The 57,671-nt window shown below is 72.7% G+C and carries 40 protein-coding genes and 1 pseudogene (1 of these 41 running past the window's edge); 27 read left to right on the top strand and 14 right to left on the bottom strand.

Annotated features, from left to right (window positions below):
• The 7 genes from IE108_RS32815 to IE108_RS32785 all read right to left on the bottom strand — a co-directional run.
• Positions 1-2,726, bottom strand: the 5' portion of a protein-coding gene (locus IE108_RS32815) for an ATP-binding protein (RefSeq protein ID WP_064732154.1). 115 nt of this gene lie to the left of the window's left edge; only the first 2,726 of its 2,841 coding nucleotides appear in the window; it begins with the start codon at positions 2,724-2,726; the stop codon falls past the left edge of the window.
• A complete protein-coding gene (locus IE108_RS32810; RefSeq protein WP_064732153.1) occupies positions 2,716-2,994 on the bottom strand; it encodes an MbtH family protein in 279 nt (92 codons plus the stop codon). Before IE108_RS32810 ends, IE108_RS32815 begins: the two co-directional genes overlap by 11 nt.
• A gap of 125 nt (positions 2,995-3,119) precedes the next feature.
• A complete protein-coding gene (locus IE108_RS32805) occupies positions 3,120-3,887 on the bottom strand; it encodes a thioesterase II family protein (RefSeq protein ID WP_064732488.1) in 768 nt (255 codons plus the stop codon).
• On the bottom strand, positions 3,884-4,762 hold the full coding sequence (locus IE108_RS32800; RefSeq protein ID WP_064732152.1) for an acyl-CoA dehydrogenase family protein: 879 nt from the start codon (positions 4,760-4,762) through the stop codon (positions 3,884-3,886). The genes IE108_RS32805 and IE108_RS32800 overlap by 4 nt, the downstream gene beginning before the upstream one ends.
• Positions 4,759-5,922 carry an acyl-CoA dehydrogenase family protein gene (locus tag IE108_RS32795; protein WP_079163885.1) on the bottom strand — a complete coding sequence of 388 codons (1,164 nt, stop codon included), beginning with the start codon at positions 5,920-5,922 and terminating at the stop codon, positions 4,759-4,761. The genes IE108_RS32800 and IE108_RS32795 overlap by 4 nt, the downstream gene beginning before the upstream one ends.
• Positions 5,919-6,872, bottom strand: coding sequence for a thioesterase domain-containing protein (locus tag IE108_RS32790; RefSeq protein WP_064732151.1), 954 nt, complete (start codon positions 6,870-6,872; stop codon positions 5,919-5,921). Before IE108_RS32790 ends, IE108_RS32795 begins: the two co-directional genes overlap by 4 nt.
• On the bottom strand, positions 6,869-10,150 hold the full coding sequence (locus IE108_RS32785; protein ID WP_064732150.1) for a non-ribosomal peptide synthetase: 3,282 nt from the start codon (positions 10,148-10,150) through the stop codon (positions 6,869-6,871). The genes IE108_RS32790 and IE108_RS32785 overlap by 4 nt, the downstream gene beginning before the upstream one ends.
• A gap of 161 nt (positions 10,151-10,311) precedes the next feature.
• On the opposite strand from IE108_RS32785, the gene IE108_RS32780 reads away from it, so the two are divergent.
• Positions 10,312-11,607 (top strand): MFS transporter, encoded by a 1,296-nt coding sequence (locus IE108_RS32780; RefSeq protein ID WP_064732149.1) that lies wholly within the window; start codon positions 10,312-10,314, stop codon positions 11,605-11,607.
• A gap of 19 nt (positions 11,608-11,626) precedes the next feature.
• Here the strand turns inward: IE108_RS32780 and IE108_RS32775 are convergent, their stop codons facing one another.
• Positions 11,627-12,388 (bottom strand): sulfotransferase-like domain-containing protein, encoded by a 762-nt coding sequence (locus IE108_RS32775; RefSeq protein WP_226487548.1) that lies wholly within the window; start codon positions 12,386-12,388, stop codon positions 11,627-11,629.
• Positions 12,389-12,573: 185 nt separating this feature from the next.
• On the opposite strand from IE108_RS32775, the gene IE108_RS32770 reads away from it, so the two are divergent.
• The 11 genes from IE108_RS32770 (at position 12,574) to IE108_RS32720 (ending at position 30,627) form a co-directional block, all read left to right on the top strand.
• A complete protein-coding gene (locus tag IE108_RS32770; RefSeq protein WP_064732147.1) occupies positions 12,574-13,335 on the top strand; it encodes a thioesterase II family protein in 762 nt (253 codons plus the stop codon).
• A gap of 116 nt (positions 13,336-13,451) precedes the next feature.
• On the top strand, positions 13,452-16,835 hold the full coding sequence (locus tag IE108_RS32765; RefSeq protein ID WP_064732486.1) for a non-ribosomal peptide synthetase: 3,384 nt from the start codon (positions 13,452-13,454) through the stop codon (positions 16,833-16,835).
• Complete coding sequence (locus tag IE108_RS32760) at positions 16,832-21,316, top strand: non-ribosomal peptide synthetase (RefSeq protein WP_064732146.1); 4,485 nt, start codon at positions 16,832-16,834, stop codon at positions 21,314-21,316. Before IE108_RS32765 ends, IE108_RS32760 begins: the two co-directional genes overlap by 4 nt.
• Entirely contained in the window at positions 21,313-24,471 is a 3,159-nt protein-coding gene (locus IE108_RS32755) for a non-ribosomal peptide synthetase (protein WP_064732145.1), read from the top strand. Before IE108_RS32760 ends, IE108_RS32755 begins: the two co-directional genes overlap by 4 nt.
• A 38-nt stretch (positions 24,472-24,509) precedes the next feature.
• Positions 24,510-25,250 (top strand): 2OG-Fe dioxygenase family protein, encoded by a 741-nt coding sequence (locus tag IE108_RS32750; RefSeq protein WP_064732144.1) that lies wholly within the window; start codon positions 24,510-24,512, stop codon positions 25,248-25,250.
• Complete coding sequence (locus tag IE108_RS32745; RefSeq protein WP_064732143.1) at positions 25,240-26,343, top strand: M20/M25/M40 family metallo-hydrolase; 1,104 nt, start codon at positions 25,240-25,242, stop codon at positions 26,341-26,343. Before IE108_RS32750 ends, IE108_RS32745 begins: the two co-directional genes overlap by 11 nt.
• Positions 26,340-27,191: a RimK family alpha-L-glutamate ligase gene (locus tag IE108_RS32740; RefSeq protein ID WP_064732142.1), complete on the top strand. Its 852-nt coding sequence runs from the start codon at positions 26,340-26,342 to the stop codon at positions 27,189-27,191. The genes IE108_RS32745 and IE108_RS32740 overlap by 4 nt, the downstream gene beginning before the upstream one ends.
• Before the next feature lie 4 nt (positions 27,192-27,195).
• On the top strand, positions 27,196-27,477 hold the full coding sequence (locus IE108_RS32735) for a hypothetical protein (RefSeq protein ID WP_064732141.1): 282 nt from the start codon (positions 27,196-27,198) through the stop codon (positions 27,475-27,477).
• Complete coding sequence (locus tag IE108_RS32730) at positions 27,474-28,802, top strand: DegT/DnrJ/EryC1/StrS family aminotransferase (RefSeq protein ID WP_229852625.1); 1,329 nt, start codon at positions 27,474-27,476, stop codon at positions 28,800-28,802. Before IE108_RS32735 ends, IE108_RS32730 begins: the two co-directional genes overlap by 4 nt.
• On the top strand, positions 28,799-29,635 hold the full coding sequence (locus tag IE108_RS32725; RefSeq protein WP_064732139.1) for a transketolase: 837 nt from the start codon (positions 28,799-28,801) through the stop codon (positions 29,633-29,635). Before IE108_RS32730 ends, IE108_RS32725 begins: the two co-directional genes overlap by 4 nt.
• Positions 29,632-30,627, top strand: a complete 996-nt coding sequence (locus IE108_RS32720; protein ID WP_226487540.1) for a transketolase family protein — start codon at positions 29,632-29,634, stop codon at positions 30,625-30,627. Before IE108_RS32725 ends, IE108_RS32720 begins: the two co-directional genes overlap by 4 nt.
• A 5-nt stretch (positions 30,628-30,632) precedes the next feature.
• On the opposite strand, the gene IE108_RS32715 is transcribed toward IE108_RS32720, so the two are convergent.
• Positions 30,633-31,469: a GNAT family N-acetyltransferase gene (locus IE108_RS32715; RefSeq protein ID WP_079163882.1), complete on the bottom strand. Its 837-nt coding sequence runs from the start codon at positions 31,467-31,469 to the stop codon at positions 30,633-30,635.
• Between IE108_RS32715 and IE108_RS32710 the strand changes: the two genes are divergently transcribed.
• On the top strand, positions 31,461-32,060 hold the full coding sequence (locus IE108_RS32710; protein WP_064732137.1) for a beta-sandwich domain-containing protein: 600 nt from the start codon (positions 31,461-31,463) through the stop codon (positions 32,058-32,060). The genes IE108_RS32715 and IE108_RS32710 overlap by 9 nt on opposite strands.
• Positions 32,057-33,097, top strand: a complete 1,041-nt coding sequence (locus tag IE108_RS32705; protein ID WP_064732136.1) for a BtrH N-terminal domain-containing protein — start codon at positions 32,057-32,059, stop codon at positions 33,095-33,097. Before IE108_RS32710 ends, IE108_RS32705 begins: the two co-directional genes overlap by 4 nt.
• A 31-nt stretch (positions 33,098-33,128) precedes the next feature.
• On the opposite strand, the gene IE108_RS32700 is transcribed toward IE108_RS32705, so the two are convergent.
• Positions 33,129-33,524, bottom strand: coding sequence for a VOC family protein (locus IE108_RS32700; protein ID WP_064732135.1), 396 nt, complete (start codon positions 33,522-33,524; stop codon positions 33,129-33,131).
• 146 nt (positions 33,525-33,670) lie between these two features.
• Here IE108_RS32700 and IE108_RS32695 point away from each other — a divergent pair, with 146 nt between their 5' ends.
• The 8 genes from IE108_RS32695 (at position 33,671) to IE108_RS32660 (ending at position 46,783) form a co-directional block, all read left to right on the top strand.
• Complete coding sequence (locus IE108_RS32695; RefSeq protein ID WP_064732134.1) at positions 33,671-33,856, top strand: hypothetical protein; 186 nt, start codon at positions 33,671-33,673, stop codon at positions 33,854-33,856.
• 2 nt (positions 33,857-33,858) lie between these two features.
• On the top strand, positions 33,859-34,884 hold the full coding sequence (gene argC / locus IE108_RS32690; protein ID WP_064732133.1) for an N-acetyl-gamma-glutamyl-phosphate reductase: 1,026 nt from the start codon (positions 33,859-33,861) through the stop codon (positions 34,882-34,884).
• A 108-nt stretch (positions 34,885-34,992) separates the two neighbouring features.
• The gene (gene argB, locus IE108_RS32685; RefSeq protein ID WP_229852622.1) at positions 34,993-35,835 is read left to right on the top strand and encodes an acetylglutamate kinase; all 843 of its coding nucleotides are present in this window, start codon (positions 34,993-34,995) and stop codon (positions 35,833-35,835) included.
• Positions 35,832-37,145 carry a M20/M25/M40 family metallo-hydrolase gene (locus tag IE108_RS32680; RefSeq protein ID WP_064732132.1) on the top strand — a complete coding sequence of 438 codons (1,314 nt, stop codon included), beginning with the start codon at positions 35,832-35,834 and terminating at the stop codon, positions 37,143-37,145. The genes argB and IE108_RS32680 overlap by 4 nt, the downstream gene beginning before the upstream one ends.
• 24 nt (positions 37,146-37,169) lie before the next feature.
• Positions 37,170-42,311 carry a non-ribosomal peptide synthetase gene (locus tag IE108_RS32675; RefSeq protein ID WP_064732131.1) on the top strand — a complete coding sequence of 1,714 codons (5,142 nt, stop codon included), beginning with the start codon at positions 37,170-37,172 and terminating at the stop codon, positions 42,309-42,311.
• A 120-nt stretch (positions 42,312-42,431) separates the two neighbouring features.
• Positions 42,432-44,954, top strand: coding sequence for a penicillin acylase family protein (locus IE108_RS32670; protein WP_064732130.1), 2,523 nt, complete (start codon positions 42,432-42,434; stop codon positions 44,952-44,954).
• A gap of 1 nt (position 44,955) precedes the next feature.
• Entirely contained in the window at positions 44,956-45,435 is a 480-nt protein-coding gene (locus IE108_RS32665; RefSeq protein WP_064732129.1) for a hypothetical protein, read from the top strand.
• 49 nt (positions 45,436-45,484) lie between these two features.
• Positions 45,485-46,783 carry a cation:proton antiporter gene (locus IE108_RS32660; protein ID WP_064732128.1) on the top strand — a complete coding sequence of 433 codons (1,299 nt, stop codon included), beginning with the start codon at positions 45,485-45,487 and terminating at the stop codon, positions 46,781-46,783.
• A gap of 18 nt (positions 46,784-46,801) precedes the next feature.
• Here IE108_RS32660 and IE108_RS32655 read toward each other — a convergent pair whose 3' ends face one another.
• From IE108_RS32655 to IE108_RS32640, 4 genes are all read right to left on the bottom strand, one after another.
• Complete coding sequence (locus tag IE108_RS32655) at positions 46,802-47,179, bottom strand: hypothetical protein (RefSeq protein ID WP_064732127.1); 378 nt, start codon at positions 47,177-47,179, stop codon at positions 46,802-46,804.
• Entirely contained in the window at positions 47,179-47,418 is a 240-nt protein-coding gene (locus IE108_RS32650) for a hypothetical protein (protein WP_064732126.1), read from the bottom strand. Before IE108_RS32650 ends, IE108_RS32655 begins: the two co-directional genes overlap by 1 nt.
• A 110-nt stretch (positions 47,419-47,528) precedes the next feature.
• Entirely contained in the window at positions 47,529-49,364 is a 1,836-nt protein-coding gene (locus tag IE108_RS32645; protein ID WP_308433827.1) for a LamG-like jellyroll fold domain-containing protein, read from the bottom strand.
• A 300-nt stretch (positions 49,365-49,664) separates the two neighbouring features.
• A complete protein-coding gene (locus IE108_RS32640) occupies positions 49,665-50,315 on the bottom strand; it encodes a hypothetical protein (RefSeq protein WP_064732124.1) in 651 nt (216 codons plus the stop codon).
• A gap of 125 nt (positions 50,316-50,440) precedes the next feature.
• Here IE108_RS32640 and IE108_RS32635 point away from each other — a divergent pair, with 125 nt between their 5' ends.
• From IE108_RS32635 to IE108_RS32620, 5 genes and pseudogenes are all read left to right on the top strand, one after another.
• Positions 50,441-50,872, top strand: a complete 432-nt coding sequence (locus IE108_RS32635) for an Hsp20/alpha crystallin family protein (protein ID WP_064732123.1) — start codon at positions 50,441-50,443, stop codon at positions 50,870-50,872.
• A gap of 98 nt (positions 50,873-50,970) precedes the next feature.
• A pseudogene (locus IE108_RS34970) lies at positions 50,971-51,207 on the top strand (DUF2267 domain-containing protein); the annotation flags it as partial.
• Between the two features lie 987 nt (positions 51,208-52,194).
• On the top strand, positions 52,195-55,491 hold the full coding sequence (locus tag IE108_RS32630; RefSeq protein ID WP_189397822.1) for an RHS repeat-associated core domain-containing protein: 3,297 nt from the start codon (positions 52,195-52,197) through the stop codon (positions 55,489-55,491).
• Between the two features lie 65 nt (positions 55,492-55,556).
• A complete protein-coding gene (locus tag IE108_RS32625) occupies positions 55,557-55,775 on the top strand; it encodes a hypothetical protein (RefSeq protein WP_064732121.1) in 219 nt (72 codons plus the stop codon).
• A 750-nt stretch (positions 55,776-56,525) separates the two neighbouring features.
• Positions 56,526-56,951 (top strand): SRPBCC family protein, encoded by a 426-nt coding sequence (locus IE108_RS32620; protein WP_064732120.1) that lies wholly within the window; start codon positions 56,526-56,528, stop codon positions 56,949-56,951.
• Positions 56,952-57,671 lie beyond the last annotated feature (720 nt).

The raw sequence follows: 57,671 nt of genomic DNA, 5'->3' as shown, positions 1-57,671 counted from the left end.
AGCTTCTTGAAGATCCGGCCCAGGTGGGTTTCCACGGTCTTGTGGCTGAGTTTGAGCGCGCGGGCGATCTGCTGGTTCGTGTAGCCGTCGCTGACCAGTACCGAGATCTCCTGCTCCCGGCTGCTCAGTCTGGCCAGCCGGGCATCGGCCGAATGCTGCGGCGTGCTGGAGGCGAGATCGGCCGCGTGCTCCAGATAGCCGTGCGCCCCGCGCCCCCGCAGCAGTACCCTCGCCTCGTCGAGCTGGCTGCGGGCGATCGAAGAGTCGATACCGGCCCAGGCCGCCGCGACTGCCAGATGGGCGCGGACCACGTCGAGCGGCCGGCCGGCCCGGGTGAGCGTGACGACCGCGCTGGAGGCGAAGACCGCGGCCCTCAAGGGATCGGTGACGCGGTGGTGGTGGGCACGGGCCAGCAGCGCCAGCCCTGTGGCGCCTGGCAACTGGAGGCGGCCGGCTGCCTCTTCGGCAGCGGTGGCCCACCGTCCCGCCTCGGTGGCCGAACCCCGCCGTTCGCCTTCCAGCCGGGCGAGGACCTCGGCGACGGCGGGGAGCTGCGAGACGACCGGGAAGGACGCGGCGCGTCGCACGGTCCCCGCCGCCACGAGTTCCCTGCACAGCTCCTGGTCGCCGGTGTCGAAGGTCGTCTCCAGCAGGGACAGGCGGATCCGGTCGGCCCAGGGCTCACGCCACGCCTCCACCCGCTGCGCGGCCTCGCGCGCCGCGCGCAGGGCGGCCGTCCGGTCACCGCTGATCCACGCCGCCCGGGCGAGTCCGGCGCCGGCCTCGGCCAGCAGGCAGTCGCCCCCGATACGGGCCGCGGCGCGCATCGCCCGGTGACCCGCCTCGATCGCCAGGTCGACGCGCCCCAGCCGCAGCCGCACCTCGGCCAGCCCGGTGGCGAACCGGGGTACCAGGTAGTCGAGTTCGTGCGCCGCCGCGATGCCCAGACCGCGCTCGAAGTGACGTGCGGCCTCCGCGTCCCGCTCCAGCCGTGCCAGGGACCTGGCCAGCCAGTACACGATGTCGAGTCGTCCGATCAGGGCGGTGTCGTCGACACCGTCGACCAGATCGGCGACCTGGGCGTGCCGCACCGCGGCCTGCGCGGTGCGGCCCTCGTCCGCGTCCTGGGCACCGAGTAGCGCCCAGGCGTATCCACGGGCCAGCGGGTCGGGCAGGCCGGTGGCCCACCGCACCGCGGTCGGTTCCCCGCCGGGTGGCGGACTGCCGCGTTCGAGGGCCGCCGCGAGCCGCGCCAGGTCGATGAGTGCGAGCGCCTCGGGTTCGCCCGCCACCTCCGGACGCACCGCTTCGAGCAGCGACTCGGCGAGGGAGTACCGGCCGAGCAGGCGCTGGGCCCGGGCCCGCCAGTCGGCCGCCTCCGCCCGCAGGACGAGCGGTACGCCGGCGCCGGGGGAGGAGGTCCGGTCCAGGACGTCGAGGGCCTCGCCCGGCCTGCCCGCGACGACCAGTGCCTTGCCCGTGCGCACGCGCTGTTCGTACAGCAGGATCGTGTCCCCGAGGTCGGAGAAGGCGTCCCGCGGCAGCAGTCCCGAGCGGACCCGGTCGGCCGCCGGCGTGCCGTGCGGAACCGGTCTGCCCTGGGTGTGGACGCACGGGGAGGGGAGTCCGATGAGCCCGGCGGCCGCGGTGTGCGCGGCGAGCCGCCACCGCTCACCGGTGGTGTGATAGGCCGTCGCCCGCAGCAGGGAGTGACGGAAGCGGTAGTGGGCCGCCGGTTCGGCCGGCCGGAGGATGTCCTCCCGCAGCAGTTCCGCGACGGCTGCCGCGAGACGCTCGTCGGGCAGCCCGGTGACGGACCGCACCTCCTGGAGTGTGAACGCGTCGCCGAGGACCGCGGCGAACTGCGCGGCGAGCCAGCCGTCGTCGGACACGGCGCGGAACTCGTCCAGGAAACGGGTGAACGGTGCCAGCCCCGGGGCGTCCGGCGCGGTGCCCCCGTGGGCACGGGGGGAGGCCGCCAGAGCGAGCAGCAGCCCAGGATTGCCGTCCGCACGGTCGAGCAGGGACCGGCGCAGCGGCCGAGGCGTACCGTCGGGCAGGAGCGCGGCGAGTTCCCGCTCGGGCAGGGGACCGAGTTCGATCCTGCGTGCCCGCGCTGCGGAGGCGAGCAGTCCGCGCAGACGCAGCGGTGACTGCCGGTCGCGATGGGCGATCACGATCGTCAGCCGGGCGTCGGGCGGCCTGCGCACCAGCCCCTCCAGCAGTTCGTACGAGGCCGGGTCCGCCCAGTGGACGTCGTCCAGCGCGATCACCAGACCGCACGGGCCCGCCAGTGCGCGTATCAGCTGCCGCATGGCCGGCACCATCGGTCCGGCCGGAGCCGCGCCACCGGCCGGGGCGGTGTCCGGCCCGGCCGAGGGGTCCAGCGCGGGGAACACCCGGCCCAGCGCACGCCGGTAGGCGACCGGAACGTGCCGCAGGACCGTCTCGCACCGTTCCGCGAGGATCTCCTCGAAGGCGTCGGAGAAGAGCTGGAGAGGGGCGGTGGTGGAAGGGGGGCCCGCCGCGGCATGCGCGACGGACCAGCCCCGCCTCCTGGCGTCCTCGACCAGGCGGTGCAGCGTCCGGGTCTTTCCCGTCCAGGGTTCGCCCGGGATCTCCACGAGGGTGGGCGCCCCGCCGTGCGGGTCGAACAGGGACGCCGTGTCCGCGGTCGCGGACCGGCCGGCCGAGGCCGGCCGCGCGGGCGCCCGGTCATCCTCCATGGACGACGATCTCCTCCTGGGGCCGGGACGCGGAGACTCCCGCCGCCCCCGACGGCTGCTGCTCGCCGGCCATCGCGCGCCGCAGACTCAGCGGCCGCATGTCGGTCCAGTGCGCTTCTATGTACTCCAGGCACTGCTCCTTCGGGGCCGGGTCCCCGACGGCACGCCAGCCGGCCGGGACCGCCTTTCCCTCGGGCCAGATCGAGTACTGCTCCTCTTCGTTGATGACAACGATGTGGCGCTCGAGCCTGTCGGTGGACACACTCATCTCCCTACATACCGTCTGGACATACCGTCTGGGGCACCTGCAGGTGTGGGCTGTGGAGCAGCCCCCGTGAGCCGATTCCTGGGAAGCGTAGAACCCGGGTCCTCAAGAAGGGCTCGTGAGTCGCCCTAGGTCCGCGTCGGCCGCACGCCGAGAAGGGTCCGAAGCTCGCAGGCGATCTCGGCAGTGCGGTCGAGGAGATAGAAATGACCGCCCGGGTGGACGGACAGGGATGCGGGAGCGTCGGTGACGTCCGACCAGGCCCGTGCGTCCGCGGGGGAGACGCGAGGGTCGTCGCCCCCGGTCATGGCCACGACCGGGCAGCTCAGCGGTGCGGCCCGGGCGGCACGGTAGGACTCCACGGCCTCGAAGTCGGCACGGAGCGCGGGGAGTGCCAGTTGCAGCAGTGCGGGATGCTCCGGCGGCAGGGCGTCGGCGCTGCCCAGGTTCCTCACCTCGGCGAGGATGGCGGCGTCACCGAGGTGGTGGAAGGACGGCCCGGGCGGCAGGAACGGGCCGCGCCGGGCCGAGGCGACGAGCAGGGAGGCGGGGCGGCCGTCGGCCTCCAGCCGGCGCGCGAGTTCGAAGGCGGCGACGGCGCCCATGCTGTGTCCGAAGAGGGCGAGGGGCGTGGTGTCCTCGGGATCGAGCAGGCGCAGGAGGGTGTCCGCGAGGGGTTCGATGGACCTGAGGGCCGGTTCCCCGCGCCGGTCCTGACGGCCGGGGTACTGCACGGCCAGGACGTTCACGAGCGGCGAGAGGGCGTGCGAGAGGGGGAGGTAGAAGCCGGCCGAGCCACCCGCGTGCGGCAGGCAGAGCAGCCGCGGGACACCCGGACCCGCCGGACGGAACTGCCGTATCCAGAGGTCGCGTTCGGCCGCGGCTGGGTCGGTCATCGGCACAGGGCGGACTCGGTGAGGGCCCGGCGGTAGAAGAGCTGCGCGTCGTCCTCGTCAAGCAGACCGGACGCACCGTGCAGTTGCAGGGACTCCGTCGCGGTGTCCACCGCCAGTTCACGGGCCAGACGCAGCCCGTGGACCGGGTGGTCCCCGCGGTGGACGAGGCTGCGTACGGCCTCCAGCCGGGCGGACAGCGCCGCCAGGCGGAAGGCGACGGACTGGTGCCCGCCGAGCGGTCGGCCGAAGACGGTCCTGCGGCGCGCGTGCACCGAGGCGAGATCAAGGGCGCCGCGGCTCAGGCCGGCCAGATAGGCGGCCTGCCGGGAGCGGATCCGGTCGGTCAGGATCTGCGGGTCGGGGAGCCGGCCGGACAGCAAGGTCGGCACGTCGCCCGCCACGTCGACGCCGAAGAGGCCGCCGCGGCCGAGGTCGGAGTGCTCGTCGAGCCGGACCCCGGCCCGGTCCAGCTCGATCACGGTCAACTCGGCCCCGTCGACGGTGACCAGGAGGTCTGCCTGGTCCGCGCAGCGGACGAAGCGCCGGTCGGGTCCGGCGTACGCGGCCGCGAGGTCGCCGCAGCGCAGCGCTTCGAGCACGGAGGTCGTCCCGGGAGAGACGGGGAGCGCGGCGAGTGCCTCCACGGCCGCCACGGTGTCGAGGTAGGGCCCGCGGTAGAGCGTCTCGCCCAGCAGTTCGGCGACCGGCACGGCGGCGTGCACGTCGCGCAGGGCGCCCGCCCCCGCCAGGGCCGCCCAGACGGCGCCCTGGACGGTCGCCGACTCCTCGGACAGCGGGCGTTCACCCAGCCTGCGCAGCACGGGTCGCAACTCGGGGGAGAAGATGTCGGTCAGCGAAGCGGCGGTGGTCGTCACAGCATCTCCAGGTGAGACGTCGCGATGGTGCGCAGCATGACCTCGGACGTTCCCGAGGCGAGGGTGAGCGTCGGTGCGTAGCGCAGCGCCCGTTCGACGCGGCCGAGGTCCGGCGCGTCGCGGTCCTGGTTGGTCAGCAGGCCCTCCCGGCCGCGCAGTTCGAGACAGAAGCGGGCCACCTCACGTGCCTGCTCGGTGACGTACCACTTCGACATCGCGGCCAGCACCGGATCGGCCCGGCCCGCGTCCAGCTCCGTCACCATCCGCCAGGCGAGCGCGTGCCCGGCCGACAGCCGGGCGTCCAGCTCGGCGTAGCGGTCCCGCAGGTCCTCGGGCACCGCGTCGGCCGCCGAGTCGAGCCAGTGGCGGATCTTGGCGTGGAAGTCGATGCCCGTCCGCTCCAGCACGAGCAGTTCGCTGATCATCCTCCAGCCGTCGTCCACCTCGCCGAGGACGTCGTCGCGGGTCAGCCGGACGCCGTCGATGGAGATCTCGCAGAAGGCGTCGTCGGTGAGGTTGGACAGCGTGCGGATCGTCACGCCGGGGGAGCGCAGCGGGAGCAGGAAGAGTCCGATGCCGGGCATGGGTCCCGGCACGGTGACCGCCGCGCACAGCGCCGTATCGGCGAAGCCCGACTTCTGGTTGAACACCTTGGTGCCGTACAGCCGCCAGGCGCCGTCACCGTCGGGCTCCGCCCGAGTGGTCATCCGCCCGAGGTCGGACCCCGCCTGCGGCTCCGTGAACAGGACGGTGGCGATCTGCTCGCCGCGGGCCAGCGCCGGCAGCAGCCGGGCGCGCTGGGCGTCGGTACCGCTGTCGAGGACGAAGCGCCCCACGATGTCGACGCTCAAGACGTGTGCGTCGTCCGGCACACCGGCGAGGATCATCTCCTCGGTGACCACGGCGGCCTCGTGGTGCCCGAGCCCACGGCCGCCGTAGCGCTCCGGCCAGCTCGGCGCGAGCCAGCCCCGCTCGCCCAGCAGGCGGTAGGTCTCCAGCAGCCCGGGCTCGTTCCCGGGGGGAAGCCGCCGGAGCCGCCCGACCTCCTCCTGGACGACCGGCGAGCGCAGCAGGGCGCGCACTTCGGTGCGGAAGGCCCGCTGCGCCGGGGTGGGGCGGGTGTCGGGCACATCGGCCACGGTCAGGTTCGTCGTGCTCATTTCGTCCTCCCGAGCAACAGGGTGCCGAGCGTCCGGGCCGACTCCGCGACCTGCGGCGGGCGCATCATCGCGTAGTGATCGCCGGGCACGTCGTGCCGGACGACCGGCCCGCTGGTCCAGGTCCTCCAGGCGTCGACGACGGACGCGTCGGAGGTCTCCGCGAGCACCAGATCGATCTGCCCGTCGTACCGCTCGGGCCGCCACACCGCGGCCGTCGCGACGATCGTGCGGAAGACCTCCATCCGGCGTTTCAGCAGGGATGCGGATCCGGTCGGCACCAGCCCCGCCGCCTTGAGCGCGTCCATGACCCGGTCGGCCTGTGCCGTCTCGTCCAGCGCGGCCAGTTCCGCGACGGAGCCCGCCGGCGGCTGCTGCCCCGCCGTCAGTGCGACGTTCTCGGCGAACATGGCGCGCAGCAGCGCCGCGTCCGGTTCCTCCTCCAGCACGGCCGGCCCCTGGGTGTCGAGCAGTGCGAGCAGGGCGACCTCCCTGCCGCGCTCGCGCAGCCGCACCGCGGTCGCGTGGGCGAGGACGCCGCCGACCGACCAGCCGACGAGTCGGTACGGCCCTTCGGGCGACACCTCGCACACAGCGTCGGCGTAGGCCTCGGCCATCTCGGCCACGGTCCGCGGCAGGGCGCCCCGGTCCAGCCCCGGCACCGAGATCCCCTGACAGGGGATGCCGTCCGGCAGCTCACGGCAGAGCGCCCCGTACGCCAGGGGCGATCCGCTGCTCTCGTGGACGAAGAAGACCGGGGCGTGCCCGCCGCTGCCCGACAGCAGGGGCATCACGAGATCCGCCGGCCTGTCGGGAGACCGCCCGGCCGGCACCCTCGCGGTGGACCGGGCACCGGGGTCGGCCGCCCGTCTGGTGCGCAGGCGGTCCAGCAACTCGGACCGCCGGTCGGGCGACAGCATGGCCAGGCGCGCGCGCAGCTCGGTGTCCGTCACCGGGTCTCCAGATCGTCGAGCAACTCGGCCAGCAGGCCCTCGTCGGCCGCGGCCAGCTCCTCGCTCTCGACGAGCGCGGCGAGACCGGCGACGGTGGACGCGCGGAAGAAGGCCCGCAGTTCCAGCGCCACTCCGAAGGCCTCGCGCACCCGCGACGTGATCTGGGTGATCCGCAGGGAGTTGCCGCCCAGGGCGAAGAAGTCGTCGTGCACCCCGAAGTCGCTGGTGCCCAGCACCTCGCTCCAGATCTCCGCGAGACGCGTCTCCGTCGGGGTGCGCGGCTCCGTTCGTTCGGACACGGCGGGACGTTCGGGATCGGGCAGCCTCGCGTGGTCGATCTTTCCGTTGGCGTTCAGCGGGAAGGCGTCCAGGGCCACGAAGGAGGAGGGGACCAGGCCGGCGGGCAGCACGGCGGACAGGGCAGCGCGCAGGGCCGTGGTGTCGGGGGCGGCGCCGTCCGCCGTCACGAGGTGGGCGACGAGGGAGCCGTCCCGCAACGTCACCAGGGCCTGCCGTACCCCCGGTTGACCGGTGAGCACGGCCTCGATCTCGCCCGGCTCGACGCGCAGGCCGCGCACCTTGAGCTGGCGGTCCGCCCGCCCGAGGAAGGTGAGGACACCGTCCGAGCGCCGGACGGCGAGGTCACCGGTGCGGTAGACCCGGCTGCCCGGCGGGCCGAACGGGTCGGGGAGGAACCTCTCGGCGGTCAGTCCCGGACGGCCCAGGTAGCCGCGGGCCACCCCGGTCCCGCCGACGTACAGTTCACCGGGCACTCCGTCGGGGGCCAGGTCGCCGCGCTCGTCGACGACGTAGGCCCGGTAGCCGGCCAGTGGCAGACCGATGGGTGGGGGACCGTCCAGTACGCCGGGCACGAGGTGGTCGATGCAGGCCACGGTCGCCTCGGTGGGACCGTAGGCGTTGTGGAACTCCCGGCCGGGGATGTTCCACCGGTTGACCAGGTCCCCCGGGTAGGGCTCCAGGCCCACGAACAGGGCCCGCAGGTCGGGGAAGGCGCCGGCGTCCAGTTCGGCGAGGATCGTCGGCGGCAGGTCGGTGACCGTGACCGCCGTGGTGCGCATCAGATCGGCGAGCCGGCCGAAGTCGTGCAGCACCTCGACCGGGGCTTGGACGAGCGCCGCGCCGCTGGTGAGCGCCGAGAAGAAGTCGAAGACGCTGACGTCGAAGGCGGGATTGGCGAACTGCAGCACGCGGTCGCCCGGCCCGAGCCGGAAGGTCCCGACGATGGTGAGCACGAACTCGACCACCTGCCGGTGCTCCACCACCACGCCCTTGGGGCGGCCCGTGGAGCCCGAGGTGTAGATGACGTACGCCGCCGACGCGTCGTCGATCGCCGGCGCGGGATCCCGGTCCGGGCGATCGGTGTCCGCCGCGTCCCCGGCGTCCAGCAGCACGGGGGTCACGCCCTCGGGCAGCAGTCCGGCGAGGGCGGCCACGGTCACCACGGTCCGGCAGTCGGCGTCGCCGAGCATCCAGGCGATACGGTCCGTCGGGTAGCCGGGATCGAGCGGCAGGTAGGCGGCACCGCTCTTGAGTACCGCGAGCAGCGCGGCGGGCAGGTCGGGGCCCCGGGGCAGCAGCACGCCGACGATTCCGCCGACACCGGCGAGCCGCCGGGCCAGACGGTCGGCGCGGGCGTCCAGCTCGCCGTAGGAGACGGTGACGCCCTCGAACAGGCAGGCCGGGGCATCGGGATCGGCGCCCGCGCGCTCCTCGAAAAGCTGGTGGAGCAGCCGGCCGCGCGCACCGGGTGCGGCCGGGCCGGTGCTGTGGCGCACGGCCAGGGCCCGCCGGTCGGGGCCGAGCAGATCGAGGCGGGACAGCCGGACCGCGGGATCGGCGCACACCTGGTCGAGTACGGCGGCGTACTGCGCGAGCAGCGCCTCGACGCGTTCGGCGTCGAAGAGGTCGGTGGCGTACTCGGCCCACAGGTCGAGGCCCTCACCCGGGACCTCGGTGACCTGCACGGCGAGATCGAACCGGGCGGTGCCCTGACCGACGGGCTCGGGTACGACGCGCAGGGCGCCCGCCCCACCGCTGCCGACGGTCGCGTTCTGCAGCGTGAAGGAGACCTGGAAGAGCGGGTTCCGACTGGTGTCGCGCTCCGGACGCAGCTCCCTGACGAGGCGGTCGAAGCCGAGGCCCTGGTGGAGGTGGGCGCCCAGCACGGTCTCCCTGGTGCGGGCGACCAGTTCGCTGAACGCCGGGTCACCGCCGGTGTCGGTGCGCAGCACGAGGGTGTTCGCGAAGAAGCCGATGAGCCGTTCGACGTCGGGGTGGTCTCGTCCGGAGAAGACCGAACCGACCACCACGTCCTTGGCCCCGGTGTAGCAGGAGAGCAGGGCGTTGAACGCCGCCAGCAGCACGCTGAGCAGTGTCGCCTGCTCGGCACGCGCCAACTCGCCGAGCCGCGTGCGCAGTCCGTCGGGCAGGCGCAGGACGGCGGTGGCGCCGCGGAAGCTCTGCTCGGCCGGGCGTGGCCGGTCGGTGGGCAGGTCGAGGGTCGGCAGTCCGGCGAGCCGTTCCCGCCAGTAGGCCAGCAGCCGCTCGGTCGACTCGGCCGACGCCCGCTCCCGTTCCCAGGCGGCGAAGTCCGCGTACTGAACGGGGAGTTGCGGAAGATCCGGCGTGGTCCCGGCGACCGCGGCGGCGTAGCAGGCCGTCAGCTCCGAGACCAGGATGCCGGTGGACCAGCCGTCGGTCGCGATGTGGTGCACACACAGGACGAGCACGTGCTCCTCGGGCGCGAGACGGATCAGCCGCGCGCGCAGCAGTGGGCCCCGGGCCAGGTCGAAGGCGCCCGTGGCCACGTCGTGAGCGAGGGCGCGGGCCTCCTCCTCGGCGTCGGGCCTACCCGTCAGGTCGGTCAGGGGGATGTCCACGCGAGCCGGGGCCGGATCGACGATCTGGTGCGGCACGCCGTGCTCTTCGCTGTAGCGGGTGCGCAGGCTCTCGTGCCGTCCGACGACGGCGGTGAGGGCGTCGATCAGCTTCCCGTGGTCCAGCTGCCCCGACAGCCGCAATCCCAGGGGGGAGTTGTAGACGGGCTGCCCCGGCGTCCACTTGTCGAGGAACCAGAGCCGCTGCCCGGCGAAGGACAGTGCGAGCGGGCGGTCCCGTGGAACCGGGGCGATACGCGTGGGGGCGTCGCGGCGTGCGCCCAGCTCCTTCAGCAGGCGTCTGGCCTCGGCGACGTCACCAGTGGCGGTGCGAGCGGTGCGGACACGAGCCGGGATCGGCCCGGCTTCGAACCTCGGCATGCTGCATCTCCTCTGCGCAGACTCCTGGTGCCAGGCAACTGTGGCCCGCGCGGCGCCCGGCGGCTATCGGGACTTCTCCCGACTGGCCGGACCCGGCCCCGATGTCCCAACGTGGCCCGGACGCTCCCCGGAGCTGGAGCCCGAAGTGAGGTGGTGCACCGGTGCCGATCCGAAGTGAGCGGCGAGCGGATCCGCGAGCGGCCCGACAGGACGGCGGCGACTTCCGGCGCCTGTGGGCCGGCGACGCGGTGTCCCAACTCGGCTCGCAGATAACCCTTTTCGCGCTTCCCTACACCGCGGTGACCGCGCTGCACGCCTCGGCCGGCCAGATCGGCCTGCTGCAGGCCCTCTACACGCTGCCGTTCCTGCTGGTGCCGCTGCCGGCCGGGGTGTGGCTGGAGAACCGTACCCGTCGGCCGGTGCTCATCGTGACGAGCCTGCTCAGTGCCGCCCTGGTCCTCTCGGTCCCGGTGGCCGGCGCGTTCGGGTCGCTCGGCCTGGCGCACCTCTACGCCATCGCCCTGCTGGGCGGAGCCGGGGCGGTCGTCTCCGACATCGCCAAGCTGTCCCTGGTCCCTCAGCTGGTCGCCGCCGACCGGCTGGCCTCGGCCAACAGCAGACTGAACGTCGGACTCGCCGTCGGCGGCACCGCCGGCCCCGGCCTCGCCGGCTGGCTGACCGCGCTGGTGGGCGCCTCCAACGCCCTGGTCCTGGACGCGCTGTCCTACCTGTGGAGCGCGTTCATGACGGGGCGGCTGCGGCACCGGGAGCCCCCGCCCACCACCCGACGCACCGCTCGCGACCTGCCGAAGGAGGTACGGGAGGGGCTCCGGGCGGTCTTCGGGACACCCAGCGTGCGCAACATCGCGCTGCACGCGGCGATCAACAACGCCGGTGTCCAGCTCCTGAACGTCGTCCTCGTCATCCACCTCGTCAAGGACCGCGGATACGGCAGCGCCGCCTACGGCCTGGTCCTGGTCTGCGGCGGAGTGGGCGCCGTTCTGGGCACCCTGGCCGCTCCCCGGCTCATCCGGAGCCTCGGCTACGGCCGGGCCATGCTCGGCACCCTCGCGGTCACGGTGAACGCCTTCTGGATCCTCCCGCTCGCGGACGGCCCGCGCGTCCTGATCGTCGCGTCGTTCGCTCTGGCCCTCGGCATCACCTCGGCGGGCACGGGCGTCGGCGGCGTCGTGAGCGTGACGGTGCGGCAGCTCCTGACGCCTCCCGGTCTCCACGCCCGGATGAACGCCAGCTACCGCATGGCCACCTTCGGGACCATCCCGGTGGGAGCCCTGCTGGGCGGCGTCCTGGTGGAGGCACTGGGGGCGCGAGCGGCACTGTGGACGGTTCCGCTGGTGTTCACGCTGTCCGTGCTGCCCCTCGGGCACCGCACCGTGCGCTCGCTCGGCAAGGCCCCCGCGCACCCGGAGCGGGACGCCCTCGAGACGCGGACCTGAGAGCCCGGTCGCCGTGCGGCTACCGGGACCCGGCCGGGCGCAGCCGGTGCTCGTGCAGAGCCTCGTAGAACGGCAGGTGGTGCCGGAGGTAGGAGGACAGCACCGGGTGCGCCGCCGGGTCCGTCCCATGGCGGCGCCGCTGCGTGCGGAAGCCGGCCGACGCACTGGCCTCGGCGTGCCAGTGGGAGGTGCGCTGCCACTCTTCACGCTCCCCGGGCCGCCAGTTCAGCGCTTCGGGCAGGAACGGGATGCCGACCGCGGCGCAGTACGCCGCGACCAGACCGGGGGCGTCCTCGACCAGGTCGGAGGAGTCGATGACGACCGGCGGCCGGGAGCACCGCGCGGCGACCGCCCGATGGATCTCGAACTGCGCCTCGCCGCCGATCTGGTGGAGCCGCACATCCGGGTTGAGCGCGTAGTAGGAGGCGATGGTCTCCGCGGGGTGGCGGACGATGAACGTGTGCGTGGCGTCGCGGCCGAGGAAGGCCTCGTCGTCGAGGAGCGCGGGATAGCGCTCGTCGGTCGTGTCCTTGAAGAAGACCGGTTTGGACCGGGCCAGCTCCCGGATGGCGTCGGGCAGCTCCGTCTCCTTCTCCACCGTCCGGCCACCCACCTGCACGCTGCCGAACTCGGCGAGGTTGGAGAAGGGTTCGTGCAGCACATGACAGTCTCCGCGCTCGGCCATCATCCGGAAGAAGGCCGTGGAGCGGCTGCGCGGCATGCTCCACAGCGCGATGATGCGCGGCCCGTCCTCGGACTCGTCCCACCTGGTCACCGTCACGGTCATCCCCTCGCCGGCCTGCCGGTTGCGCCGAGAAGTCTGGCACGAAGCAGCGCCCCGCAGGCCGGGTCGACCGCGTTCGCCGCGTAGGGGAACTCCCCGACTGTCCGGCCCCCGTGGGGACTGCGAACCTCGAACCAGCTCTGCAGGGATCGTCCGGCTCGACGGGAACAGTGTGGTGTCGCATGAACGCGCTACGGGTGTGGTCGAAGACGGACGAGGTCCGGATGTGGCTCATCTGCCTGCCCCCCGGAGGCGGCGACGCCCGGCTGTTCCGGGACTGGGCCGGGCGGCTGCCCGAGGGCCTTGGTGTGGCGGCGCTCGAACTGCCCGGCCGCGGCGGCCGCAAGGGTGAGCCGTGGGCAGACGGCGCCGAGGCCGCCGTCGGGGAGTTCGCCGACGCCGTGGAACCGCTGCTGGAGCGGCCGGTGCTGCTGTTCGGGCACAGCATGGGAGCGGTCCTCGCCCTCGATCTCGCCCACGAGCTACGTGCCCGGCACGGACGGGAACCCCTGGCGCTGATCGCCGCCGCCAGTGAGCTGTCGCGGCCGCGGACGCCGACGATCCGGCCCGAGGCTTCGGACGGCGACCTCGTCCGGTGGCTGCGCGACCTCGGCGGCACCCCCGAGGAACTGCTCACCAGCGCGGAGTTCCTCGCCGAGCTGCTGCCGGTGCTGCGCGCCGACCTCGGTGTGGCAGCGGACCGGAACCCAGGTGCGCGCGCCCCGCTCACCTGCCACGTCCACGTCTACCTCGGCGAACAGGATCCCATGGTCGACGGCCTCGCCGCGCAGCGCGACTGGGCCGCACAGACAACGCGTGAACAGCCGCCCCGCAGCTTCCCGGGCGGCCACTTTTTCGTTCAGGAAACCGCCGGGCCGGTCCTGGCAGCACTCGCCGAGGACGCGGACGCGGCGGTCGGCGGCCGGCTCCTGCGGTCCCGATGAACCGTCCGGACGCGCGGCAGCGAGGCCGAGAGGGAGGAACAGGCATGGGCAAGGCGGATTCGTCCGGAGAACGGAACGCGGACGGCAGCACGGTGACACGGACGACCGGGCCCGGCGTGGCATCGCCGCAGGGGGCCTCGCTGGAAGGGCTGTCCGCGGAGCGCCGGGCACTGCTCACGTTGGAGCTCGCCCGGCGCAGGGCGGCGGCACTGAGGCCGCGACGGCTGCCGCGCGAGGCCGGGGAGCCGTGCTTCCCGCTCTCCTACGCGCAGGAACGGCTCTGGTTCCTGGACCGGGCCGACCCGGGCTCGACCGCCTACGTGATGTCCGGGGCGCTGCGGCTGCGCGGCGCCCTCGACCGCGGGGCGCTCGGCTCGGCCCTCGACGAGATCGTGCGCCGACACGAGGTGTTGCGCACCACGTTCCCCGACCGGGGCGGCCGGCCCGAGCAGCGCGTCGGGCCTCCCCGGCCCGTGCCGCTGCCCGTGCTGGACGCCGACGGGGAGGAGACGGTCGCCGCCGCCTGCCGGACCGAGGCCACCACACCCTTCGACCTCGCGTCCGACCTCATGGTGCGGGCCCGGCTGCTGCGGCTGTCCGACGACCACCACGTGCTCGTCCTGGCCCTGCACCACATCGCCGCCGACGGCTGGTCCCTCGGCGTCCTGCTGCGTGAGCTGGGTGTCCTGTACGACGCGTTCCGGTGCGAGCGGCCCTCGCCGCTGCCCGAACTCGGCATCCAGTACGCCGACTACGCCGTCTGGCAGCGGGACTGGCTCGCCACCGGCCCGCTGGACGACCAGATCGCCTACTGGCGGGAGCGGCTCGACGGCGCGCCCGTGCTGGAGCTGCCCACCGACTTCGCACCCGGGGCGGCCCGCACCTGGCGCGGGGCGTCGCAGCCGTTCACCTTCCCGCCGCACCTGTGGAAGGGTGTGGCGTCCTTCGCCGAGAAGCGCGGGACGACTCCGTACATGGTCCTGGTGGCGGCCTTCGCCATCGTGCTGGCCCGGTGGAGCGGACAGCGCGACGTCGTGATCGGCTCGCCCCTGGCCGGCCGGGTCCACCCCGAACTGGAGCCGCTGACCGGCTTCTTCGTCAACACCCTGCCGCTGCGCGTGGACGTGCCGGACTCCGCGACCTTCGCGACGCTGCTGTCCGAGGTCAGGCAGTCCTGCACCCAGGCATACGCCCACCAGGACGTCCCCTTCGGCAAGCTCGTCCAGGCGCTGCGACCCGACCGCTCCCTCGGCCCCGTGCCGCTGGTGCAGGTCATGCTCGCCCTGCGTGACGTACCCGGGGAGCCGCCCGCCCTCGCCGGACTGGACGTGACGGAGCTGGACCTGGCGACGAGCCAGGACGCCAGCAAGTTCGACCTCGCCCTCGACCTGGTCCCTGAGCACGACGGCGGGCTGCGCTGCCGGGTGGAGTTCAGCACCGACCTGTTCGAGGCGGCCACCGCCGGCCGGATCGCCGACGCCTTCGTCCAGGTGATCGAGGCCGCGCTGGCCGACCCGGCACGCCAGGTCGATCGGCTGCCTCTCATCTCCGCGGACGAACGGGAGCGGCTGGTCGGCGAATTGTCCGGAGACGGTGACGCGAACGCCGCCGACACCGCCGGCTGCCTGCACACCCTCATCGACGCCCAGGCCGAGGCCCGGCCGGACGCCCCGGCGGTGGAGTGCGGCGACACCGTGCTCACCTACCGGGAGCTGACCGAGCGCGCCGACCGGCTGGCGCGGCGGCTGCGTGAGCTGGGCGCGGGCCCGGAACACCTCGTCGGGATCTGCCTGCCCCGCTCCGCCGACATGGTGACGGCCGTGCTCGGCGTGCTCAAGGCGGGCGCCGGATACGTGCCGCTCGACCCCGGCTACCCGCAGAGCCGCATCGACCTGATGATCCGCGACTCGGGACTCTCCCTCGTCGTCACCGACCACACGGTGGCGGCCACCGGCAGGCTCCGGCCACCGGACGGCGACGACACCGGCCCCCGTCCGGTGCTCGTCGACGACACCGGCTCCGACGAGCAGCCCGCGCCACGGCCCGCGCCGGTGCACCCGCGCACCCTGGCCTACGTCATCTACACGTCCGGCTCCACCGGCGTACCGAAGGGCTCCGCCAACGAGCACGGCGGCGTGGCCAACACGCTGACCGGGCTGAACCGGACCCTGGGCCTTCGCCCGAGTGACCGGATGCTGGCCGTGTCCAGCCTCAACTACGACATGTCGGTCTACGAGATCCTCGGCAGCCTGCTCGCGGGCGCCTGCGTCGTCGTCCCGCCCGACGACATCGAGGTCACCGACCCCGAGCAGTTGCGCCGGCTGCTCCTCGACGCCCGGGTCACCGCCTGGAGTTCGGCGCCGGCGCTGCTCGAACTGCTGGTCAACCACGCGCACGCCGGGCCGGGCCTCGACGGCGCCGCACTGCGGCTGGCCGTCCTCGGCGGGGACCGGCCGCCGGCCGCGCTCGCCGACCGGCTCGGTGAACTGCTGCCCGACCTGCGGCTGTACAACCTCGCCGGTATGACGGAGGTCTCGTACTGCTCGACCTACCACCTCGTACGCCGTCCGGAGCCGGTCCCCGGCACCATCCCATGGGGCCGCCCACTGCCCAACCAGCGGCTGTACGTCCTGGACGCGCACGGCGAACCCGCTCCGGTGGGCGTGGCCGGCGAGTTGTTCATCGGCGGCGCCGGCGTGCGGCGCGGATACTGGCGCCGGCCGGGCCTGTCGGCGGGGAGGTTCGCACCCGATCCGTTCGGCCGCACGCCCTCCGGTCGCCTCTACCGCACCGGCGACGCCGCCCGCTGGCGCACCTCCGGCGAGCTGGAGTTCCTGGGACGGCTCGACCACCAGGTCAAACTGCGCGGCCTGAGGATCGAGCCCGGTGAGATCGAGGCCGCGCTGAGCGCCCACGAGGACGTGGGGCGCTGCGTCGTCCTCCTGCGCGGCGAGCAGGCCGACCGGCGTCTGGTGGCCTACCTCACCACGCGGGGCCCGCTGCCACCGAGCGTCGGCGAACTGCGGCGGCACCTGCTCGACCGCGTGCCCGACCACATGGTGCCCTCGGCCTTCGTCCTCCTGGACGAACTCCCCCTCCAGCCGAGCGGCAAGCTCGACCGGGGCGCGCTGCCCGACCCGGCCGCGATCCGCCCCGAGCTGTCCGGCACGTACACCGAACCCGCCGATCCGCTGGAGCAGGTCCTCGCCGGGATCTGGGCCGAAGTACTCGAACTCGACCGGGTGGGGGTGACCGACGACTTCTTCGACCTCGGCGGACACTCACTGCTCGTGACCCAGGTGGTCTCCCGGGTCCGCGACCTGTTCCGCGTGGACTTTCCGATCCGCGGCTTCCTCGCGGCGGGCACCGTGCGCACCCTCGCCGACCGCCTGCGCTCCGCGGCGGCCGAGGCGGGAACGGACGCCGACCGCGTGGCGGAGCTGATCGTCCAGGTCGCCGGCCTGGACGACGCCCAGGTGACGGCGGGGCTCGGCGCATGAGCACCTCCGACACCGCCGCGGTGCGCCCCGGCGACATGACACCCGACCAGCGCCGCCTGCTGGACCGCCTGCTGGCCGAGCAGGGAGGCGCCCCCGCGCCGCGCCCCGCCATCCGGGCGCACGCCGTGGACCGGTCGCATGCCGAGCCGTCCTCCGCCCAGCGCCGCATCTGGTTCTTCGACCGCCTCCAGCCCGGCTCCGCGCTCTACACCATCACGGGCGTCGCCGAGCTGCGCGGCACCCTCGACCGCGAGGTGCTCGCCCGCTGCCTGACCGAGGTCGCGCGACGGCACGAGACACTGCGCACCACCTTCCACGGCGACGGCGACGAGCCCTACACCCGGGTCGAGCCCGCGACACCCGTACCCGTGGAGTACACCGACCTGTCCGCCCTGCCGCGGGACAGCCGCGAGCACGCGGTGCGGGAGCGGCTGGACGCCGAGGCCCTGCGCCCCTTCGACCTGTCCCGCGACCTCATGCTGCGGGCCGGGCTGCTGCGCCTGGCTCCCGACCTGCACCTGCTGCAGTTGTCGATGCACCACATCGCCGCCGACGGCTGGTCGCTGGGCGTGCTGCTGCGCGAACTCGGAGCCCTCTACCCCGCCTTCACCCGGGGTGAGTCCACGCCGCTGCCCGAACCCACCGTGCAGTACGCCGACTACGCGGCCTGGCTCAACGCGCGCATGCGGGAGCCCGGACACGAGGAGGCGCTGCGCAGCTGGGTCGACCGCCTCCAGGGGGCCTCGGCTCTCGACCTGCCGACGGACCGCCCGAGGAGCGAGACCGGATCCTTCACCGGCGGCCAGGTGCCGCTGACGCTGACCGCCGAGCTGATGGCCCGGGTCAAGCGGCTGGCCGACCAGGAGAGGGCCACGCCCTACATGGTGCTCGTGGCCGCCCTCACGTCCCTGCTCGGCAGATGGAGCGGTGGCCGCGAGGACGTCGTCCTCGGCTGCGCGGTCGCCGGCCGCAACCGCAGCGAGATCGAACCACTCATCGGGTTCTTCGTGAACACCCTCCCGCTACGCCTCGATCTCGGCGGACGGCCCTCGCTGCGCACCCTGGTGGGCCGAGCGCGCACCGCCTGCCTGGACGGCTACGCCGGCCAGGACGTGCCCTTCGAGCAGATCGTCGAGCGGCTCCAACCGGACCGCGAACCGGCTGCCAGGGTGCCGCTGGTACGGCACATGCTGGTGCTGCACAACAGTCCGCGCCCCAGGCTCGACCTGCCCGGTCTCGAGATCGAGGTGCTCCCGCTGGACACCGGCACCGCCAAGTTCGAGATCCAGATCGAACTCACCCCCACCGAGGACGGCGGGCTCGGCGGCTGGCTGGAGTACGCGACGGACCTGTTCGACGAGGCCACGGCGACCCGGCTGACCGAAGGCCTGCTCTCGCTGCTGGACGACGGCCTGACCCGGCCCGACGCCCCGGCCGACGAGCTGCGGATACTCTCCGGCACCGACCGGCGGACGATCCTCCCGCGCTGGAGCGGCGCCCAGACGGTGGCACCGGCCGGCTCCGGCCTGCTCCACCAGCTCTTCGAGACCGCCGCGGACCGGACACCGCAGGCCGTGGCCCTGGTCGACGGCGAGCGGACGCTGACCTACGCCGAACTGGACGAGCGTGCCAACCGGCTGGCCCACGGCCTGATAACCCGGGGTGTGCGCGTCGACGACGTCGTGGGCGTACAACTTCCGCGTTCGGCCGAAGCCGTCGTCGCGATGCTCGCCGTGCTCAAGGCCGGAGCGGCCTACCTGCCGCTCGACCCGGCACACCCACCGCAGCGGCGCGCCGAACTCGCGAAGGACGCGGGCGCCGTGCTCGTCCTCACCGCGGCCGACGGCGACCCGTCGGCCCCCGCCACCCGCCCCGCTCTCGCCGTCCCGCCGCGCGCCGGCGCGTACGTGCTCTACACCTCGGGCTCGACCGGCCGGCCCAAGGGCGTGACCAACGAGCACGCGGCCGTGGTCAACCGGATCCTGTGGATGCAGGAGGCGTACGGCTTGCAGCCGGGCGAAGGGGTGCTGCACAAGACTCCGCTGGGCTTCGACGTCTCCGGGTGGGAATGGCTGTGGCCGCTGGCCGTCGGCGCACGCGTCGTCGTGGCGGGTGACGACGGCCGGCGCGATCCGCGCGTCATCGCCCGACTGATCCGCGAGCACACGGTGACCACCTGCCACTTCGTCCCCTCCATGCTGCGCGCCTTCCTCGACGGCCCCGCCGCCGACTGCGCGGGCGTCCTGCGCCGGGTCGTGTGCAGCGGTGAGGAACTCCCGCCGGCCACCGCCCGCCGCTTCGCCGGCGCGCTGCCCGGCACCCAGCTGCACAACCTCTACGGGCCCACCGAGGCGGCCATCGACGTGACGGCCTGGGAGGTGCCCGAACTCCTCGCGCCGGAGCACACGGCGCGCCTGCCCATCGGGGCCCCGATCACCGGCGCCCGCCTCCACGTCCTCGACCGCCACCTCGAACCGGTGCCGCCCGGCGCGGTGGGCGAGCTGTTCATCGGCGGCCTCCCGCTCGCCCGCGGCTACCGCGGCCGGCCCGGCCTGACCGCCGACCGGTTCCTGCCCGACCCGTTCACGCCGGGCGGGCGGCTGTACCGCACCGGCGACCGGGCACGGTGGGGTGCCGACGGCACCCTCGACTACCTCGGCCGGGTCGACCACCAGCTCAAGATCCGCGGCCAGCGGATCGAGCCCGGCGAGATCGAAGCCGTCCTCGGCGCGCACCCGGCCGTCGAACGCGCCGTCGTCCTGCCCTTCCGCGATGCCGAGGGGGACCTCCAGCTCGCTGCCTACGCCGCCCTCGGACCGGACGTCGAGACCGTGCGGGAGCCGGAGGAGATCACCGACCACGTCGACCGCTGGCGCACGGTCTTCGACGACACCTACCAGGCGTCCAACCCGTCGGCGCAGGAGATCGACCTCGCCGGATGGAACGACTCCGCCACCGGAGAACCCATTCCGGAGGAGGAGATGCGCGTCTGGGTCGACGAGACCGTGGAGCGGATCACCGCGCTGCGGCCGGCGAAGGTACTGGAGATCGGCTGCGGAACCGGACAGTTCCTGCTCCGTCTCGCCCCGCACTGCGAGCGCTACGTCGGCACCGACATCTCGCCGGAGGCCCTCACCCGGCTCGCCGGACAGCTCGACGCGGATACGAAGGCCGAGCTGTCGCGGCGGCCCGCCGACGACTTCACCGGCTTCGCCCGGGGCGAGTTCGACACGATCGTCCTGAACTCGGTCGTGCAGTACTTCCCCGACGTCTCCTACCTGCTGCGGGTCCTGCGCGCGGCCCTCGACCTGCTCGCACCCGGCGGGCACCTCTTCGTGGGCGACGTGCGGGACCTGCGTCTGACCGAGGCGTTCCACTGCTCCGTACAGGCGGCCCGGCTGCCCGACCACACCCCGGCGGCCGACCTGCGCCGCCTGGTGGACCAGCAGGTCGCCCACGAGGAGGAACTGCTCATCCACCCGGCCCTGTTCGAGACGGTCGCCCCCGCCGACCAGGTCCGCCTGCTCGCCAAGTCCTCCCCCCACCGCAACGAGCTGACCCGGTTCCGCTACGACGCGGTCATCACCGCGCCGGGCGGTGCGGCCGCCCCCGCCGTCCCGGACGCCTGGCGGCCCTGGGACCGCGCAGCCCCCGACCGGGATGGCTCGTACGGCCTGCTGGGCATGCCCGACGCACGGCTGAACGAGGACCTGGCCAGGGTGCGGCTGCTGCGCGAGGGGGCCGCGGACACCGTGGGCGGGCTGCGTCGCGTCCTGGCCGAGCGGGCCCCCGAGCCCGCCGGTGAACCCGCGGACCAGACCGTCCCCGACGGGCACACGCTGCTGCCCCGGCTGGGCGCCACACCCGGCCTGCTGGACCTGGAGTTCCGTGCGGGCGACCGCCCGGCGGGCGGCCGCTCCCCGCAACCGGCGCCCGTCGACGGGGCGTACACGAACGACCCCCGCCGTGCGATCCGGGAGCGGCTGACCGTGGCGGGGCTGCGCGAGCACCTGCACCGGGCCCTGCCCGACTACATGGTCCCCGCCTCCCTCACCGTGATCGACCACTGGCCGCTCGGACCCAACGGAAAGCTGGACCGGGCCGCGCTGCCCGCACCCACGTCACTCAGGCCGGCCCTCGCTACCGGCTACGTCGCCCCGCGCGACGACACCGAGCGGATCATCACCCGGATGTGGCAGGAGGCGCTCGGCCTCGACCGCATCGGCGTCCACGACGACTTCTTCTCCCTGGGAGGGCACTCCCTGCTCGCCGTCCAGATCGTCGGCCGGATCCAGGACACCTTCGGGTGCGAACTGCCGCTCGGCGTGCTGCTGCGGGCCCCCACGATCGCCGCCGTCGGCGAGCGGATCACCCAGGCCTCCGGCGACCGGGCGCCGCGGCTCGCCCCCATCGCGCGCACCGCCCGCCGGCCCCGCACACCAGCCTCCGCGTCCCCCGCCGAGCAAGGAGCCCGACGATGAGTGAACCGGCCCCGGCCGACGCCGAACCGTTCGAGCTGCCCGCCTCCTTCGGCCAGGAGCGGCTGTGGCTGCTCGACCGGCTCGGCGCCGGCAACGCCTACCACCTCGGGGGCGCCGTACGGCTGGACGGCCCACTCGACCCGGAAGCCCTCGCCCGTGCCGTCACCCGGCTCGTGGAACGGCACGAGATCCTGCGCACCACGCTGGAACTCGGCCCCGACGGACACCTGGTGCAGCTGGTCCACCCGGACATGCGGCCGTCGACCCCCCGCACCGAGGCGCCCGAACCGACGCTCGCCGCGGCCCGCCGCACCCTGGCCGGACACCTCGACGCGCCCTTCGACCTCGCCGCCGGCCCGCTGCTGCGCACCGCCCTCGTCCGGTTCGGCGAGACGTCCTGGCTGTTCGGGGTCTCGATGCACCACATCGTGTCGGACGGCTGGTCGATCGGCGTGTTCCAGGGCGAACTCGCCGAGTTCTACCGCGCGGAGACCGCGGCCGACCCGGCACACCTGCCCGACCTGCCCGACCTGCCCATCCAGTACGGCGACTTCGCCGCCTGGCAGCGAGAGACCGTCGCAGCCGCGGGACCGGAGTTCACCGACTACTGGCGGGAGCGCATGGCGGGAGCCGAGCCGCTGGAGCCCGCGGCCGCCGCCGTCGGCGACGGCAGCCCCTCGGACGTGCCCGTGGCGGTGCCCGCGGAGCTGATGGAGGCCGTCGCCCGGCTGGCGAAGCAGGAGTCCGCGACCCCCTTCATGGTGCTCACCGCCGCGTACATGGCGGTACTGGCCCGCTGGACCGAACGTGACGACATCGTGGTGGGCACTCCGGTCGCCGGTCGGCCCCGCCCCGAGCTGCACCACCTCGTCGGCTTCTTCGTGAACACACTGCCCCTGCGGACACGGGTGGACTGCCGATCGTCCTTCCGGGCGCTGCTCGGCGCCGTGCGCGAAACCTGCCTGGGCGCCTTCGAGCACCAGGACCTGCCGTTCGAGCGCATCGTCGAGGTCTCCGGAACCGACCGGGTCCAGGGCCGCACCCCGCTGGTCGGCGCGCTCATCGCCCTGCAGAACACACCGTCCCCGCCGTGGAACCTGCCCGGCGTCACGGCCGAGTCCGTCGACGCCGCCGACCTGCCCGCGCAGTTCGGCCTGAACCTCTACCTGTCCACGACCGAGGACGGTGCCCTGACCGGGCGGCTGGTGCACGACGCCCGGTGGGACGCCGCTGACGTACGGCGCCTCGCGCGGGCCTGGCACGCCCTGCTCACCGACGCGCTCACCGACCCGGCCCGGCCGGTGGGAAGGCTCTCCCTCGGCGTGCGCGGCGACGGCGCCCCCGACACCGAACCGCCCGTCGCCGACGGGCTGGTGCACCACTGGATCACTGCCGCCGCCAAGGAGCACCCGGACCGGATCGCCATCAGCGGCGGCGGCGACCACATCACCTACCGCGACCTGGAAGAGCGCTCGGACCGCTGGGGGCGGCTGCTGCGCGCGCACGGTGCGGGACCCGAACGGCTGGTCGCCATCTGCATGCGGCGCTCGATCGACCAGCTCGTCGCGGCCCTCGGCATCCTCAAGAGCGGCGCGGCCTACCTGCCCCTGGACCCCGGCCACCCGGCCGAGCGCTTGGCCCGGCTCGTCGCGGACGCGGCGCCGCCCGTGGTACTGACCGACGAGACCACGGCCGGCCTCTTCGAACACGGGGCCGCCGCCGAGATCCTGCGCGCCGACAGGGTGCCCGAGGGCGGCCCCGGCGCCCCGCTCCCCGAAGCGATGGGCCAGGACCCGGACTCCCTCGCCTACGTCATCCACACCTCGGGCTCAACCGGCGCCCCGAAGGGTGCCATGAACACCCACCGAGGTCTGGTGAACCGGGTGCGCTGGGCACAGCGGACCTTCGGGCTCACCCCCGGCGAAAGCGTGCTGCACAAGACCCCGTGGAGTTTCGACGTCTCCGCCGGGGAGTGGCTGTGGCCGCTCACCGCGGCGGCTCGCATCGTCCTCGCCGAACCCGGCGGCCACCGCGACCCCCACTACCTGGCCGGCCTCATCGCCGAGGAGTCGGTCACGACCTGCCATTTCGTCCCGTCGATGCTCCAGGCGTTCCTCGCCGACCCCGCCGCCGTCCAATGTGCCGGGGTCCTGCGCCGCGTGCAGTGCAGCGGCGAGGAACTGCCCGTCGCCACGGCCCGGCGCTTCGCCGAGCTGCTGCCGCACACCGCGCTGTGGAACCTCTACGGGCCGGCCGAGGCGGCCATCGACGTCAGCCACCACCATGTCGTCCCGGCCGATCTGGACCGGCCCCGGCTGCCCATAGGCCACCAGCTCCCAGGCATCCGGCTGCACGTGCTCGACCGGCGCGGCGAACCGGTGCCCCACGGCGTGCCCGGGGAACTGCACATCGGGGGCGTGGCCGTGGGCCGCGGCTACCTCCGGGCGCCGGGGCTCACCGCCCAGCGCTTCGTCCCGGACCCCTTCGGCACCCGCGGCGCACGCCTCTACCGCACCGGCGACCGGGTGCGCCGCCTTCCCGACGGGGCACTGGACTTCCTCGGCCGCTACGACCACCAGGTCAAACTGCGCGGCATCCGCGTGGAACCCGGCGAGATCGAGGCGGCGCTCGACCGGCACCCCGACGTGGGCCAGAGCGCGGTCCTGGTACGGGGCTCGGGCGCCGACATCCGGCCGGTCGCCTACGTGGCCTGCCCACGTCACCGGCCGACCGGCGACGACCTGCGCGGCTTCCTGCTGCGTACGCTCCCCGCGGCCCTGGTGCCGAGCACGTTCGTCGTCCTGCCGGCGCTGCCGGTGACCCCGAACGGGAAACTCGACCGAGCGTCGCTGCCCGAGACAGGCCCCGGCGAGCACATCCGAGCGGCTGCCGTACCGCCCCGGACCCCGGCCGAGAGGCTGCTGGCGGGGATCTGGACGGACGTGCTCGAACTGACCGACGTCGGCATCCGCGACAACTTCTACGAGCTCGGCGGCAATTCACTGCGGGCGGTGCGGGTCTTCCAGCGCGCCCAGGAGGAAGGGCTCCTGGTCTCCCTGGAGCCCATGCTCGGCGACCACACCGTCGAACAGCTCGCCGCCGGACTCGGCACCGATCCACGCGAGACCCCGCACGACGTCGTTCGACTGCCATGAGGTCCTCGCTCCAACAGCGCACAGAGAAGGTGGGAAGGATGTCGGTTGCAACCCTGGCCCGGACGCGCCGGGCGCAAGCACTCGGAAGGAAGTGGGGGGATTGCCTGGCGGACGACGACTTCGTCGCACTTCCGGGCACCGAACTCGCCGGCTGGTTCCCCCCGGCGGACCTGGAACGCCTCGCCGCCACCTGGGAGCACCTGCCGCGCGACGAGGCGGTCAGCGGCGGCGTGGTCCGCGAGCGGCGCTACGGCCGTCTGACGGCCACGCGCGAGGCCACCGGGGAGTGGCGGTTCGCCGCCCTGCCGCACAGAGCCTTCCAGCAGACGGCGGAGCACATCCCGCTGCACGGCGGTCGGGCCAGGATGTTCAGCCCGATTCCGCCCGAGACCCTGACCGACCCGGTACTCACCGCACTGATCGCCCTCGACCTGGACATCATTTCCGCGGTCGTCCCGCGGACGTCCCGCTTCGAGGTGGGGCTGCACCAGATGCGGGTGCTGGCCACGCCCGGCGCACCGGGCAGCCCCACCCCCGAGGGCAGGCACCGTGACGGCCACGACTTCATCGGCATGCATCTGATGGGCCGGGTGCACTGCGCCGGCGGCGAGTCGGTGGTCCATCGCGAGGGCCGGCCGCCGACGCGGATGACGCTCACCGAGCGGCTCGACTCGCTGGTCGTGTCCGACACCCGGATCACCCACGAGGTCACGCCCACCGTCGCCGACGGCGCCACCGGCGTACGGGACATGCTGCTGGTCGACATCAATGAGCGCTGACCCCACCCGGGCGGACGCGACCCGGACGCTGCGCGGCCTCGTCGACATCCCCTCGCCGTCCGGCGAGGAGGCCGCCGCGGGTGCCTTCCTGGCCGCGCGGATGGAGGCGCTCGGCTACGACGTGCGCACCGACGCCGTCGGAAACGTGATCGGGGAGACCGGCGACCCCGACGGACCGGTGATCATGATGGTCGGCCATCTGGACACCGTGCCCGGAACCCTCCCGGTCCACGAGTCGGGCGGCCTGTTGTTCGGGCGGGGCACCGTGGACGCCAAGGGCCCGCTCGCCACCATGGTGCACGCCGCGGCACGGGCGGCCGAGACCGCCGGCGCCCGGCTGATCGTCGTCGGCGCCGTGGACGAGGAGGCCCGCTCGCGCGGAGCACACCATCTCGCCGCCACCCTGGACCCACCGGACGCCCTGCTCATCGGCGAGCCCAGCGGAGCGGGCGCCGTCGTCGTCGGCTACCGGGGGGTCCTGCGCTTCCACTACGAGGTGCGCCGACCGCCCGCCCACACCAGCAGCCCCGCCGAACGCGCGGTGGAGCTGGCCGGCGGCCTGTGGCAGGCGGTACGCACGCTGCTGCCCGCCGCCCCGGAGGGCGCCCCGCTCTTCGAACACGCCTCCCCGGCGCTCATCGCCCTGAACGGCGGCCTGACGCACGCCCGCGCGGAGATCTCCTGCCGCGTCCCGCGCGCCTTCGACGCCGCCCGCTTCCTGGACCAGGTGCGCCGCCACGGGGCGGACGGCGAGATCACCGTCGCCGAACAGGTGCCGGCCGTCAGGACCGGGCGCGGCACGCCCCTGGTCCGCGCCTTCGCCGGCGCGGTGCGCCGCCGTACCGGCGCCGTCTCGGTCAAGGTCAAGCTCGGCACCTCCGACATGAACATCCTGGCGCCCCACTGGTCCGTGCCCGCCCTCGCCTACGGCCCCGGCGACTCCAGGCTCGACCACACCGACGAGGAGCACATCAGTCTGGCGGAGTACCTGCTCGCCATCGACGTCCTGGCCGAGGCACTGCCGGACATCGCGCGCTCCCTGGCCCGGCCGGCCCGAGCGGCCGGCCCCCACCCCGAAGAGAGGCGACCGTGAGCGTCGACGACCTCCCGCTGGCCGTGCTGGCCTCCCGGATAAGACTCGAGGAGAAACTGCTCCTCGCCGAACTCGACCGCCGCCGGATCCCGTACCAGCTCCTGGACACCAGGACGACGGTCTTCGGCCCCGGCCACGACTTCCGCTTCCGCGGCGCACTCACCCGCGAGATCGGGCACACCCGCAACCTCTACGCCACCCGGCTGCTGGAGCACGCCGGCGTGCGAGTGGTCAACGACTCCTCCATCCTGGAGACCTGCGGGGACAAGCTCTTCACCACGCTCGCGCTGGAAGCGGCAGGGCTCCCCGTGCCCCGCTGGATGACGACCCTCACCCCGCAAGGAGCGCTCCCCGCGCTGGCCGGCTTCGGCTACCCCGCCGTCGTCAAGCCCGTTGTCGGCTCCTGGGGCCGGCTGGCCGCCCGCCTCGACGGCCACGACGCCGCCGAAGCGGTCCTCGAACACCGTGACGCGCTGCCCGGCCCGGTCAACCGCATCACCTACGTCCAGCAGTACATCGACAAGCCGGGCCGCGAGATCAAGGCGTACGTGATGGGCGGCGAGACCGTCGGAGCGATCTACAAGAGCTCCGACGAATGGCGCACCAACACCAAGCGCGGCGGCGTCCCTTCGGTGTGCACACCGGACCACGACCTGCTGAAGCTGCTCTCCGCCACGGCCGAGGCGATCGGCGACGGAGTCCTCGGCATCGACGTCCTGGAGGACCGCTCGGGCGGCTACTACGTCAACGAGGTCAACCACACCCCGGAGTTCCACGGTGCGCTGGAAGTCCTCCGGGTGGACCTGGTCGGCCGCTACGTCGACCACGTCCTGAGCAGGGTGGGGTGATCCGGTGCGCGAGAACGCCATCGAGTGCCGGGGCGGCCTCGTGCCGCTGCCGCCCGGCCACCAGGACTGGCTGCCCCTGGTGTTCGGCGACGCCGACCAGGCGCGCACCGCCGACGGGGCCGAGGTCCTGGTGCACTACGCCGACGCGGTGGACCCCGAATGGGTCCACTGCCCGCCGGGAGTGAACCGGGCCCGCGTCCCGCTGACCCGGCCCCAGAACCCCACCGCGATCCGTCTGCCCGACCGTCCGGGCGTGTGGATCCACATCGAGGAGGCTGCCGCATGAGCGGTAACGGGCTGGCGATGTTCGGCGGACCCCGCGCCGTCCCGAAGGACCGGGTCACCAAGGACCGGGTCGGCTGGCCGGTGATCACCGACGCCGAACGCCAGGCCGTCGTCGGAGTCCTGGACAGCGGTCAGTTCACCTCCAACAACCCGGGCGCCGGGCAGGTACAGCTCCTCGAACGCGAGTGGGCCGCGCTGGTGGGCACCGCGCACTGCGCCGCCGTGTCCAACGGCACCACCGCACTGGAACTCGCGCTCACCGCGGCGGGGGTGGAGCCGGGAACAGAGATCCTGGTCCCCGCCCTGTCGTTCATCGCGAGCGCGGTGGCCCCGGTGCACCGGCTCGTCGTCCCCGTCTTCGTGGACATCGACCCGGTCACCTACACCATGGACCCGCGCGCCGCCGCCGCCGCGATCACCCCGCGCACCTCCGCGATCCTCGCCGTCCATCTGCACGGCCTGCCCTGCGACATGGCGGAACTGCGCGAACTCGCCGACCGGCACGGCCTGCTGCTGATCGAGGACGCCGCCCAGGCGCACGCCGCCGAGTACCGCGGGAGGCGGACCGGCGCGCTCGGAGACGTCGCCGCCTTCAGCCTCAACGTCGTCAAGAACCTGCCGACCTGCGGCGAGGGCGGCCTGGTCACCACGGACGACCCCGACCTGTACGCGCGACTGCTGCGCCACCGCCAGTTCGGCGAGGACCTCGAAGGACGCGGCAAGCGCGACTACATCTCCCACGAACTCGCGGGCAACGCCAAACTCAGCGCCGTCCAGGCCGCCTTCACCCGCTGCCAGCTCGGCCGCCTGGAGGAGTACCACCAGGCACGCGACCGCAACGTCAGGGCCCTGCTCGACCGGCTCGGGGCACTGCCCGGCCTCCGGGTCCCGTACTGCCCGGACGACCGCACGCACGCCTGGCACATCCTCCGCTTCCGCTTCTGTGCCGAGGGCATGGGCATCGAGGGTGCCACCCCGGGCGCGGTCCGCGCCGCCGTCGAACGGGTGATGCGCGCCGAGGGCGTACCCCTCCAGCAGTACCAGCCGGTCCCGCTGCCCCAGCAGAAGGCCCTCGTGAGCCGCGAGGGCTTCGGCGGCTACCCGTGGAGGCTGCGGCCCGGCGACTACGGGCCGGGCGAGGAGCACCCGAACACCCTGGCCGTCATCGAGGACTCCCTGACCCTCCAGCGCTGGCATCTCAACCCGGCCGCCGGCCCGGTGCTCCAGGACTGCGCCGCGGCGTTCGAGAAGGTCTGGGCGCACCTCGACCAGGTGGCGGCGCTCGCCCGCGCGATGAGCCCGGCCCCGTCGGAGGCCGTGCGATGACCGGCACCGACATCGGCGTGCTCGCCGAACGGGCCCACCGCGTGCGAGAGCGGGTGCTGGAGATGGGAGCCGGCGAGAACGGCGCCCACCTCGGCGGCAGCCTCTCCGCCGCCGACCTGCTGACCGTGCTCTACGGTGCGGTGCTGCGCGTACGGCCCGACCGCCCCGACTGGCCCGACCGCGACTGGTTCGTGCTCAGCAAGGGGCACGCGAGCGCCGCACTGTACGCCGTGCTCGCGGAGCACGGGTTCATCCCGTCCGAGGAGTGCGCCGACTACGCCAAGCCGGGAAGCCGGCTCGCGGGACATCCGCTGCGCCGCGTCGAAGGCGTGGAGTTCCCCACCGGCTCCCTGGGTCACGGCCTCTCGCTGGCCGCGGGCGCCGCGCTCGCCGCCCGTCGGCTCGGCCGCCCCTCTCGGGCGTTCGCGCTGCTCGGTGACGGAGAGCTGCAGGAGGGCTCGGTCTGGGAGGCCGCGATGGGCGCGGCCCACCACGGCCTGGACAACCTGGTCGCCGTTGTCGACCGCAACGGATGGCAGATCAGCGGTACCACGGAGGAGTGCCTGTCGCTGGAACCGCTCGCCGACCGCTGGCGCGCCTTCGGCTGGGCCGTGCGTGAGGTGGACGGACACGACCTGAGCGCGCTGCTCGCGACCTTCACCGCCCTGCCGGACACCGGGGGACGGCCGACGGTCGTGCTGGCCCGCACGGTCAAGGGCCGCGGCGTGCCCATGCTCGAGGACCGCAAGAAGAGCCACTACGTCCAGTTGACGCCGAAGCTCCACGTGCGCGCGTTGGCGGGACTCCGCAACCGCAGGGAGCGAGACCAGTGACCGAGCTGACGATTGCGCAGGAGGCGACCGCCGACGAAGAGCTCGCGTGGGAGGAGCGCTACGCGGGCCCCAGCCGGGACATCTGCCGGCGCGCCCTGCTCGACCTCGCCCGCACGGACCCGCGGATCATGTGCGTGGACTCCGACGTCGGCGGACTGGAGAACCTCTTCGCGGACCTGCCGGAGCAGTACGTCAACGTGGGCATCGCCGAAGCCAACCTGATGGGCATGGCCGCGGGCATGGCGGCGGCCGGTCTCGTGCCGTTCGTGCACACGCTGAGCGGCTTCGCCGCGACCCGGGCCTGCGAGCAGGTCAAGGTCGACGTGGCGGGCAACAACCTGCCCGTACGCATCGTCGTCTCCCACGGCGGACTGTCGGCCGGCCACTACGGGCCCACCCACCACGCGGCGGACGACCTCGGGATCATGCGGCTGATGCCCAACCTCACCGTGCTGGTGCCGGCCGACGCCGTGGAGGCGGAGCAGGCGCTGCTCGCGTCCGCCGGCCATCCCGGCCCGGTCTTCCTCCGGCTGGGCCGCAGCCGGACGCCCCTGGTGCACCGGCAGCCCTGCGACTTCAGGATCGGCCGGGCCCTGACCCTCGCGGACGGCGACGACGTCACCCTGGTCGCCACCGGCCCGTACCCGGTGCTGATGGCGCTGCGCGCCGCCGAGGCGCTGGCCGCCGAGGGAATATCCGCCCGTGTGCTCAACATGCACACGATCAAACCGCTGGACGAGGAGGCGGTGCTGCGGGCGGCGGCCGAGACTCGGGGCATCGTCACGGTCGAGGACCACCTCGTGGTCGGCGGACTGGGCGGTGCGGTCTGCGAGGTCGTGGCGGCCCGCGGCGGCTGCCCCGTGCGCAGGATCGGCGTGCCCGACCGTTTCACCGACCGGGTCGGCGGCGAACTCGACCTGCTGGAGCACGCGGGCGTCACACCGGAGCGGATCGCCGACGAGGCCCGCCTGCTGGCCGGAACCGCGAGCTGATGGACTCAGCCGCCGGTCCGCCACAGGGCGAGCACGCCTGCGTCCACGCTCCGCGGCATCGCGAACGCGGGCACGGCCTCGCAGGGGCGGGGGTCCGCCGGCACACCACCGGGACGGGCCAGCCCGTCGGCGCCGCGGAACAGGGCCGGAGCGCCCACCAGCCGTGCGGCACGCACCGCCAGCGCAGCCACGGCGGCCCGCGGGTCGGGACCGGCCACGCAGGGCAGTGCCACCGTGCCGTGCGGCCCGCAGAACCACACGCGCAGGGGCCCGTCCCACAGCGGGACCGGCTCGCCGCCCCACGGATAGGGCAGCCCCCGGTCCGGCGCGGCCAGGTCCCTCTCCATGCGGACCTCGGACAACGGCTTGTCGGGGCCGGGGAAATGGGCCGTCGTGCGGTAACCCAACCGGCAGTAGAAGACCGGGTTGCCGCGCTCGACCACCGCGTCCAGGACCACGCGCGCCGCACCGCCGGCGCGGGCCCCGTCCTCCAGCGCCCGCATCAGCAGCCCCCCGACCGAGCGGCCGCGGGCCCGGGGAACGACCGCGAGTCGCCGCACCGCCCACGTGCCGTCCGTACCCGGGAGGGCGCGCACGCAGCCGACCGCCTCGCCGTGCCGGTCGAAACCCGTCCAGATCCGCGCCCCGCGCTCCAGGTCGGCCAGCACGTCACCGCCCGTCTCCGCCCAGCCGTCGGCGCGGGGCAGGCCCGGACACCGGCCGCTCGCGGAGAAGGCGGCCCGGGTCAGTGCCGCGGTCCGCTCCGCGAGGGCGGGGCCATGCCCACGCGCCTCCACCGTCCGTATCGCGTCCCGGGTTCCAAGGAGGTTCCTGTGCTCCATCACGTCAGTCCCACTCTCGTCCGGTCAGCGGCCGCGGCGGCCCACCCGGTCGCGATCGAGGACTTCCTCGACAGCGTCGGCGTCGAGCCGCACAGCCGCACGGGTCGTGGTGCGTTCAACATCTGGGGCAATGCCTTTCCGGCCGAGGAGCTGCCCTGCGGCACGCTCATCGAGCACGACCGGGTGCCCTTCCGGTTTCCGCCGGCCGACGGTGAACGGCCGGACCACCTGCGGTGCCGCGGGCAGCGGATCCCGCTGCCCGCCGCCCGAGCCGACTGGATCCACGTCCTCGGCGCCGCCGAGCGCCGCACCGAGGACAGCGTGCTCCTCGAGTACGCCGACGGCGGGGTCCGCCGCCAGTGGCTGCGGTTGTCGGACTTCTGGCCCCAGACCGGCCCGCGGTTCGGCGAGCGCCTCGCCTTCCGGACCAGCGCGATGCTCTACCCGCGACACGAGCAGCGCACGATGAGCCCGTCGGTCTGGCACCAGCGGGTACCGGTCGCGGTCCCCGACGGCCTGAGTGCGCTCGTCCTTCCCCACAACCCCGCGATGCACCTGTTCGCACTGACCCTGGTGGAGGAGCAGGCATGAGAGTCGAGCTGCGGAACATCCGGCCCTGGCGCCACGACCTCGGCCACTGCCTGCACGCCACGATGGGGGTGCTCCTCGCCGGCCACGGCGCCGATCCCCTCCACGTGCTCGGCGCCGCCTGGGGCTTCGGATACCGCTCGGGCGACCTGCGGCGCGAGGAGTACTACGTTCCCTTCGGCGCCCGGTCCCTCCTCGGGGCCATGGCTCCGCACCATCCGGTGTCCTCACGCTGGCACCGCCCACCGGACCCCGACGCCGCCTGGACGCAGGTGCGCGACGCGGTTCGGGACGGCCGCGCGGTCGCCGCCGCAGTCGACAACTACCATCTGCCCTTCCGTCCGGCCTACCGGGACGTGCACACCAACCACCTGCTGACCGTGTACGGCTTCGACGACGAACGGGACGAGGTGCTCCTCGCCGACCCCGTGCCGCCGCGCTTCCAAGGCGCCATCACCGGCGCCGAGTTCGCCGCGGCACGCGCGTCGGACAACCCCGAGGACCACGACCGGGACCTGTTCTTCACCCGCAACCCCATCGACGGCCGATGGCTGGAGCTCTCCGTCGGCCCGGACCTGCCGCCCTGGGACCTCGACCACGTACGCACGGTGATCACCGCCAACCTGGCCGCGCTGGAGGCCGACCGCACCCTGCCGGACGGATACGCCGACGACGGTGCGGGGCTGTTCGGCGGGCGGCGGGGCCTGGCACGTTTCCTCGACGCGGCGGCGGCGCGGATGCGCGCGGGCGACGACCCCGAGGTCGTGGACGAGACCTTCGTCGTGGCGGGCACGGTTCTTGCCGAGACCGGCGTGCACGCGGACTGGCTGGCCACCGCGGGCCACACCTTCGCCCGGCCCGCCCTGCGGGAGGCCTCCCGCCTCGTGGAGCGGGTCGCCCACCACTGGAGCGCGGTGCGGATCATCGTCGCCAACGCCCGCACCGACACCGCGGCCGCGGCCGGAGACCTGGAGCACCGGGCGGTGGCGCTGCTGACCGACCAGGACCGGGCCATGGATCTCCTCGCGCGGGCCGGCTAGGGCCCTGACGCGGCCCTGCCGTCCACCGGCGCTACTTCTGCGGGGCCAGGCTGCGCAGGACGCAGAACTCGTTGCCCTCGGGGTCGGCCATGACCACCCAGTTGTGGCCGGTGCCCTGCCCCACGTCGGCCCGGGTGGCGCCGAGGGCCAGCAGCCGGGTCACCTCGGCGTCGGTGCCGCCGTCGATCGGACTGACGTCGAGGTGCAGCCGGTTCTTCCCGGACCTGCCCTCGGGCACCTGGATGAACACCACGGTGGGCGGCATCTGACGGGCCCGCACCTCCTCCACGGTCGGCACCCAGGAGCCGATCTCGACCTTGTGCTCGCCGCGGTCGATCACCTTGAAGTCCAGCACCTCGCACCAGAAGGCGGCGAGCCGCTCCGGATCGCGGCAGTCCACCGTCAGTTCCGTGAACCTGCTTGTCATGTCGCTCCAGGGTCGTGCGGACGGGGCCTCAGAGTATTGGCCGCCGCCGCCACGCCCACAAGTGAGGGATCTACCTGACTACTGGCGGGCCTGCCGCCCGGACGAAGCTGAGGCACACAGGTGTCCGACCAGGAGGAGAGAGCCTCATGCCCACAGCGGAGACGACCGTGGAAGCCTGTCCGGAGTGCGAGGGCCGGGTAGGCGTGGAGAGCGAGGTCCGGGCCGGCGAGATCGTCGAGTGCCCGGAGTGCGCGGCCGAACTCGAGGTCGTGGGAGTGTCACCGTTGATGCTGGCGCTGGCTCCCGAGGCCGACGAGGACTGGGGAGAGTAGCCGTGATCGATGTCGCGGTGGTCGGGGCCTCGGGCTACATCGGCGGTGAACTGCTGCGGTTGCTGCTCGATCACCGCGAGGTACGGGTGGGCGCCGCGGTGTCCACCCGGCTCGCGGGCAGCCGGGTGGACCGGGTCCACCCGAACCTGCGCGGCCGGACCGACCTCACCTTCACCGCCCTCGACGCGCTCGGCGACCACGACGTCGTGTTCGTCGCGGTCGGTCAGACCGCCGGTCTGGACCTCGTCCCCCGGCTGCGCGAGCGGGCCAAGTGCCTCATCGACCTCGGCGCCGACTTCCGCCTCCGGGACCCGGGACTCTACGAGCGCTACTACGGGACCGCGCACACCGCGCCCGAGCTGCTCGGCTCGTTCGTCCCCGGCGTGCCCGAGACGCACCGGGCCGAACTCGCGGTGGCCGACGCCGTCAGCATGCCGGGCTGCATGGCCGTCGCCTCGATCCTGGCCCTGCGCCCGCTCGCCGAGGCGGGCGTCGTCGCCGGAGCCGTGACCGTGGACGGCAGGATCGGCTCGAGCGGTTCGGGCGTGCGCGCCGAGCAGATGAACCTGCACGCCGAACGCAGCGGAACCATGCGCCTGTTCGCCCCCACCAACCACCGGCACGAGGCCGAGATCGCGCAGGCCACCGGAGTTCGGGCGCGGATGAGCGCGACCGGCGTGGAGGCGGTGCGCGGTGCCCAGGTCGTCTGCCGGGTGCCCGTCCGCGAACCGCTGGGTGACAAGGACGTCCGGCGGCTGTACCGGCAGCACTACCAGGACGAGCCGTTCGTACGGATCATCGCCCAGCGCCGCGGCCTCTACCGGCTGCCGGAGCCCAAGATCCTCTCCGGCACCAACTACTGCGACGTCGGCTTCGCCACCGACCCCGGCACCTCCACCGTGGTGGCGGTCGCGGCCCTCGACAACCTCGTCAAGGGCGGCGCGGGCGGAGCGGTCCAGTGCATGAACGTGCGCATGGGATGGCCCGAGCACCTGGGCCTCGAGTTCCCCGGCCTGCACCCCGTGTAGTGCGGTGACCGCGCCGCGGGCAGCGGCTCCCGCGGCGCGGTCACCCCCTCCCGGACACCCGGCACCGGGCCCCGGCGCCCGTGCATCGACTTGAGGAAGGAGACCGCTGTGGGCACGGGACTGACCGTGGTGAAGTGCGGCGGCACGGCCGAGGTTCGGGCCGAGGCGGTGTGCGCCGGCGTGGCCCGCCTGGTGCGCGAGAAGAGGCCGGTCGTCCTGGTGCACGGGGGCTCCGCGACCGTCACCGAACTGGCCGGCCGCCTCGGCGTGCCCCTCGGTGAACTCGTGGCACCGGACGGCACCGTCAGCAGGCGCACCGACCCCGCCACCCTCGAAGTGGTGACGCTCGCGCTCGCGGGCAAGGCCAAGCCGGCGCTGCTCCTGGAACTGGCCCGCTTCGGCGTACCCGCGGTGGGGCTGACCGGGCTGGACGCCGGCCTGCTGCGGGCCCGCAGGAAGACCGCGCTGCGCACCGTCGTCGACGGCCGGACCGTCGTGGTCCGCGACGACCGCAGCGGCCGGCTCACCTCGGTGGCGACGCCGCTGCTGCACGCCCTGCTCGCCGAGGGCATGGTGCCCGTGCTCTCGCCCCCCGCGCTCGCCGAGGACGGCCTGCCCGTCAACGTCAACGCCGACCGGGTCGCGGCCGCCGTCGCCGCGGCGCTGGACGCCTCGCGGCTGGTGCTGCTCACCGGCGCCCCCGGCGTGCTGGCCGACAGCGCGGACCCGGGATCGCTGCGCGCGAGGTACCAGGTCGGGGACGGCCGTGACCCGGCGGTCGGCGGCGGCATGACCGTCAAGATCACCGCCGCGCGCGAGGCACTGGAGGCCGGTGTCGGGGACGTCCGCATCGCCGACGGGCGCTTCACGGACACCGTCGCCGACGCGTTGGACGGGCTGGGTGGCACCCGGATCGTCGGTGCCGAAACGACAAGGAGGACACCCCGATGAGCGACCCGGTGCCGCTGCTCCAGCAGATGATCAGGTTCCGCGGAGTCAACCCCCCGGGGAACGAGGCCGCATGCGTCCGCCACGTCGCCGCCGTCATGGCGGACGCCGGCGCGGAGGTGCGGCTGCTGGGCTGTGATCCCGAACGCCCCAACCTGGTCGCCCGCGTCCGCGGAGCGGGCCAGGCGCCGCCGCTGCTGCTGCACGCGCACGCCGACGTGGTGCCCACCGACGGCCAGCACTGGACGCACCCACCCTTCGACGGCGAGATCATCGACGGTCACGTCTGGGGACGCGGCGCCATCGACATGCTCGGCCCCCTGGCGATGATGATCTCGGCGCTGGTCCGGCTGCACAGTGAGGGAACCGCACCGGCCGGCGACATCGTGCTCGCCGTCTCCCCCGACGAGGAGGCCGGCAGCAGGACCGGCGCCGGCTACCTGGTCAGGGAACACCCCGGCTTGTTCGAGGGCATCGCCTACGGCGTGGGGGAGGACGGCGGGGCGGTACTGAGCTGCCTGCCCACCCGGGTCCACCCGATCGTGGTCGCCGAGAAGCGCGCCTGCTGGATGCGCTACACCGCACGCGGGCGCGGCGGACACGCCTCCCGGCAGGGCTGGTCGGGCACCTCCACGAGCAAGCTCGCCCGACTGCTGGGGCGCCTGGAGGAGGGCCGCCTGCCCAAGCACGTGACCCCCGCCCTCGACCTGATGCTCGACACCCTCGCCGCCGCCGCCGAGGAACCGCTGGCCGCCCGCCTGCGAGACCTGCGCGATCCCGACGGCAAGGCGGAGGTCCCCTACGACCTGCTGCCCGAGGCGGACGCCGTCTACCTGGACTCCGTCCTGCGCAACACGGTCAACGCGACCATCATCCGCACGCCCGAGAAGATCAACATGCTGCCGAGTGAGTTCTCCGTGGACCTGGACGGGCGCATCCTGCCCGGCGCCTGGACGGTCGAGGACTTCCGGACGGAGCTGCGGGCGATGATCGGCCCGGAGGGCGAACTGGAACTGCTCCTGGAGGGCGACGCCATGCCGGCGCCGCAATTCGGCGGCTTCTTCGACACGATCGCCGCCGTGATGCGCGAAGCCGACCCCGAAGGGCTGCCCGTGCCCATGGTCACCCCGGCGTCCACGGACGCCCGGCTCTTCGCCGGCCTCGGCATCGCCTGCTACGGCTGGGTGCCCATGCTGCTCCCGGCAGGCAGCCGCTACCAGGACGCGATGCACGCCGCCGACGAACGCGTCCCCGTCGAAGCCGTGCGTTTCGGCGCCGACCGCTTCCACGACCTCCTGCTCCGCTACCGCTGACCGACCGTCGTTCGAGGAGTGCACATGCACACGACCTTCATCGAGACGCTCCGCCGGCGCGCCGCGAGCACCCCCGACCGCCTGGCCCTGGAGTTCGAACTCTCCGAGACCGAGACGCGGACGCTCACCTACGCCGAACTCGACCGGGGCGCACGGACGGTGGCCGCCCAGATCCAGCAGTACGCCGGCCGGGGCGAGCGGGTCCTGCTGCTGCACCAGCCCGGCCCCGACTACGTGACGGCCTTCTTCGGCTGCCTGTACTCGGGTGCGATCGCCGTGCCCCTCTACCCGCCGCTCGGGACGAACGGCCTCGAACGCCTGAGGTCCGTCGTCGCCGACTCCGGCGCGGCCCTCGCCCTCCTCGACACCGCCACCCTCGCCGCCATCGGCGAAGGCCGTGACCGGCTCGACCCCGCGGCCCCCCTCACCTGGGTCACCACCGACGACGCCCCCACCGCCCCCGGGGACTGGCAGGACCCGCACGTCTCCCCGGACGACCTGGCATTCCTCCAGTACACGTCGGGCTCCACCGGCACACCCAAGGGCGTCATGCTCAGCCACGCCAACCTCGTGCACAACTCCGCGACGATCGCCGGGGCACTGGGCCTCGACGAGGACAGCCGCGCCGTGAGCTGGCTGCCGCCCTACCACGACATGGGACTGATCGGCGGCATCCTGCAACCGGTGCACACCGGCTTCCCCTGCACACTGCTCTCGCCGCTGACCTTCCTCCACGACCCGATGCGCTGGCTGCGCGCGCTCAGCCGCACCCGGGCCACCGTCACCGCCGCCCCGGACTTCGCCTACGCCGAAGCGGTGCGCCGGGCCACACCGGGGGACCACGACGACCTCGACCTGTCCGCGCTGCGGCACGCCCTGGTCGGCGCGGAGCCGGTACGCCGCACCACGATGGACGCCTTCACCTCGGCCTTCCGCGACAACGGCTTCGGCCGCGAGGCGTTCTACCCGTGCTACGGCCTCGCCGAGGCCACCTTGTTCGTCACCGGCAGGGCCGACCCCTCGGCCGACCCCACCACCCTGCGCCTGCGCCGGACGGACATGGAGGAGGGCCGGGCCGTGGTGGCCGCGCCCGACGAGCCCGCCGTCGAACTGACCGGCTGCGGATGGGCACACCAGCAGGACCTCGTGCTGATCGCCGATCCCGCCACCGGTGAACCGCTGCCGCCCGGCGCCGTCGGCGAGATCTGGGTCAGCGGCCCGACCGTGGCCCACGGCTACTGGAACCAGCCCCGGCGCACGGCCGACTCCTTCGCGGGCGTGGCCCGTGACCACAGGGGACGCACCTTCCTGCGCACCGGCGACCTCGGCTTCCAGCACGACCGGGAGCTGTACGTCACCGGCCGGATCAAGGACCTGATCATCGTGCGCGGCCGCAACCTCTACCCGCCGGACATCGAGATGACGGCCGAGCGCGCCCACCCCCTCCTGTACCCGGGCCGCGGCGCGGCCCTGGCCGTCGACGACGGAACCTCGGAGCAGGTCGTGCTCGTCCACGAAGTGGTCCGCGGCTTCAAGGAAGAGGACGCGCCACTCGTCGGCACCGCCGTGCGCGAGGCCGTGGCGGCCGAGCACGGGCTCGCGCTCGCGGACGTCGTACTGGTGCGGACCGGCAAGATCCCCCGCACCAGCAGCGGCAAGATCAGACGCTCGGAGTGCCGTGCGCGCTGGCTCGCCGGAACGCTGCGCCCCCTGGGCACGACCGGACCGGCCGAGGCGGCCGCGCCGGTTCCCGCCGAGCTGGCGGAGATCGTCGCCGCCGCCCTGGACACCAGCCCGACCGCGCTGGCCCAGGACGCGCCACTGGTCGGACAGGGGCTCGACTCGCTGCGCGCCTCCCGCCTCAGATCGGCCCTCCTGGAGTGGCGCGGTGTCGACGTCCCCACCACCCGGCTCCTGAGCGGACTCACCCTCCTGGACCTCGCCGGACTCCCCGCCGGCCGCTCCGCACCACCCGCGGGCAACCCGGAGCCCGTCGGCATCACTCCCGACCAGGAGCGGATCTGGCTGCTCGACCAGATGGGCGCGGGCGACGCCTACCACGTCGCCGGGGGACTCCGGCTCACCGGCCCGCTCGACGAGACGTTGCTGGAGCGCTCTCTCACCAGCCTGTTCGAGCAAGTCCCGCCGCTGCGCACCGCGTTCCCGACCGCGGCGGACGGAACGCCGGGCCTGTCCGTCCGGCCCACCGCGGACGTGTTCCGGCTGCCCCGCAAGGACCTCAGCGCATCCGGCGAGGACGGCGTCGCCCGGGAACTGGCCGCGCTGGCAGCCGCACCCTTCGACCTCGCCTCCGGCCCCCTGGTACGCCTGCACCTGCTCCGGCAGGGACCTGCGGACTGGATCCTCGCGATCGCCGCCCACCACGCCGTCCTCGACGGCTGGTCGATGGGCCTGATCCTCGGCAGGCTGGGCGACGCCTACCGCGACGGCGGCACGGTCACGCCGCTGCCCGCGACGATCCCGGCCCGCACGCCGTGGACCGAGGAAACCCTCACCGCATGGCGCGAGCGGCTCGACGGGGCCCAGCCCCTGGAACTGCCAACCGACCACCCCGTTCCCGCCACGCCCACGTGGCGCGGCGCATCCCTGCCCGTACGGATCCCCACCGACCTCGCCGACCGGCTGCGGACCGTCGCCACCGCACGTCAAGCCACTCCGTTCATGGTCCTCATGGCCGCATTCGGCGTGCTGCTCGGCCGATGGAGCGGCCAGCACGACGTGGTGGTCGGCACCGTGGCCGCGGGACGCGACCGGCCCGGCGCCGACACGGCCGTCGGCATGTTCGCCGACACACTGCCGCTGCGCGTGCGCAGCGGCGCCACCGACTTCGCCACCGTCGTCGACGAGGTGCGGACCCAGTGCCTGGCGGCCTACGGCCCCGACAGGCCCCCCTACGACGAGATCGTCCGCGCCCTCACCGAGCGGCCCGCCGACGGCCGTGCCCCGCTCGTGCGGGCCCTGCTCGCCTTCCAGAACCTCCCACTCAGCCCCTGGGAGGCCCACGGAGTCCGCGCCGAGCCCTTCGAACTGCCCGCACCCGGAGCCCAGTTCGAGCTGTCCGTGCACCTCGCCCCCCAGAGCGACGGCTCGCTCGTCGGCCACGCCGTCTACGCGGCCGACCTGTTCCACGAGCAGACCGTCGCCGGCCTGCTGGCCGGACTGCCCGTACTGCTCGACGCGGCGCTCACCGACCCGGCCGCCCCGGTCGCCGCACTGCCGGCGCTGGCACCCGCTGAGGGCGAGCGGATCGCCCGCACCGTCGCGGACGGAGGCCCGGCCCGGCTCGGCGACGGGCTGGTCCACGAGATCGTCGAACGCCTCGCACGTTCGGCCCCCCGTGCGGCGGCCGTGGTCTGGGACGAGGGTTCGCTCACCTACGGCGAACTGGACACCCGGGCCCGCCGGCTGGCCGCCCGGCTGCGCGAACTCGGCGTGCGCGGCGACGAACCGGTCGCGGTCTGCCTGCCGCGTTCCCCCGAGCTGATCGTCGCCGTGTACGCCGTCCTGCTGGCCGGAGCCGCCTACCTCCCCCTGGACACCGCCCACCCCTCGGCCCGCCTCGCCCGGCAGCTCGACAGCTCAGGGGCGCGACTGCTCATCGGCTCCGTACCGGGCCTCGCCCCGCCCGAGGGCATCCTGCCGGTCGACCCCCACGAGGCCGGCGCCGACCCGTCCGACCTCCCGCGGGTGCACCCCGACCACCTCGCCAACGTGCTGTTCACCTCCGGCTCGACGGGCGAACCCAAGGCCGTGATGACCAGCCACGCCGCCCTCGTCAACCAGCTCGTCTGGTTCCGCGACGCCTACGGCCTCGACGCGTCGGAAGCCGTCCTGCACAAGACCCCCGTCAGCTTCGACGTCGCCGGACTGGAACTGCTCGGACCGCTCGTCGCCGGAGCCTCGGTCGTCCTCACCAGGCCGGAAGGACACCGCGACCCCCACTACCTCGCCCACCTGATCGCCCGGCACTCCGTCACCACCTGCCACTTCGTCCCGTCGATGCTGCAGGCCTTCCTCGAAGAACCCGACGCCCTGCACGCCGCGCGGACCCTGCGCCGCATCGTGTGCATCGGGGAGGAACTGGCGCCGGCACTGGCCGCACGCTGCGCCGAGATCCTGCCCGGCGTGGAAGTGCACAACCTGTACGGCCCCACGGAGGCGGCGATCGACGTCACCGCACAGGCCGTCACGCCCGAAGCGGCCCGGCACAGCCGTATCCCCATCGGCCGCGCCATCGCCGGCACCCGGCTCTACGTCCTCGACTCCTCGGGCGGCATCGCCCCACCGCTGGTCCCCGGCGAACTCCACATCGGCGGCATCGCCCCCGCCCGCGGCTACCTCAACCGCCCCGGCCTGACCGCCGAACGCTTCGTGCCCGACCCGTACCACCCCGGCGCCCGCCTGTACCGGACGGGCGACCGCGCCCGGATGCGTCCCGACGGCACCTTCGAGTACCTGGGACGACTCGACCGGCAGCTCAAGATCCGCGGCCAGCGCGTGGAGCCCGGCGAGATCGAGGCCGCCCTGAACCGGCACCCGCTCGTGCGGGCCTCCGTCGTGGAGGCACGCCCCGACACCTCGGGCCGGGCGCGGCTACTGGCCTGGGCCGTCCCGGCGGGCACCGAGCGACCCACCCCGGCCCAGCTGCGCCACCACCTCGAACAGACCCTGCCCTCAGGGCTCGTCCCGGACGCGATGACCCTGCTCGAGGAACTCCCCGTGGGCCCGCACGGCAAACTCGACCGCTCGGCGCTGCCCGACCCCGACCCGGCCGCGGACATCCCGCAGGAGTCGATCGCACCCCGCGACCCCGTGGAGCGCAGGATGGCCGCCATCTGGAGCGAGGTGCTCGGCATCCCCGTACCCTCCGTCACGGCCGACTTCTTCCGTCTCGGCGGCCACTCCCTCATGGCCACCCGCGTCGCCATGCGCGTACGCGACACGTTCGGAGTGGCCCTGTCCACCGGCGAACTGCTCAGCGGCACCCTGACCATCGAGCGGCTGGCCGAACTGGTGCAGAGCAGACAGCTCGCCGAGGCGGGCGGCAGCGACGTCGACGACGTCCTCGGCTGGCTCTCGGGCCTTTCCGACGACGAGGTCACCGCGATGCTCGCCAGGGAGACGGACGGCGAGAACCGCCCCTGACCCCGCACCGACACCCCGCCGGCCACCACGGCCGCAGCGAACCTTCCCGATCCACGGGCGCAGCCGGACACCGACAGACACCCGGCGGAGCACCCCCTGCGAAGACGAGGACCCCACACGATGGCACGCAAGGTCGGTCGCGCGATCCACCTGGTCTGCTCGACCACGGTGGCCCTCGCCCTGCTCCTGCTGCTCGGCGCCGGCTACGGCCCGGTGCCGGCACTCGGGACGGCACTCGTGCCGGGCGGGGGAGTATGGGCGTCCTCCTCGGCACGGACCACCGTCCGCACCGAGACCCTGACCCTTCCCGAACTCGAAGAGCCCGTCCGGGTCTCCTTCACCGCCGAGGGCTACGCATCCATCGAGGCCCGCACCGACCACGACCTCTTCCTCGCCCAGGGGTACGTCACCGCCCGGCTGCGCCTCACCCAGCTCGACCTCCAGCGCAGGATGGGCCAGGGCCGCCTGTCCGAACTGGTCGGCGCGGCCGGACTCGAGAGCGACAGATTCGAGCTGAGCCTCGGACTGGCGCGCACCGCCCGCGCCCGGTGGGCCGCGATCCCCGAGAACAGCGACTCGGCCAAGGCGCTGACCGCCTACTCCGAAGGCGTCAACTCCTGGATGAGCAGCCTGAGGAAGACCGGCGAATGGCCCACGATCTACGGGCTGACCGGAGTGCGGCCCAGGCCGTGGACACCGACCGACACCCTGGTCGTGCAAGGCGTGCTCACCCAGCAGATGAACTTCAACACCATCCCCCTCGACTACGAACTCCTGAACCGCTCCCTCGGACCGGAACTCACGCGCACCTGGTTCCCCGTCCAGGCACCGACCGCGCAGCGCCCCTACGACCCGGGCCCCTACCGGAACCTGCCACCGACGCCGCTGACGGTACGCAACACCAACGCGGCCGACCCGGACGCCGCACCCACCACCCCGGCCCGTCCGACCCCCGGGCCCGCCTCCGCCCACAAGGACGTCGCCCTGCCCGACAGCGTGCGGCAGCTGGACTTCAACAGCAACGCATGGGCGGCGAACGGTCCGAAGGCGGCCGGGGGCGGCGCCATCCTCGCAGGCGACCCCCACCTGCAGACCACCCTGCCCTCGTACTGGTTCCAGGTGTCACTGCGCTCACCCGGCTACCAGGTCACCGGCGGCTCCCTGCCGGGAGTGCCGGGCGTCCTGGTCGGCCACAACAAGCACATCTCGTGGTCCCTGACCAACGCACAGACCGTGGGCACGCTCTACTACCGCGAGAAACTCTCCCCCGACCGCCCCGACTCCTACTACTGGAGAGGCGCCTGGCGGCCCATGGAGAAGGCGCACTACACCATCCCGGTACGCGGCGGCTCCACCGAAGACCTGACCGTGGACCTCACCGTGCACGGCCCGATGATGACCGTCCTCGACCAGAAGGTCTCGGTCAACTGGATGGGCAACTACGCCCACAACGACCTCAACGCCCTGCTCGCGGCCAACCGGGCATCCGACTGGACCTCCTTCCGGACGGCGCTGCGCGGCTGGAAGGCCCCGGCCCTCAACTTCGTCTACGCCGACGACCGCGGGCACATCGGCACCCTCCTCGCCGGCGACGTCCCCCAGACACCCAAGGGCTCCCGGCCATGGCTGCCCCTGCCCGGCACCGGAACCGCGGACGTGGTGGGCACCATCCCCCAGGAGGCACTGCCCGAGGCCTACGACCCGCCCGGGCATCTGGTCGCCTCCACCAACCAGCGCCCCACGGGCCCGGACTACCCGTACTTCCTCGGCACCACCATGAACTTCGACCCCGGATACCGGCAGGCCGTCATCGAAAGGTTCCACACCGAACGGCGGGGCCTGCGGACCGAGGACTACACCGCGCTGCAGAACGACGTCACCGACGACCTGGCCGTCCGGCTCCTGCCGGCCCTGCTCACCGCCCTCGACGGCAGCGGCCTCACCGCACGGCAACGCGCCGCGCGCGACCTGCTGACCACGTGGGACCACACGATGGGCGCCGACTCGGCGGCCGCCTCGGTGTGGTGGACGTTCCTCGACTCCTACGTCCACGAGGTCTTCCAGCCGTGGTGGGACCGGAAGAAGGTCCCCGCCGACAAGGACCGCTGGATCCTCGACCTCGACCGCTCACCGATCCCGCTGCGCGAGGCCCTGGAGCACTGGACGCTCGACGACCCGGACAACGCGGCCTTCACTCCGCCCGACGGAGCCCGCCGCGACGCCCCCCAGGCCATGCGCACGGCCTTCCGCACAGCCGTCGCCGAGCTGACGGACGAGCTGGGCGACCGCCCCGCAGCCTGGACCTGGGGCAAGCTGCACACCCGGGAGATCCCCTCGATCACCGGCGCCCCCGGACTCGGATACGAGCCCTACGCCGACGGCGGCAACCCCTGGACCGTCGACGCGGCCGGCGGCGAACTCAACTCGAGCTTCGGACCGAGCTTCCGCCTCGTCGTCAGGTGGACGGGCCCCGGCTCGGCCGCCGCCGCCGCGATCTATCCGGGCGGACAGAACGAGACCCCCGGATCCGCCTGGTACGACAACCTCGTCGCGCTCTGGCGAAAAGACGAGTACCTGCCGCTGAGGCTGCCGAACGACGCCGCCGGCACCACGGCGACCTGGTCCCTTCGAGCAGGAGACTGACATGACCACCCAGACCCGGGCCGAACCGCGCGACACATCCGCCCCCGAGCCGGCGAGCCCCCCGACCCGCGCGGCGCGCACCCTCCCCCTGCCCGCACCGGCACTGGCCGCGGCAGGCGCCGTCGCCGTGGGCCTCGGAGCCTGGGCGAACCTCTGGTACCTCCCCTTCGCCGCCGGGCTCGCCGCCGGAATCCTCGGCGCGTGGCGCCGCCCGGGCCCGGCCCGGGCCACCGCGCTCGTAGTGCTGCTCGGACCACTGCCCTGGGCCGCACTGCTCGCCGTACGCGCACTAGCGGGCGACACCGTCGGCACGACCGCGCACACCACCGCGGCACTCGCCGGGCTCCCCGCCTCGGCAGCGGTGACCATCACGTTGACCCTGCTCGTCGCCCTGCTGCAGACAACGGCCGGGAACTGGCTCGGACGCGCCCTGTTCCGCTGCCTCCCCCAGCCGCCGAAGCCCGGCGAGGAACAGCCATGAGCGAACCCATCCACCGACACACACCCGAGAGGGCGACCGGAGAGACCCCATGACCACGCTCCAGTACCTGATGCTCGACCTGGTGGTCATCCTGGCCGCCGCCCACCTGTGCGGAACGGCGGCCAAGCGCCTGGGACAGCCCCGGGTGATCGGAGAGATCGCCGCCGGACTCCTGCTCGGTCCCACCGCCCTCGGCCACCTGGCCGGCGACGCGGTGTTCCCCGCGGACTCGATCCCCGCATTGAAGATCCTCGCCGCCGTCGGCCTGACCCTGTTCATGTTCATCGTCGGCATGGAGCTGGACCACCGCGTCATGCGCGGCCGCGCCCGGGTCGTCACCGGCCTCGCCCTCGGCTCCACCCTGCTGCCCCTGGCACTGGGCTGCGCCCTGGCACTGCGCATCGCCCCCGGCTACGCGGACGGCGCCACCCTGCCGTTCGTGCTCTTCGTCGGAGTGGCCGTCTCGGCCACCGCGTTCCCCGTGCTCGCCCGCATCCTCGCCGACCGCGGGATGCAGCGAACCCTGATCGGCGGCATCGCCCTCTCCGCCGCCGCGGTGATCGACATCATCGCCTACAGCCTGCTCAGCCTGGCCGTCGCCCTCAACTCCGCCGCCGGCAACGAGGCCTGGCGGCTGCTGCTCGTCCCGGTGTACGTCGCGGTGCTCTTCACCGTGGTACGACCGCTGCTGCGCCGGACGATCACCGCCGCCGAGCCCCTGCCCTGGCTGTTCGTCGGGCTCTTCGCCTCCGCCCTCGCCGCGGAGTGGCTCCAGATCCACTACATCTTCGGAGCCTTCGCGTTCGGCGTCGCCATGCCCCGTGACGAGGCCTTCCTGCACCGGCTCAGGCAACGGCTGGAGCCCGCCGTCATCCTCCTGCTGCCGGTGTTCTTCGCGGTCACCGGCCTCACGGTCGACCTGACCGACCTGCGCATGGGGGAGTTCGGCCTGCTCGGCGTCATCCTCGCGATCTCCGTCTTCGGCAAGGTCGCCGGCGGATACGGCTCGGCACGCCTGTTCGGCATCCCCCACCGCGACTCCGCCACGCTCGGCGCCCTGGTCAACACCCGCGGACTGACCGAACTGGTCATCCTGTCCGTCGGCCTCGAACAGGGCCTGATCAACGCGGAGCTCTACGCGATGCTCGTCGTGATGGCCCTGGTCACCACGGCCATGACCGGCCCCCTCCTCAGCGCCTTCCACCCCACCGGGAAAGCACCCGACCGTCCGCCCACGCCCGCTCCCCGGCGCGAAGCCGCCCGAACGGCCGCCGCCGAACACCGCGTCGAACACGTCCCGGCACCCCGCCGGGCAGCCCCGGCCGCGGAGCCCTCCGGCCCGGAGTGACGGCACCGAGGGCGCGGCTCAGGTGGCCTGCGGCCAGGCACGCAGCAGGGCGGCGACCCGCTTGGCCGTGCAGTCGGGATCACGCAGCAGCTCGCGCAGGGCAACGGCGTCTTCGCGGCCGGGCTTGACGGGGACGCCGGAGGCTTCCAGGTACATCACACCGGTCGCGGCGGCGACGGCCATGTTGGACCGCTCCAGCCAGCGACAGCGACCGAGAACGTGCACGAGGGCCGCGGCACGTGCGTAGGGCCCGTCGTAGACAGGTGTCTCCAGCAGTTCGGCCCGGTGGCAGGCCACCGCCGCCACCGGGACGCCGTAGTCCTCGGGTGCGGGGTCTCCCGCGCCGGCGAGCTCGGCTACCTGCAGAATCCAGGGGACATCGATGAACAGGTCCATTACGCGGCGTGCGCCCCCGGCACGTGCCGCTCGCCGTCCTCGAGGTCGTCGAAGACCGACTGGTGCTCGTCCAGGAAGCGCCGGGCGGCGTCCAGCCCCCGCTGCCTCAGCCCTTCGGTGTCCTCCCGCACGAGCCCGGCGATGTAGTCACCGAGACTCAGCCCACGATCAGCGGCCCGTGCCTCGGCCAGCCGCTTGATCTCACTGTCGACGCGCGCACCCAGCTGTGTCTTCGCCATACGGCGATGGTAACACCTGTTACCAAGCCTAATTGGTCTTGAGCCGAGAGCGAGGCGGCCCCGCCTGAGACCCTTCCCCGGCGCGGGGGCCGGGGAAGGGGGACGCCGTCCTACTTGGCGGTGAGGAACTCCCTCGCGCCCAGCGGCCGGTTCACGATGCGGATGTCGCCGACGTTGCCGTGGAAGACCACGTCGATGGCGCCCGCGTACTCGTGCCCGCCCACCAGCCAGGGCAGCCCGAGCGAGGAGAGCCCGACCGACAGCCGCCTGGGGTTGTCGGCGACCGGTGCGCCCTCGACGTACAGCCGGGTGAAGCGGCCGTCGTTGACCACGGCCAAGTGCCACCACCTGAGTTCCACGAGACCGTGGCCCCAGTTGGTCGTCGGGTAGGTGTTGTTCGTGGGGTAGTGGTTGAACTGCGGCTCGCGGCCGTTGTTCGTGATGGCGAACTGCGCCACGGGCTCGTCCGGATCGGTGTTCTTGCCGTGCTTGCCGGCCGCGCCGGCCCGGCCGCGGCGGCTGAGGAAGGAGGCGTTTCCGTTCCGGCCGGCGTCCCAGTCCAACGGCATCCTCACGAACGCCTCGATCGTGTAGCCGGACCGGAAGGTCTCGCGGTTCAGCGGTGCCGACGCCCCCGTGGTCAGGTAGGCGCCGTGGACGGGACCGCGGCCGCCGGCGAAGCGGAGGCTGGCATGGCCGGGCTGATCGGGGTGGTGGTCCGCGGACCAGGTCAGCGCGTCGGCCGCGCTCCCCGGCACGCTCACCACCGTCAGGTCGTTGCCCCTGCCCGAGAGATCGCGGACGCGGTGCCCCTCGGCGAGCGCCGTGCCGTCGGCGCCCTGTCCGTCGAAGCGCCAGTAGGCCTGCGTGCCCTTCACCAGCACCCGGGCCGCGGGCCGGGCCGGCCGCACCGGGACGGGGTCGAAACCGGAGAACCGCTTCTCGAAGTCGACCGGCACGGAGAAGTTGTCGACCGGCCCGCTCACCCGGGACAGCTCCGCCGCCAGCTCGTTGCGGGAGGCCGGGTCCTGGGCGAGGACCCAGGGGTTGATCGTCTCGACGTCGATGGTGTCGCGGGCCAGGTCGAAGTGGTAGAGCCGGATCATGCCACCGCCACCGAAGTAGCGGTTCTGGTAGTTCGCGAGGTGCAGGTGCACGTCGTTGCCGGCCGCGTTCTTCTTGGTGGTGCGGCCGGGCGGCCAGTAGTGGCCGTTGACGGTCAGGAAGACCTGGTCGTTGTCCTCGACCAGTTCGTCCCACACCTTCTGGCCGTGCTCCGAGAGCCCGGCGTTGTTCTCGGGGTCGCCGGACTCGTATGGGAAAACGTTGTCATCGTACGTCGACCAGACCATGTCGTGCGTAGTGATGATCACGGGCATCTTCGCGTGGGCCCTGATGACCTCGTTGGCCCAGGCGAAGCCCTGGTCCGTGGTCCGCCAGTCCAGGGCCAGCAGCAGCCAGGACCGCCCGGCGGCCTGGAAGATGTGCGCGGTGTTGTAGCCGGTCGCGTCCGCACCCGCGAAGGTCCTGGACTTCTTGAACCGGCGCGGTCCCATGGTCCGCAGATACGTCGTGTCCCCGCGGGTGTCGTCACCGCTGAGGTCGTGGTTCCCGGCCACCACGCTGTACGCGGCACCGTGCGCGTCCAGCAGGGCGAACGCCTTGTCCACCTCCTCGAAGGACGAGGGATCGGCGTCCTGCGTCATGTCGCCGAGGTGCGCCATGAAGACGATGTTGAGATCGGGGTTCCCGCTGTTGTCGATGATGTAGCGGAACGACTCCTCCTGGGGCGTCCGGTCGACGCTGTCCTGGCTGCCCCAGTACAGGAACTGGGTGTCCGGCATGACCGCGACGGTGAACTGGAGGGACGTCGGATCAGGGTCCCACTTGCCCACTCTGCGCTGTCCGGCGGCGTCCGCCGCGAGGGCGGGCTGGGCACCTGCCACGGCCGCCCCGGTACCGACCACCGCCGCACCCGCGCCGGCCAGTGCCGCACCGCGCAGAAAACCCCGCCTGCTGCGTCCTGCCACGTCCTGACCCGGACGGCCACCGTCATCGCACATGGGAACCCCTTCGGACTTCGAGTCGATCTCGTTCGAGCAGCGAGAACGCTAGAGAGCGACATCTGTGGCCAGGCAGACGTGAGATGACGAACGGCGATCAACTACCCGTCGTCATGCTTGCGGCGGGTGGCAGCCCCGCAACGGTGCACGTGGTCCCGCTTGCCGCAGCGGGGGCGTGGCCTCTCAACTGGTGTGGGGGTCCTGTGCGTTCGGGGTGAGGCTGTCGAGTCGTTCGGCGAGGTCGGGGTGGGCGGGGAGGAGGTAGGGGCGGGTGGCGGCGAGGGGGGCGATCAGGTCGGCGGCGTCGTCGTGCGCGAGGGCCGCGTGGAGGTTGTCGAGGGGCCCGCGGGCGGCGGGGGGCAGGTCGGTGAGGGCGGTGATCCGGCCCGCGATGCCGCGCAGGTCTCCCGCGTTGGCGCGGGCGCGGGCGGCGGTGGTGCGTTCGGCGGCGCGTGCCTGGCGGGTGGCGGTGACGCGCTGTTCGCCGGTGGTTCCGGCGGGGCCGGGGCGTCCGCGCAGGTAGCGGCGCTCGGCGGCCTGACGGCTGGCGACCCCCAGGGGGTGGGCGAGGTCGGCCCAGCTGGCGCCCGCGTGACGGGCGGTCTCGATCAGGCCCGTCTCCCATCCGGCGAGCTGTTCCCGGACGTGGCGCAGGAGCAGCAGGGAGGCGAGGGCCTGTTCCTGTCCGGGTGCGGCGTCGTCGGGCGGGCCCTGCTCGCGGGCGTCGCGGAGCGCGTCGTCGATGGCGTTCAGGGCTGCCGCCGCCGCGAGGAAGGACGCCGGGCTGTCAGCGTCCGTCCCTGTGGGCGGCGGCTGCTGGTCGGCCGCGGTCATGGGCACCGTCCCTTCTGTCATCGCATTGACGACATCGTGTTTGTCATCCAACCGATGACATGCTACAACAGTGGGCAGTGAGCGCATTGGCAGTTACTGCCTGACCTGCTGGAGGTGTTTTCACGATGTTGATGCGCACTGACCCCTTCCGTGAGCTGGACCGCCTGGCGCAGCAGCTGATGGGCCCGGGTACCTGGTCAAAGCCGTCGGCGATGCCGATGGACGCCTATCGCGAGGGCGACCAGTACGTGGTGGCCTTCGATCTCCCCGGCGTCTCCGCCGACGCGATCGACATCGACGTGGAGCGGAACATGCTCACCGTCAAGGCCGAGCGCCGTCCGGTCGCGAAGGCCGACGACGTGCAGATGGAGCTGTCCGAGCGGCCGCTGGGGGTCTTCTCCCGCCAGATCGTGCTCGCCGACACCCTCGACACCGAGCGCATCGCGGCCGACTACGACGCGGGTGTCCTCACCCTGCGCATCCCGATCGCCGAGCGCGCCAAGCCCCGCAAGATCTCCATCGGCGTCGGCTCCGACCGCAGGGAGATCTCCGGCTGACCCCGGCCGACGGTGCGGAGGGCGGACCCCTGATCTCCCCCCTCGATTCCGCCCTCCGCACCCCGTGGACAGCCTGGACAGGCCGAGGGAGAGCGCCCATGACGCTGCGACGCGAAGCCTTTCTCGACCATGTCAGGGAATGTGGCGAGTACGAGACACTGCAGGAAGCGGAGCGGGCGTCCCGCGTGAAACTGGCCCTGGTCGGCGAGGTCCGGGCCCAGCTCGCGGCACGCCCGCCCGAGGAATTCGCTCTGATCCTGCTCAACCCGCTGCAGAACGCCGAGCCGCTGTCCCCGCAACGGTTCGTCCGCGCTACCGCGGCTTGGGCCGCCGGCCGCCGAGGTCTACTGCCGGTACGTCGCCGAGTGGGTGGGCACCAAGCGGCGCTGGAGCCTGTCGTCCGACGTAGCCGAAGCGGCAGCCGTGCGCGAGGTCGCTGCCGACTGCCCAGGACGGCCGTCACGTACGAGCCGGTCCCGTGGGAGCGTGAGCGGCAGGCTCGTCGTGCCTGCGGATCAGGCGGCCTGCTCCCACTCTCCCGTCGGGAGGTCCACCAGCCGGTTTCAGGATGGAGCAGGGTCTCGGTGGCGGCGCCGGCCATGCCGGCGGCGAGGCTCCAGCACAGCAGCCGGCCGGTCCGCTGCGCGGCGCGGCCGGTGCGGTCGGTGTCGGCGCGGTGCCCGCGGGTGGGGTGCGGGCAGGCTCTGCGTCTTGCGGGCACGCTCATGTCAGGGGTCCTTTGCAGCAGGGGCGGTTGCCGCGGGCTGGGGGACCACGCATGCAGGGCGCGGCAAGTGTGCACGGCGTGAGGACGGGCTTGCAGCCCTACCCCACGTTCGACCATTGCTCTAAGACAACTTCCTGGCCTGGGTGACGTGCCGTGACGGGCACGGAATCCTTGGTGGTCGGGCTCGGCGGAAAGATCAAGTCAGGTCTGAACCTGTCCTGAAAGCGCCCTTAGTTGACGGTCTACTTCCGGGAAAAGGTCATTTCGTTCGATTCAAGCCAGGTTTCCCGCGTAGATCGATAACGGAACCGCTTCATCCCTCCGATCTGCGTCCGCTTCATGCCTCTTCGTGCATGTACGACTCACGGAAGCGGTGGGGCCTATTCCAGACGGCATGCATATGCGTTTCGAGGGGATGGCGGGCTGTTTTGTGTGTTTCTTGTGACAGGTTGTGAGTCCGCGGTGACCGTTGGGGTTGCCGTGTCTGTCTTCCTGTGGGGGGAAGTTGATGCACTCGCGTGCCACGCGCACGCCGTTTCGGCGTGTCCGCAGAACGCACAGAACCGCTCTCGTCTCGGCGATCACCACGGCTGCCGTGGTGATCGCGGCGGCACCCGGCCTGGCGGCGACGCCGAAGCCGCAGTTGCCGGACCCGGAGAGCCCGTGGACGAAACCGACGAAGGCGGCTGCTCCCGCGACCCCGGCCGGTACGACCAAGGCGCCGGCGTCGCAGGCGGAGGCCGAGCCGTCGCCGGAGGTGGCCGCCTGGCGCGCGGCCCAACGGGCCCGCGCCACCGGCGAGCAGCCCGCCAAGGCGTCCACTGCCCGCTCGGCAGCCGCTGCCGCCTCCGACTATCTGCCCGAGGGGCAGGGCGAGGTGCCCTGGCACCAGATCCTCGACACCCGCCTGAACGACGCCTTGGTGGCACGGGTGAACCTCTCCAACGGCAACCTGATGCTGGCCGCGACGGACTTCGACATTGCGGGCGTCGGCCAGAAACTCCAGCTGGCCCGCACGTACAACTCCCTGGAAGCCCCGTGGGGGAAGGTGTCGCAGCGCTGGTGGCAGGCGTACGAACGGTACCTCCAGGTGAGCGACGGTGAGGTGGACGTCTTCGACGCCACCGGCAACCTGCTCCGCTTCACCGCCAAGGCCGACGGCACCTACACGACACCGGCCGGCTACTCGAAGGACCTGAAGAAGAACGCGGACGGCACCTACACCCTGACCGACCGCAAGTCCGGCTCCAAGGACACGTACAACGACCACGGCACCCTGCTGAAGGTCACGGACAAGAACAAGGGCACCATCACCGTCGACCAGCACGACGAGGGCAGCGAACACAAGGGCTTCAAGCTCACCGAGACCCGCTCGGGCCGCTGGATCGACCTGGTCAAGACGTACCCGAACCAGTGGCAGGCCAAGGACCACACCGGCCGCACCGCCGTCCTCGACCTCGACGGCGCCGGGAACCTGGCCAAGGTCACCGACACCGCAGGCAAGGCCACCACCTACGAGTACGACGGCTCGCGCCGCGTGACGAAGGTGACCACCCCCGAAGGCACGGTCACCCTGTTCACCTACGACGGCCACAACCGCGTCCGCTCCATGCAGCGCGCCACCGAGTCGACGTCCGCCGGCCACACCGGGCCGACGTGGCGCTACGAATACACGGCAGCCACTCCCTCGGACGCGGGCACCACCACGGTCACGGACCCGGACGGGGACGCCACGCAGTACGTCCACAACGCGGACGGCGAGGTCACCAAGGTCACCGACCCCCTCGGCCACGCCCGCCACTCGACGTACAAGAACCGCCTCACCCAGACGGCGATCGACGCCATGGGCACCGGCGCGGACGGCACCGGCGGCAACACCACCACCTACGGCTGGGACGGCCGCAACAACGCCCTCTCCCAGAAGCTGCCGCTGGGCGCGACGGCGTCGGTGTCGGCGTACCAGACGGTCGCGGGCACCGATCTGCCGAACGACTTCACGACCGCGGACGGCCGCAAGGACTCCTTCAAGTACGACACCAACGGCAACACGATGTCGGTGACGACGTCCGGCACGGCGGGCGGCACCCGGGAGTACACGTACAACAAGGCCACCCCTGAGTGCGGCGGTTTCGAGGGCCAGCGCTGCACGGCGAAGGACGGCAACGGCAAGGTCACCTCCTTCGAGTACGACGACGAGGGCAACCTGTGGAAGGCGAAGCCGCCGGCCCCGCTCGGTGAGACGACGTACACGTACGACGCGCTGGGCCGCGTGGAGACGGTCAAGGATGGCCGGAACGTCACCACCGTCTACGCCTATGACAACCGTGACCGTGTCCGCGAGGTCTCCTCCACCAACGCGACGGTCAGGTACACCTACGACGGTGACGGCAACGTGAAGACCCGCACCGACGCCTCGGGCACCACCACGTGGGAGTACGACAAACTCAACCGGGAGAAGCGCCGCACCCTGCAGAACGGCGCCCAGACCGTCCTGGCCTACACCCCGGGCGGTGACGTCGACTACTACACCGACCCGACCGGCACCACGGACTACACCTGGGACACGGCCGGCCGCCTCGACTACCTGACGGCGCCGGACGGCAAAAAGACCGACTTCGACTACAACAACAACGACAAGCGCACTAAGACCGTCTACCCCGGCGGCACCACCCAGTCGGTGACGATCGACAAGAACGGCCGCCCCGAGAACATCAGGACCACCTCGGGCACCCAGACCTTCATCGACCTCACCTACAGCTACAAGAGCACCGCGGGCAAGGACACCACCAAGATCCGCACCCGCACCGACAACACCACCAAGTACACGACCACCTACACCTACGACTCCCAGGACCGCCTCACCTACGCCCTGGAAGCCGACGGGTCGGGCACCCGCAAGGCCTCGTGGCTGTACTGCTTCGACAAGGCCGGCAACCTCACCTCGCAGGACGGCAGCAAGAACGCCTGCCCGGGCGGCACGACGTACACCTACAACGACGCGAGTCAGCTGACCGCCAGGAACGGGGTCACGACGGGCTGGTCCTACGACAAGCTCGGCAACGAGACCGCAGCCGCCAACACCACCGCCCGTACCGCCGAGGCCTGGACCGACTACAGCCAGCTGGCCGGCATTACCGCGGGCGGCAAGACCTACGACCTGGTCCACGCCGGCACCAGCAACGCCGAGCGCACCAAACTCGGCTCCACCTGGTTCCACCACACCGCGCTCGGACTGGCGTCGACCACCACCAACGGCGTCGACACCGGATTCATCCGCGAACCGGCGGGCACGCTGAACTCCATGACGACTGGGGGGAAGTCCTACTACTACCTCACCGACGCCACCGGCAACGTCCTCGGCCTCGCCGACAACACCGGCAAGCGCACCCACACCTACGCCTACGGCCCCACCGGCCTCCCGCGCACCACACCCACGGAGTCCGTCCCCCAGCCCTACCGCTACGCCGGCGCCTACGCCGACCCGACCGGCCTCTACAAGATGGGCCACCGCTACTACGACCCCACCCTGGGCCGCTTCACCCAGCCCGACCCCTCCGGCCAGGAAACCAACCCCTACCTCTACGCCAACGGCGACCCCATCAACAATGCTGACCCGACCGGACTCGGCTGGATGAGTACTATCGCCGAGGGCGCAGGTGACGTGACCGAAGCTGTCTCCAACGGTCTCCAAGGCGACACCGATGCGCTCTGGGGGCAGGTCGCCGGTCTCGCGACTGGAATCGCGATCGAGTCTGCCTGCGCATTCGTCGCGGGATTCACCGCTGTACCGACAGGAGGCGCAGCCGCCTTCGCACTCGGCACAGGCTGCACGGTCGTTGCAGCAGGAGCAGGCGACTATGTCGGCGGAAAGGTCGAGGACTCGCTGAAGTAGATCGAGAGTAGTCGAAGCCGGGGTGGCTCTGCAGGGCGGCCACCCCGGCAGTGAAGGAGAAGAATGTGGCAAAAATCTTTGAACATGCCTATGGGCAAGGTACGAATCGCCGGAACTTTGCCCTCTTCGCTGCATCGTCCGGAGTTCTCTACCTCCTCGCCATTCTCCTCGGCGTAATGGGTGGTTGGGATGCCGCGTTCCCTGTATTGGCCGTCGTATTGATCCTTGACGTGCTCGTGCTCATCGCGTGGATCGCCTTCCGGCCCAAGAACCCGGCACACTGAAATGCTAGTAGAAATGATGGAGTGAATACGGTGAATCTTGCTCGCGCATGGTATCCAGACGGCGCCTTCGGGCTCGTGCTTTTCGTCGTGGCCCTAGTTGTCGTAGTTGGTATATTCACGTATTACGGGATGAAGAATAAGCGAGGGGGGTCCTCGGGTCGAAGCGAGTAGACGTTGTGTCGCTCTCCTTCAAAACCCGGTTCTGATCCCTGGCCAGTCATGCAGTCGCGATTGGGCAGTCAGTGACCCTGCCCACCAAGCATGTGGGGCTTCTATCCAACGCAAGCCCCCAGCAGCTACTGACCTTGAATTGCGGCGTGTGGTCGCCTCGTGGGCCGGTGACGCCGTCGTGCTTTGGTCCCGAACCGGGGCAGCGCGGCTTCGCGATGCCGTGTTAGAGGCGGGGCCCTCTCCTATCGCTCGTCCCGGACTGGTGGCGCCGGTGGGAAGGGGGCACGCTGGCTGGCCGACCGGCCCGGAGCTGCCCTGGACGTGTCGTGGGTGGAACCGGAGCGTGCCTCTGGCGTTCGCTGCCTCTCCACGCCGGCGGAGTACGGCGTTCACGGCCTGTGTGACCGCCTCCACGTGTACACGAGGGCACAGGCCGCCGCGCGGCCCGAGGCTCCTGTGGGCCGGTGGCCGTTCCGGTCGTCGCCGTGTGCGTCGACCCCTTACGGGTAACAGGGACACATCCGTATAGCGCCTGCGGTAGACCGAAGCCCAGGCCCGAGCGAGCGAGGAAGGTGCCGTGTGTCCGCTTCCCTGGTAGAGACAGTCGACATCAAGGCCCCCGTTTCCGTGACCTGGTCCCTGTGGAGCGATGTGACGAGGTGGCCGTCGTTCCTGAGCCACGTCCGCCTGGTTCAGCCCCTGGACGAGCGCCGCTTCGCCTGGCAGCTTGCCTTGCCCGGCGCGGACAGGAACTTCGTCGCCGAGCTCACCGAGGTGGTGGAGGAGGACCGGATCGCCTGGCGGACCACGGAGGGTGTGGACCACGCGGGCGTCGTCACCTTCCACCGGCTCAGCGACACGACGAGCAGGGTCACCCTCCAGATCGAGTACGACCCCAAGGGGTTCATCGAGCACCTGGGCGCGCTGACGAACCTGGACTCCACGCTCGCCAACTACGACTTGGGTGAGTTCCAGAAGCTCGCGGAGACCGCGGCGGCCACCTGAGCGCCGGAGACTCCCGAACCGCGCCTGACGGGGGAGATCGGTCGTGGAAGGTCGGCTCCGTCCCGTCACCGCGCGCCTGGATCCGGTCGGCCGCGATCGGGACGGTACGGGAAGAAGCCGGCCCGCTAGGACTCGACGGATGCCTTCTCGACCCTGTGACCAGCGGGGGCTTGGGGCACTGGGTGCCTGCCACGAGCTGGGAAAGTTCTCGACCCGCTACTGGTCATGTGGCGGGCCCCTGGTCCTCCAGGGACGTGGAGCAGGGGTCCTCCTGCCATGGCAGGGCGCCGGATGCGGCTCTCGACCTACGCCGGAAGGCCCGAGAACCGCAGGAGACCGGTGCCGCGTATCGTCCGGTAGACGGGTGCCACCGACCGCGGTACGGCCTCGTCAACCGGCCGCACCAGAGTCGACCGGGCCATACCCCTCGGCGCTTCGGCCTGCCGTGGTTTGACCGACGACGGCCCTGCGGCTTCTCGTGTGGTGGGTGAGGTGTTGGAGGGCGCGGCGGGTGTGGCTCTACGGGGGTGGCCTGGCTCTGCCAACGCTACATGGGGTGTCACCTGATGCAGGGTCACGACCCCCGCCTACCCCCCCTTTGTTGCTGCTCGGTCCGAAGGCCCGTTGGCTGGCCCGCGTAGAGGGGCCGGCCTTCAGAGCGCGCAGCGTCTGGAGTGGCCGGAGCGCAGCGGAGGCCACCCTCACCAGACCGTAGGTGCC

Origin of the sequence: Streptomyces parvulus (genome assembly GCF_014648855.1) — a bacterium.
Classification (GTDB): Bacteria; Actinomycetota; Actinomycetes; order Streptomycetales; family Streptomycetaceae; genus Streptomyces; species Streptomyces parvulus.
The sequence above is the reverse complement of the archived record's forward strand: the minus strand, read 5'-3'. Positions and strand labels throughout refer to the sequence as shown.

Coding starts and splice junctions, on each gene's coding strand:
- IE108_RS32810 (WP_064732153.1), bottom strand. CDS start 2,994: ATGAGTGTGTCCACCGACAGGCTCGAGCGCCACATCGTTGTCATCAAC.
- IE108_RS32805 (WP_064732488.1), bottom strand. CDS start 3,887: ATGACCGACCCAGCCGCGGCCGAACGCGACCTCTGGATACGGCAGTTC.
- IE108_RS32795 (WP_079163885.1), bottom strand. CDS start 5,922: ATGAGCACGACGAACCTGACCGTGGCCGATGTGCCCGACACCCGCCCC.
- IE108_RS32785 (WP_064732150.1), bottom strand. CDS start 10,150: ATGCCGAGGTTCGAAGCCGGGCCGATCCCGGCTCGTGTCCGCACCGCT.
- IE108_RS32770 (WP_064732147.1), top strand. CDS start 12,574: ATGAACGCGCTACGGGTGTGGTCGAAGACGGACGAGGTCCGGATGTGG.
- IE108_RS32760 (WP_064732146.1), top strand. CDS start 16,832: ATGAGCACCTCCGACACCGCCGCGGTGCGCCCCGGCGACATGACACCC.
- IE108_RS32755 (WP_064732145.1), top strand. CDS start 21,313: ATGAGTGAACCGGCCCCGGCCGACGCCGAACCGTTCGAGCTGCCCGCC.
- IE108_RS32750 (WP_064732144.1), top strand. CDS start 24,510: ATGTCGGTTGCAACCCTGGCCCGGACGCGCCGGGCGCAAGCACTCGGA.
- IE108_RS32745 (WP_064732143.1), top strand. CDS start 25,240: ATGAGCGCTGACCCCACCCGGGCGGACGCGACCCGGACGCTGCGCGGC.
- IE108_RS32730 (WP_229852625.1), top strand. CDS start 27,474: ATGAGCGGTAACGGGCTGGCGATGTTCGGCGGACCCCGCGCCGTCCCG.
- IE108_RS32725 (WP_064732139.1), top strand. CDS start 28,799: ATGACCGGCACCGACATCGGCGTGCTCGCCGAACGGGCCCACCGCGTG.
- IE108_RS32715 (WP_079163882.1), bottom strand. CDS start 31,469: ATGGAGCACAGGAACCTCCTTGGAACCCGGGACGCGATACGGACGGTG.
- IE108_RS32705 (WP_064732136.1), top strand. CDS start 32,057: ATGAGAGTCGAGCTGCGGAACATCCGGCCCTGGCGCCACGACCTCGGC.
- IE108_RS32700 (WP_064732135.1), bottom strand. CDS start 33,524: ATGACAAGCAGGTTCACGGAACTGACGGTGGACTGCCGCGATCCGGAG.
- IE108_RS32695 (WP_064732134.1), top strand. CDS start 33,671: ATGCCCACAGCGGAGACGACCGTGGAAGCCTGTCCGGAGTGCGAGGGC.
- IE108_RS32680 (WP_064732132.1), top strand. CDS start 35,832: ATGAGCGACCCGGTGCCGCTGCTCCAGCAGATGATCAGGTTCCGCGGA.
- IE108_RS32675 (WP_064732131.1), top strand. CDS start 37,170: ATGCACACGACCTTCATCGAGACGCTCCGCCGGCGCGCCGCGAGCACC.
- IE108_RS32670 (WP_064732130.1), top strand. CDS start 42,432: ATGGCACGCAAGGTCGGTCGCGCGATCCACCTGGTCTGCTCGACCACG.
- IE108_RS32665 (WP_064732129.1), top strand. CDS start 44,956: ATGACCACCCAGACCCGGGCCGAACCGCGCGACACATCCGCCCCCGAG.
- IE108_RS32660 (WP_064732128.1), top strand. CDS start 45,485: ATGACCACGCTCCAGTACCTGATGCTCGACCTGGTGGTCATCCTGGCC.
- IE108_RS32655 (WP_064732127.1), bottom strand. CDS start 47,179: ATGGACCTGTTCATCGATGTCCCCTGGATTCTGCAGGTAGCCGAGCTC.
- IE108_RS32650 (WP_064732126.1), bottom strand. CDS start 47,418: ATGGCGAAGACACAGCTGGGTGCGCGCGTCGACAGTGAGATCAAGCGG.
- IE108_RS32640 (WP_064732124.1), bottom strand. CDS start 50,315: ATGACCGCGGCCGACCAGCAGCCGCCGCCCACAGGGACGGACGCTGAC.
- IE108_RS32635 (WP_064732123.1), top strand. CDS start 50,441: ATGTTGATGCGCACTGACCCCTTCCGTGAGCTGGACCGCCTGGCGCAG.